We start from the raw sequence: 56,072 nt of genomic DNA on the forward strand, positions 1-56,072 counted from the left end.
GTAGGTCGCTGCCAGTTCTCGTGATTCTTTCTTCTTATCCTCCCCTGTTTATTCCCTTAATCATCTTGTTTTATTCCCTTTCCAATTTTATCTTATCACTTTATTTACTTTATATTTATTATAATTAGACTTTTTAAACCGTTGGGAGTTTTTATGAAGAAGTGGATTCTGATATTTTTATACATTTGTGTGGTCAATATTTCATTGAAAGCAGATTTTTTAGATATGGAATGTCAAAAAGCACTTAAAGAAAATAAACTTATCATTTTGAGTGTTGAAAAAGAAGGGTGCTCTTATTGTTTGAAAATGCAAAAAGAAGTTTTTGATGTACCGCACTATGCCCAACAAATTGCCAGAAAATATTTACATGTTACGATTCATCGAGATGATCCTAGATTACCAAAATCGCTACATGTAAAATATTTTCCAACCAATCTTATTTTATCACCCAAAGATCTTAAAATTATAGATGAATTTGCAGGCTACCTTGAGCCCATAGGCTTTATAGAACTGTTAGATGAAGTTTACACTCAAGAGTTTAAGTAAGTCTATAATATTTGACGACAAGATAAGCAATAATTGTTGCAAAGGTAAAGCGTAAGCCTATGATGACCCAAAGATTTGCACCAAAAATTAGAAAAAGCAGGGTATCCTCAATAATAGCATGACAGATCATCAAATAAGTGCCAATAAATAAAATCTCTCGTTTTTGTAAAATTCCTTTTTCATACTCTGCAATTAAAATACCAGCCCCATATGTAATCCCTAAAATAACACCGACTACTATTGAAAAACCACTGTTGACTTTTTTCGAATGTTTTTCAATTATAGGTAAAGATTTGATAAAGTCAAGAAAAAATATAAGTGTTGAAACCAATAAAATTATTTTTATTGAGAGTGAAAGAGACTCATAAAGAGAGTTTTGGAGGAGTTCAATACAGAGGGTGTTCAGATGTGTTTACGGTTTGTTCAAGATTTTGAGTAAACCAACTTTTTGGAAGTTTTGAGGTTAGGATTCCCAGAAATAAGCCAACACTTAATCGTAAGAGAATGGAATAGATTCTAGAAATCCCGAGTCGTTTCATAATCTCTGTTTCAACAAGCAACGCATGTGCTACACCTAAAAAGACAGCTAAGACAGTCCACTCTTTAGCTCCAAGTCCAAGCGGTGCTGCAAAGGCAATAGCTGCATAGAGGTTGAGTAAGAGTCCACTAACGATAGAAAGTGCTACTTCTTGAGGGAGCTCTAACAGTGACACTAAGGGTTTAAATATAAATGTGATGTATGCGAGCAGATTGTAATAAAGCAAAAAATCAGCCAAAATATAGATAGGAACAATGAGCTTTAAGATCGTCCATGAACTTCTCAACGATGTTTTAAGTGAATATTGAACGCTAAATGACATTTTGGCTCTTTTTTTAATACTTATTTTATATTAGGTAAGATATAATACCGACCTCAAACAAATATGTGCGCTCGTAGCTCAGCTGGATAGAGCATCGGTTTGCGGTACCGGAGGTCAGGGATTCGAATTCCTTCGGGCGCACCACTTCGTTTAAAGTCAACTCCCTTAGAATGGTCGTTCAGAGCACTTGTAGCTTTTTAGCATACGGTTGATTTAATCCCGAAACTATAGCTATATCACTCCTAAAAGTCAAGTTTGTGTATCCCTTTGTGTATGGATTTTGGCAAATAGACCGGAGATATTTAGAGTGTTTTTCTGAATAATCTTATAAAATAATCTCATTTAATACCTCTTTTTTATGTAATAGTAGATACAAAACAAATAGATAGATCATTATTTAGTGTCTGAGAGTCTGTGATGACTACTTCTAATCAAACATAGAGTTCTTATGAAGGGTGGTTTATACTGTGAGCTGTAGAGGCTTTTCAAGTTAGACTTAAAGATGGACTATAGGTGTGACTTTACCTGAGAGCTTAACATCATTAACTTATAGGTCTTTTTTTATATCTTTAACAAAGTCTTTTCTATCAATTCCTAATAGACTAATCCTGCACAAATACATATAAAGTTTTGTAGAATTTACTAAAGTATCTCCAAGCCACCAACGACCACCATGATGAATACTGATTGCAAAACATAAGAAGTCTATAGCAGATATGACTTTATAATAGTTGATGGGAGAGCCATAGTCATTATCAGTTAATATTCCGTGTAGTATTCCATGTCGATTAGTGTTATCTTCTAATGTATAGTTTTGAGACTTGATATAAATATTCTTGCTAAGGTATTCAATGAATGAATCAATCATAGATATAACTTCGTTAACAGCTCCAAGTTTTTTATCTATAACATACTCTTTAAGATCAGTTGATAACTCTTCAAAGAGCTCCTGAACGTTTTTTTTTCTTTTATTATTAAATAACGATATACCCCTATCATTTGTATATTTTTTAATAGTACCTTCAATAACGGGGATTAGTCCTGTAACTGCAATATGGTCTAATCCTAGGGCATGGGCTTCAATAGATTCATAAATGATTTCTAGGTATTCTTTAACAAAAGGAGTTTTGGGATAGATTTCACATGACATTCGGGATAAATGCTTCAAGGTATATATTTCACTTAAAAATGTTTCAAGCTCTTTTTGATCTAACCCTTTTTGCAACTGTTTATTAGAAATATTAGAAAGTAATCCTATCGAAATATAAGGCGGTGTGAACCAACCAACTTTATTCAGTTGAGTTTTCAAGTGTTCTTCAAAGGGTATACTTTGAGCCATGCTATGCCAACCTTCTATCATGTTATTAAGAGTAGATACAGTATATCAAAACATGCAATAGGTCTAACTTTGAAATACAAATAGATGGGAGGTAATCAAAACAAAATAGATGATAGAACAGATCTAAACGATTGAAGACAATCTAATAAATAAGCAGTTATAGCCCTGTGATAGCCTGTGAAGGGAGAATAATAAGAGGTAGCGATGACACTACCTTTTATCTCTTAAATGCTTCCGAGGATGCTCACCAATAGATATACCATATGTGGCTAACCAAGCCTCAGCAGGATAACTTTTGACAGCATCATATTTGTCGTCTTCCACATCAATGATCTTGAGGTTATATTCTTTACAGTAATCCCTCAATAGCTTGTATCTAAACTTTTCTTTTGGCTTGTGAATAACTGTTTGTCTTCTGATAGTTGAATACTTAAAGCTCTCGTCTAGCTGTCTCTTAAGCCTCTCATTTTCTCTTGAAGCCACACTGGCAGTTGCCATAGCAGTAGCAGTCTTCTTGTCACTAATGTACGCCTTTGTCTTCTCCGCTTCAATGCGTTTCTCACGCTCTTCTTGAAGGTTCTGAAGGAGCCCTACAGCGAACTTAGGGTCTGCTATAGCCTGTGCAAGGACATCTGAAGTCATATATGCGCCATGCTTACGGATTGTTGGAAGGACTTCAGAAGTAACCCATTTTTTGAAAGCTTTGGCAGAAGGTAGTTTGGAGCCAAATATTAATGAATATAGACCACTCTCATTGATAAATGTCAAAGACTGAGCACCACCATTTGTAAGGGAGTCGCGTTTTACGACATCCTCTTCATCACAATGCTTATTTACTGCATCCCTAGGATTTCTGTAGCCCAACACTTCAGCGACATCTTTAGCCATGAACCATTCAATTCCATCCTCAACTACTACACGCACTTGAGAGTTGTTAAAGTTAAACTTTTGGATGTTACTCATCTGTAGGCTCCTCAAAGCCTGTGGTACAAAGAGCTTCCAATAACCCACACCATACAGGCTCTTTCTTTTTATCTTCACTGAGTAGAGTATATAAGACATCCTCTATATTAACTTCATCACCCATAAGCATTAAAATGAGTAGTTCTTCAGGATAGCACCCTTCACCGTACGATCTCATATTTAAGTCGATTTCTCCAAATGTGATATGATCTAATAAATCAGTCCATGCCTTTTGATTGGTTTGTAGAATAGAACTTTTGAACTCTACAAATCGTAAAAGAGCTCTGTTATATCTAAAGCTACTCCTAGCTTCTTTAGCAGTAAAGCCATTAACAACATTTTCAAACCATAAGTCATTTACAGTCTTCCAAAAGTCAGCACCCTCTTTAGTCTCAAACCAAACGAAAGCGTTAAGAATAGCACTCCATAAAGGTACTTCATATTCATCTTCCATAAGGCTTTTGTATCCTTCAAGGTCTTTATCAAATAAGTTGTTTGTAAAGGCTTCCTTTAGGTCATATTGCCTTAAAAAGCTCTCTAGCATTTGTGTTTTGTAATTCATTGTTTTTCCTCTTCATTGTTGAAAGAATGAGCCCATACTTCGGTACAGACTCAAGTCGACTGATTGCTCAGAACCTAAAGACTTACTTACGTTCTTTCCGTCATTGATAAGTTTTCTATTGCACATAGAAATGAGAGTTATGAGAGTGTATTTCTCTTAAGGTGAGTGGGGTCAAGGAACTTTTACCCTACGACCTTGCAGAAGACCTATAAATTCGGCTTTCTCCTATGGGGTGGTGGGTGAAGGAATATTCGCCCTACGACTCTCTCAAAGGAGGTGTATTTCTCTTTAGGTAGGGGGTGTGAAGGAACTTTTACCCTACACCTGAGAACCTCTTATGGATTGTGAAAGGAAGACTACAAGTCAATCTACAGCCATGTATAGATTCACCTCTAGTATTTGTGTTATTGAGCGATTGATTGAGCGATGGTAAGTCTTAGTCCATTTAAAGCCTGTGAGAGCCTATGGAGAGACAAATGATACTTAAGAGCTGTCGTTGTATACGTTGTGGTAAAGAGGAGCTTCATAGACTTGTAGACACAATAGAGCTTTAGTGATACTTCAAAGGGTGCATCTACAAAGTGATTTAAAGAGGGGAGCATCAAATAAAAATAATATGAGTTAAGTGTTGAGAGGTTACTTCTAGTCTGACTCAAAGTATCTCTTTAAGTCATATACTCTAAGTTAATAATATTTAAGTTATCAGGTAAAAGGGATACTTAGAGTTAAATCTATAGTAAGACTTATAGTACCCCCTATAGTCCCCCAAAAGAGACACTTATAGTCAGACTAATAGTCCATTTATAGCTTCCTCCTTCCCTTAAGGTGCGGGGGGTCCTTTTGAGCCCTAAAATAGGCACTTTGAGAGGAGCCCATTTCTGAGCTTTTAGACCTCTCTATATTTCACTCTTTTTCTACCGTTTGACATACCTACTTCTTTGAGATATTCCTCAAGTAATTCCTCATCAACTCGCCTTCTTGTTGTTGTAGACCCCTGTGAGGCTATCGAAGTATAAAAGGAGAGTACGAGTCGTCTTAAGACCCCTTTAGCTCTCTGTAGGCTTTGAGAATGGGTCTATTTCACTAATCCTCTTCGTTTGAGATAGACTGATAAACTAGCCACACTACAATTCCCTTTACCCATAACAGGTTCTAAGTGGTTTGAGACAATCTTGTTAAGTGACAATCCAAGCGTATGAAGCTCTACAATACGATCAACATGTACATCATACTTTGACTTTTGAGTCGTCCCTTTTGGTTTACCCAATACAACCCCTTGAGCCTTCCTAGCCTTGAGAGCTTCTGTGGTTCTTTGACTAATCAAGTCACGCTCTAACTCAGAGAAGAGACTCATAAGGGTTATCATAGCTTTAGAGACAAAATCATTCTTATTGTTGGGGTTAATAACCATCTTCTGTTTGATGATATGTAGCTCCACGCCAATACTCATTAACTTCTCAATAGTCTGTAGAACCTCTTGAGTGCTTCTACCAAGGCGTGAGAGTTCACTAATGATGAGCATATCGCCCAAGCTTAAAGAGGTAAAGAGTTCATCTATCAGTCTGTCTCTCATGTTCTTACGTGAACTCATCGTCACATCTATGAACTTATCCACCTTTACATGTAACTCATGGGCGTAGTTTAATATCTCATTCTTTTGGTTAGAAGTGATCTGTGTGTCTGTTGAAACTCTTATGTAGCCGACTGTCATGTGATACCCTTTAAGACTTAACGTATTTATTGCTTGAAACTTTATCAGATTATAAACCCTATGTCAAGTATAAGACAATACAAATACAATCATATATAATGATGGTTAAGAGTTAACAGACTATGCAAGACTAAGAGATCAATGAGAAGCCAAAGTATGACATGAGCCTATGAGCTGTAGGGAGAGTTAAAGAGGTACTATGAGTCGCCTTGAAGTGCTAAAGTCTCTCCACAGGCTTACACAGGGTGACATCTACAGAGAAATGAGGGGGCTATGGGGGGGGATTCCTTACGTGGCGGTGTTTAGATGTGACCTTTCAGATATTTTTAGTTATTTTTGTAAAGCTTATTATTTCATACGGCAATATTGTCTATAGAATTAATATTTTTGGAATATAATCAAAAGAAAACTTTTAGGAAGGTGTCAGTTATGTATATTAGTGAAGGCTTAAGAAAACCTGATTTTGAGAACCCTGTAGCACATTTAAATGAAATTCTGAGAAGTATATTTAAAGAATTAGATAGTGAGTATGTTAAAAACAATGGAGGGATTGATTATTTTTCTTTATTAGAAAGTATCAGTTTTATTAATCAATTCTGTACACGTGCAAAGCTACCTCTTGTTCCAATATCTGATAAAGATGCAGAGTATACAGGCTCATTATACAGTGCATTACATGATTACTATAAAGGTTTATTAATCAATGGTTATGATGTTCATAGTAAGTACCTTGAAGATGATAACTATGAATTTTCTAATGATGAATTTGCCACTATTGAGGCTAGTATTAATACACTAAAACAGGACATTAGGAATGCAAAAATCTTGAGTGAAGACCATAAAGATCGCTTGATTGAAAAAGTTAACAAAGTGCAAAGTGAATTAGGTAAAAAGATGAGTAATCTTGATAAGACATTAGGTAGTCTTATATCAATCGCAAAGGCTTTAGGCGTGGCAGGAAAAGAATCCAAACCTGCATTTGATAGAATTAATGAGACAATAAATCTGATTTCAAAAGTTCAAGATAGAGGCGATAGTTTATCTTCTGTAGAAAATCAAATATCATTTAATAGAATGCCTCAAGTTGAAATGATTGAGGAATAAAATGATATTAGCAAAAATAAAAGACCTATTAACTATTGCTATTATGCTTTGTAGTTTAATTCTCATGGTAGGTTTTAGTATATCCAAATACAATGATCGAAGAGAGGAAAACACCTTGATTGAATGGCTTAGTTTAGAATGTGCTAATGAATTGAAGAAAACAACTCTCACGGCAGGTCAAGAAATAATAACTATGACAAAAGTCGTTAATTCTATCTCAACTCCGCATGAGATAAAAGTTAAAGTTATTACAGAATGTTCAGACAAATATATGAAGCTACCATGATACCAAATAAAGGTGTCATATTGAATGGAGGTTTATGTTGCAGTGGTTATCAACAAATCAAAAAAGTATAGCGATCAGTATATTTGTAACTTTAGTTTTTTTACTTGTTTGGAACTTATGGACGATGATAAATCATCTTGATATATCATACATGTATACACATAGCCTAGAGAGTAATTCAACTGATACATTAGATATGGCTCAACAATGGGCTATGAGAGGGCAGATGGGAGATATACTTTCGGGGCATTTCTCAGCTTTAGCATTTTTAGCAGTTGCTTTGAGTGTCTTCCTTCAGAATGAAGCTAATCGACAGATGAAACTATCACTTGTTCAACAAAGCAAAGCACTAGAAGTTCAATCAGAGAGTCTTAAAGCTCAAATCGAAGAACTCCAACAATCAAGAAAAGAGAGTGAGAGACAGACTGAAGAGTTTTTTATTGCTAACATGAATGTAAAACTTGATAGATATTACAAACTGCTTGATGTTTATATTTCAGATGTAGAACAAAATGGTTCACTACACAAGTATCAGCAAGCAAAAGAATACATTGAACAGGGACGTGATATTAATGGTACGTGGAAAATTCAAATGATGAATGCAAAAGCAAAAATAAGAGCACCCATTCTTATACATAATCACATTTATATAGAAATATTAAAACTAAAGAATATTTATCCAAATCCTTATGAGAATTTTTTAGATGAATTGAGTCTGAAAACAGTGAATAGTATGGTACTTCTCTCTATAAAAGATGGCTATATAGATGACACTATTAAGTTTCAATGGGAGCAGACCTAAAGTCCACCCTCATACTCTTTAGCTAACCCTAAAAGCTCTGTAAGAGCCTCTGAGACGACTTTATTCAATTCTTGAACCTTCTCCATGATCTGCACCGCTTCAGGGTTTGAGATGTCTTCTATATATGCTTCACCGATAGCCTCATTGTAAGTATTACCTATATATAAAGATGTACCGCCTTGAAGGTTTAAAGTGATGCCTACGCCATTGTGTGTGATTTCCATAAGTTGTCCTTTTAGTGTTATTTTGGTCGAAGACCTTAAAGAAAATAGAGACTATCTATCCTCTGTAAGAACTTAGAGTCTCATTTCTCAAAGTTGAGCTTTTCGATAGCCTTCTTAAGGATTTTCAAGGGATACCTACTAGCATATCTTCCCATAGTCATACCACTGTGGGCATGTCCGAGTATCTCAGAGATGACTAAAGAGTCCACTCGCTTGAACTTTAGCTCAGTCGCCACAGTGTGCCTGAGTGAGTACAAGACCTTCTTACTATCTGAGCTTATGTGTTCTCTAATAAGAGTATTCACTCGTTTACTAAAGTTCTCAAGGTCAGGAAGTTGGCTCAAGAGGTCTATGTCGATACTGCTATGAATGGGAATAATGCGGTAGGAGGCTTTTGTCTTGAGTCTTAATGTCTTACTACTTAAATCAAAACAATCAAGCCCCTCTACATTGTTGATCTTTGCTTTTGCAAGTTCTGATAATCTCATGCCACTGTAGGCGAGGGCTTTGATACCATTGTGAAAGACCATCTCATCTTTGCTAAGTTCCAATAACTTTCTAATCTCTTGAGGGGTTAAAGGGAGCCTTTCAGTGATCGCATCATTGTTGCTTACTGTGCCGAGTGTGGCGGTAGGGTTCTTTCTAATAAAATCATTCTCAGTACAAAAGGCGTAGAACTTACGAGTCCACTTGATGTACTTGTTAAGTGTTGTTGCACTGATAGCTTCTTCTGCAAGTGGCGTGATCTTCATAAGTTCCTTAACACTCATGTCCCTGTACCTTTGGATATTTCTTTTAGGGAGTTTAGTGATGATCTCACGAAGATTGAGGATACCTTCTAAGGTCATATTCTCTACAGGGCTACGCTTAGGGACAATCTCTGCAAATATGTTGAGCATAAAAGAGGCTACTTCGTTGTACTGAACCGTGTTTGTTGTGGGCTTATAGTTTTTCAAAAAGAGATTTATAGCTTTGTCATTCGTCATCTTTGCGGATGGATTGTGAGCCATAAGGTCTTTAGCTGTTGAGGTTATCTTGAGGACGTCTCGCATATATGTTTCAACGAGCTCTTGAATTTGGTAGTCGGTCAATAGCGTTGTGCGAGTGATGAGGTCAATACTTTGGTAAGGCGAAATAAAAGAGTAGGCTATTCGTTTAGCCTGTTGGAATTTTTTAGTACCTAGTGACTTGATGATTTCAGTTTTATTGAAGTAGGGTACCAGTTTATTTGATACTCTGATTCTGACTTGATAAATGTCATGTTTGTTCTTAGAGACGTGTAGCACCTTAGACCTACTTTTTGTGTATGCCTTAATGGTGGTCTAAGTGCTTCAAACGCCTATATTTAGGGCTTTTTTAAACCTTAAACGAACCTTGCGGTACCGGAGGTCAGGGATTCGAATTCCTTCGGGCGCACCACTTCGTTTTAAGAGACCCCTAACATAAGCACTCACAGCTTGTTTAACACTTTATATCGTATTTTAAAATATCTCTTCAAACACTCGGTATTTCGTTTTTTGCAATCCTAATTCTTCATATGATTTTTGTGTTGCTTTATCATCTTTATGAACATACAGTCTGATTCCGCATACATCGTAATGTTCTTTTGCTAAGATTTTTGCTTTTTCTAAAAGTGAATCGTGAATCTCTTTTTCATGTTCATGATCGGTCACAAAAATACTTTGGATGCAGTAGTACGCACCATTGCTCCAATCACTCCACTCTCTGGTTATCATTGCCAAGCCAACGATGACATCTTCAACCGTTGCAATAATATAAAACCCATTATGAAATTTTGTGAAAACTTGATGCACACCTTCACTGGTAAGGGCGAGAGGAACATTTTTATTGACTGTCTCTTTGGCAAAGAGTACGTTAAAGGTAGCAATTTCTTTTGCATCATCCCTTGTTGCAATACGAACGATAAGATTTTCTAGCATGGTTTCTCCTTTTTTGGGTTTTGTAGTATAACATCGACAATTTCACTTGCTCCACCTTCTTGCATTATATGTGCTAAGTGTTGCGAAACGTTTACAAGGTCAACGTGTTTTATTTGATCAAAAAGCATTTGCGGGTCAATGGTACTATTTTGTTGAAGAATAAGCGCTAAGTTTTGATCTGCAAGTACTTTTGCATTAAAGTATTGATGATTGGCTGCTGCATGAGGAAACGGGATAAACAAGGCTGGTACAGAGGCAGCACATAGCTCCCATAGAGTACTTGCACCTGAACGACTAATGGCAAAATCTGCGAGGAATAGTTTTGCAGGGATATCTTTAGAAAAGTCAAATACATCTGCTTCTATACCTGCTTGTTCATAAAACATTTTTACAGCTTCAAACTCTTTTTTACCCGTTTGATGGATAATAGCAATGCTTTCTTGGTGTAACAATGGTGCCAGCTTTTGAGCAAGGGCATTGATAAAAGAAGCACCTTGGCTTCCTCCTAAAAAGATAATTGTTTTTAAGCGTGTACGCTCTCTTTGGACGCTGAAAAAAGCTTTGCTAACAGGATAGCTGGTTAGGATGGCTTTTGGGTCGTAAGAGCTAAAAAATGCTTTACTAAAAGGTCTAAGCAGTGAATTGAGTTTACCTTGAATCGCATTTTGTTCATGAATGTAAAGTGGTATGCCACACATAAGTGCTCCAAATGAAGCAGGAGCAGCAGAATAGCCTCCTACAGAAAAAACATGTTTAATGTGATGCTTTTTAAAAATAGTTTTACAGGTAAAAGCTGAGCGAAGGATAGAACAGAGTGCGAGAAGTTTATGAACTCCTTTTTTGTTGACGACACCTTGGCTTTCTAAAAAATACGTTTCTTCAAAGCCATCGTCACCATCAAACCATGTTTTATCTTGCCCCGCGGTTGATCCAATGTAAATAGGCTTAAGTCCTCGTTTGTTTAACTCTTCTTTGATTGCACGAGCAATAACAAGATGTCCGCCTGTGCCTCCGCCTGTGATGGCTATCATAGCTTTGCCTTCTTACTAATCATTAGCACCATTCCTATGCCCACAGAGAGCGCTAAAATGGAGCTACCTCCGTAGCTGATAAAAGGGACAGAAATACCTTTAATAGGCGTAATAGATGTGATACCGTAGGCATTCATTAAAAAAGAAAAAACAATGAGCAATCCAATGCCTAAAGAAAAAAGATAATAAACTTTATTAGAACTACGACTGGCGATTTTAAAAATACGATAAATGATAGTAATGATGACAAGCGTTAAGAAGGTAACGCCAAGTGCGCCAAGTTCTTCTGCAATGCCTGCTAGAGCAAAGTCGGTGTGAACTTCACTGAGGTATCCAAGTTTGAACATACCATTTCCAATGCCTTCTCCAAAAATACCACCGTGTTTAATGGCATTGAGCGAGTGTGAGATTTGGTAAGGTTCAGGAGCATCATCGACTCGTAAAACGGCAGCGATTTTATCAGGAAATAGCGATAGAACCATGTTTTGAATCGTTGCCCACCATGTTTTAATTCTCAAAATTCGGTGACTTGAACTAAAAATAGCCACTAAAAAAACGAAGATTGAGCCTAAGATCGCTAGCATAAAGAGTTGTAGGCTTGTTCCTGCAAAAAATGCCATTACTGCAAGCGTTAGCGCTAATACAATGACCTGACCTAAGTCATTTTGCATAACGGCAATTAAGTAAATAACCAATACAAAAACAGCCAAATAGGGCAAAATAAGTTTCATCTCTTCTTTAAGGGTTTTTTTGTTGTTATTGAGTTTTCGTGCAAAACTCCATGCCAGAAAATAAACAAAACCAATCTTGAAAAACTCAACAGGTGCGAGTGAAAATCCTGGAAGCCTGATCCACCTTTTTGCACCACCCGCAGAAGTTACCAATGATTCTGGAAGGTAATGCATGACGCCCATCAATAAAAGACAACTGAGGAAAATGGTAAAACCAATATGCATGAGAAATTTATCGGGATCGACAAGAGAAAGAGCCCACATAATGGTTATGCTAATCATGCCAACAGCGAACTGTCGAATAAAAAAATGGTACTCGGAATAGTCAAAGAAGAGTGTTGTAAACACAGGCAATGACAATGAAAAGACTATGCCAGTGAAGATGGCAAATGTGCTAAGTGAAAAAAGTATTTTATCTGTTTCCATGGTTTCTTATTGTATAGTTAGGATTTCTCTCATTTTACACTAAAATAGTTTAAACCTTATAATAGGCTTTTTCAAGGGCGATGTAAAAAGCCGAATGAAGCAATATGGAATATAATTTGCTTGTATAAAATATCTCGTGAAAGAAGGCAAAAAATGGGTTTTGTAACCTCTAAATCAAACGATCTTTTAGAAGCTGGACTTAATGCTAGAGCGATGAGACAAGACCTTGTCTCCAGTAACATTGCGAACATTGACACCCCACTTTATAAAGCACGTGATATTGATTTTGAAACAGCCTTAATTGCAAAGAAAAAAGAGATTTATGGTGATGCTAGTGCTTCAACTAAACTTGAAATGGCACAAACAAACTCTGCTCATCTTAATGGTGCGACAGATTTTGATGCTTCTAAATCAACAGTTTATCTAAGAGACGGTCAAATGGCTCGAAATGATGGCAATACGGTCGATTTAGATGTAGAGTCATCTGAACTTGGTAAAAATGCGATGATGTTTAACGCGCTTACATCAGGTTTACAAAAGAATGGTCTTATTTTTAAAAGCGTCATCGAATATTCGGCAAAATTGTAAGGAAAAATAATGGCATATTTAAGTAGTTTTGACATCAGCAGTTACGGACTTTCAGCACAACGTTTTCGTATGGAAGTTATTAGCTCCAACATCGCTAATGCAAACACAACACGTACTAGCGAAGGTGGTCCTTATCAACGTAAAGATGTTGTTTTTAAAGCGATTGATTTTAATAAAACTTTAAATGCAAAAATTGCTGGCGATAATAATATGCTAGAGAATGAGAATCCCTTGGATGAACCATTCTTGCAACAAAATGCCAATCCTGCTATAATGAGTGTAGCTGTGGACAAAGTTGTACGCGATGAGAGCGAGTTTAGATACAAGTATGAGCCTTCACATCCTGATGCAAATGCAGAGGGTTATGTGGCGTATCCAAACGTCAATCCTGTGATTGAAATGTCTAACCTCGTCGAGGCGACACGGGCATACCAAGCAAACGTTTCCGCATTTCAAAGTGCAAAATCCATAGCACAAAGTGCGATTGATATTTTAAAAGGATAAGGTAAATGCAAAATACAATTGATACCATTTCATCATTAACCAATAAATCCAATACGACTGTTGCTAAGACAGATGCCACTAATGGTAATTTTTCAAAAATACTCCAAGATTCTATTGAAGAAATTAACGATTCTCAAGTGAAAGGCGATAAATCAATGGCTGATCTGGCAACAGGCGAAGTCAAAGATTTGCACCAAGCCGCAATTGCAATCAATAAAGCAGAAACAAGCATGAAAATGATGCTAGAGATTCGTAATAAAGCGCTTAGTGCATATAAAGAGATCGCTAGGACACAAATTTAATTTTTCGCCTACATGGAACAATCTGACGCCAAAAAAATCAAAATCCTATTCCTCTTTGTTGTTGTGCTCATTGGATTTATTATTTTCCTTGGGACGCTTTTTTATTGGGCTACCATTGATAGAAGATTACCAAAATTAGAGCACAGCGAAGTCAATTATGCCCTTCGCGGTAATATTATCAGCTCCGATGGTTTTAAAATTGCAACCAGCCAAAAACTGTACAAAGCTATTATCGATACCCGTAATATTGATCCTAAAAAATTTGATCTTTTTGTTAAACTGTATTCATTGTACAGTGGGGATGATCCAAAGGCTGTTGCTGCAACACTCAATAATAATTCAGGTACGACAGTTCTCTCCTATAAAATTGATTCAAAAAGTGCCAAATACCTTCAAGAGCTTTCACGAAAACTCTATAAACTCGGTGTATTTAAAAGTTACGAAGACCCCAAAACGGGTGTGGCTTTTCTTCATGGTATGAGTGTCCTTGAAAGTGGGGAATACAGGCTTTATCCTTCGGGTGATTCTGTAACACCGATTGTTGGGTATGTTAAAAAAATGGAACAACGCAATATCACAAAATCAACAGGAGTTAAAGGGATTGAGCGGTTTTATGAAGACAAACTCTCTTCCGTTCAAGACTCTTTAATTGTAGGTGCACGTGATATATCCAACGCGATCATTCTTGATGGCAATAGCATCTCTTCACGTCGATTTGATGGCTATGATGTGCATTTGACGCTCTCCCTTAAGATGCAAAAAATACTTGAAAATGTTTTAGATAAATATCAAAAAAGTCTTGATGCTAAAGAAATTATTGCAGCGGTTATGAACAGTGAGACGGGTGAATTTATAACATTGGCTTCCAGCAATCGTTTCAATCCTGATACCATTGATAAAAAAGATTATGGCGCGCTTAATATCTCAGCTATTGAGTACATTTATGAGCCAGGGTCTGTTATGAAGAGTATTACGTTTGCGTTATTACTTAAAGCCAATAAAGTGAACCCTTATGACATTGTCAACGTGTATGGCGGAAGCTATAAGTTGGGTACAAAAGTTATCAAAGATACGCATAAAGCAGACAAAATTAGTGCAGAGGATATTATTGTTTATTCCAGTAACGTTGGAACGGCTCAAATTGCACAAAAACTTGATCCTATAGAGTTTTACCAAGGGCTAAAAGATTTTGGTTTTTCAGTCAGAAGTGGTGTTGATCTTCCGTTTGAAAATCCTGGTGTAATTCCTGCACTTAATCGCTTCAATTCACCGATTTATAAGGCAACAGTAGGTTATGGCTACGGTATGAATGCCACGTTTATGCAGGTGATTAAAGCGTATAATGTGTTTAACAATAACGGGAGGCTTTTAGTTCCATCTTTAGTGAAAAAACTTGTCTCTCCCACAGGGCAAGAGCTATTTCCTGACAAAACCCCTGAAGTGCAAGTTGTGCCTGTTGCAGTGGCTAAACGTATGCAAAAGATTTTAATTAAAGTTGTGCAACAAGGTACGGGTACGGGTACAAAGATGGAAGGTTTAGAGGTTGGTGGAAAAACAGGAACAGCACACATCGCTGAAGATGGTGAGTATGTTCGAATTTATAATGGTTCATTTTTTGGGTTTGTTAATGACAAGAAAAATAAGTATACCGTTGGCGTTCTTGTACGTGAAGCGAAGAAAAAACAAGCTTACTTTGCAGCACAAAGTGCGGTGCCTGTCTTTAAAGAGATTATCGAAAAACTGGTTGACAATGGCTACTTAACACCTTCATCGGAAATTCAAGGCAACGCTCAATAAGCAATCAATCGTGTAATGCACTCTACAAACGCCTCATCATCATTAGGGCATTTGGCAACTATGTAACGCTCAAATCCTAAACGATGTGCTACTTCTGCATACTCCATGCTGAGTTCAAATTCTGTTTCAGAATTATCAATTGTAAAAGAGATGGGTACAATCAAAACATTTTTATTTTCAAGTGATGTAAGTTTTTCTTCCAAGGAAGGTTCTAACCATTTAACCGGTCCAAGCTTAGACTGGTAAGCGAGGTGAATGGCTTTGAAGTGAAGATTTGATGCATTTAAAAGTTGTTCCATGAGCTTTACATGTAACGTGATCTCTCTCTCGTAAGGATCCCCGTTAGCAACAATCTTCTGAGGTAAAGAGTGTGCGGAGAAGATAAGTTCCATTTTTGAGGGATCATTTTCACCAAGGGCTTCTTGAATTCTTTTGACCAACAGACGGTTGTAGGTTTCATCTTTATAAAAATGATCAATGACGCGTATAGTACCATCATAACCCAACGCTTTTGCCACATCGGTAAAATTTTCAACGGAAGACTTTGTTGTTGTCGTCGAGTAGTGTGGATACAGTGGCAATAAAATAACTTCTCTAATCCCTTTTGCTTGAAGCTCTGAAATGACACTCTCGCAAAATGGTGGTGTATAACGCATGGCAAAGGTTACATTCAAAGAAGGAAGAGCGTGTTGGAGTTTTTCAACCAGCTTCCCAGTATAGCCAACCAAAGGCGATTTACCGCCGAGTTTGGCGTAATTCGCTTGTGCTGTTTTCGTTCGGGATGTGGTAATCATAAAAGCGATAAAACGTCTTAAAAGCGAACTTTTAACCGTAATGATATTGCTATCATTAAACATATTGGACAAAAAGAGCTTGACTTCGTCTAGGTTGTTAGGACCTCCCATATTGAGAAGTACAAGCGCTTTTTGTGCCATTTATGCCTTTCTTGAAGAGATGTCTAGGGTAATCATACTGTCTTCAATGGTACTTAAACCATGACGATCACCTGTTTCAATATACTGTGCAAAGGCTTTGTGTTCACGAATCAAAGGCTCTTCTTTTTTAAGCATAACTTTGCGGATGACATACGAGTTGTTTTTTTGATATTCAGAATACTCTGTCAAATCTTGCGCCATCAAGTCAGCCTCATAGTAACCCTCTTTCGTTGCTACCTCGATGGTGCGTTTACGAAATGGTGTTAACCAGTTAGTAGTAATGCTAGCAACAATTTCGCCGCTGAGTTGAAACGATAAAATAGCGTTGTCTTCATGGTGGTTATGAATTTTTTGAGATTTGTAGATAGACACTTTTTCGATCTCGTGCTCTGTAATGTAGCGAATAAGATCAATGTCATGCACAGAAAGATCGGTCAAGATGCCCACATCTGCGATGCGTGGAGGAAATGGTCCCACACGCGTAATGCCGATACTGTAAATTTCTTTGCCCTCAAGTTCTTTTTTAAGTGCTTCTACAACAGGGTTAAAACGCTCGATGTAGCCAACACATACTTTGGCATTGGTTTTATGTGCAGCAGCTAAAATTTCTTTTGCTTCTTCGCAGTTTGAAGCAACGGGTTTTTCGATGAAAAGATGTTTGCCTTTAGCTAAACATTTTAGAGCAACACTTTTGTGTAAGAATGTTGGAACAACGATAACCGCCGCTTCAAAGTCCGCTTTTTCTAACATCTCATCAAGATCTGTATAAAAAGGTTCATCGTACTCTTTGGTTTGCTGAATGTCACAAAGAGCTGTAAGCTCAAACTCTGGCAAACTTTTTAGAACTCTGTAGTGGTTTTGACCCATAGAGCCAAGACCGATAAGGGCAACTTTTACCATAACTTATGCCTTAATTGCGTTGACAACAAAATCTTGTTGTTCTGTGGTTAAAAACGGGCTCATTGGAAGACTCATGATTTCAGTTCCAACTTTTTCACTTAAAGGGAAGTCACCTTTTTGATAGCCAAGGTAACCAAGCGCTTCTTGTAAGTGAAGTGGAATAGGGTAGTGAACGGCTGTTGGTACACCCGCATCGTTTAGTTTTTGCATGAAGCTCTCACGATTTTTCACACGAATCGAATACTGTGCATACATTGAGTTACGATCATCCATCACTTTTGGAGTAATGACATTGGCACCTTCTAAGAGTTTGCTGTAACGCTCACCAATTTCAATGCGTTTTTTACATTCTGCTTCAAAGTGGTTCATTTTAACATTGAGAATAGCTGCTTGAAGCGCATCAAGTCTGCCATTGATACCGATGTATTTGTGTTCGTAGCGTTTGCCTTGTCCGTGGTTTAGTATGGACTTCATTTTTGCCGCAATCTCATCATCGTTGCAGAAAACTGCTCCGCCATCACCATAACATCCAAGTGGTTTAGATGGGAAAAAGCTGGTACAACCAATGGTGCTTAGGTTACATGATTTTTTGCCTTTGTACTCTGCACCAAAGCTTTGGCACGCATCTTCGATAACGACTAAATTGTGTTTTTTAGCAATGGCGTTAATCGCGTCCATGTCCGCTGTTTGTCCGTAAAGGGAGACAGGCATAATCGCTTTGGTTCTTGGCGTGATTTTCGCTTCAATGAGTTTTGGGTCAATGTTATAGGTTGTCTCATCAATGTCCACAAAAACAGGCTTTGCTTTTAAAAGTGCAATGGTCTCAGCTGTTGCGATGAATGTAAAAGGAGTTGTGATGATCTCATCGTCAGGTTGGACATCGATTGCCATAAGCGCGATTAAAAGAGCGTCCGTTCCACTTGAGCATGCATAAGCGTATTTTGCGCCTGTGTATTTGGCTAAATTTTCTTCAAGTTTGGCTACTTGTGGACCCATAATGAACTGAGTAGAGCTTAAAACATCTAAAACTTCTTTGTTGATCTCTTCTTTGTAGGTTTCATATTGCGTTTTGAGGTCGATAAAAGGAATTTGCATGATTTTGCCTTTGGAGTAAAAATAGTGTGTATTTTACTCCAAAGTTTCTTTTGCAAGGATAAATGGCTCTTAACGGGTAAAAGAGCTTGATGTATTAGGCATTATTATAAGAAGATTTAAAATTTTCCCAAAATTTTGAAATGGTCTCTTGAAGTTCAGGAGATGCATAAGCCCCTCGTGTTGGATGAAGGAGCGAATTGATACGAGATTCTAAAATATCATAGGTAAGGGGTTTTGATAGTTCTGAGTTTATAATACCATCCTTAGCTTCCAATGCAACCGTTGCATAATTCAGTGTAACGGCAGTCATTGCATCAAAGCGTTCGCTTTCATTCCCTAAAGAGTTGAGTGCATTGACGTAGGATGCTTTCATGCTATCACTCATATTGGTTGGAATAATAGACCCTTTATTGGCAATCCCATCTTGTACCATACCGTCACTGTTAAAGTCGTATTTTTCAGCATCATGCATGAGAAGATTGTAAGCGCCTTCGTTACTTAGTGAATCAACGTTAATCTCATCGGCTAAGCCTGTGTAGTGTTGTAAGGTTGAAAGCTCATCTTGGCTGAGATTTTTAAGAAAGTCTTTTGCATTTGAGAGAGAAATATTACTGTCAGTCGCCTCTTTATAGATGGCTTCAAAATTTTGACTGTAAGGCGCTTGCATCGCAGTTCTATCCGAGTTAGTAGTAAGTTGTTTCATAAAATTGACATTGTTTTGGTAACGGGTTGAAGTTTCCATATCCTTAATCCTTTACGGTTTTTTCGTGTTTTTAACAAGCAAAAAATATTCCGATCGAGCACTCTTTTAAAGGGAGTATATGTTATTGTTTTAGAATGATTTTAAAGGAGATACAATGAAAAAAGTTCTCGTTACAGGTGTTTCGCATGGCATTGGCAAAGCGATTGTTGAAAAGCTGTGTCAACAGTATCATGTAATAGCTCTCGACAAAGAGATGCCAACACATCATTTTTTCGAGCGATTTTACACGTGCGATCTTAGCAATACCCACGAACTCCAACAGACAATCCGTCAAATTAAAAATGAGACAGATGCCTTGTACGGTCTGGTCAATAATGCGGGTGTTTTTATTCGCAAGCCCTTATGGGAGCAGAGTTTAGAGGGCTGGGAAAAGATCATTGCGGTCAATCTTACAGCACCGTATATTTTATCGCAAGCCTTTGCACCTCTTTTAAACCACGGACACATCATTAACATTGCATCTACAAGAGCGTTTATGTCTGAAGCAGGTACAGAACCTTATTCTGCCTCCAAAGGAGGCATGATTGCCTTGACCCATGCGCTCTCCATTTCACTTTCAGGAAAAGTCAGTGTCAATTCCATCAGCCCTGGTTGGATCAATACCGATGAGAGCTATGTCGCAACCGTAGAAGAGCACGCATGGCATGCGAGCGGAAGGGTTGGCAAACCTCATGATGTTGCTGAGGTTGTGAGCTTTTTATTGGAGAGGGAAGATGGTTTTATCACAGGGAGCGATTTTGTAGTCGATGGTGGTGTGAGTAAAAAAATGGTCTATCCATGAAACGATTGCTCTTTTTCTTCTTAGCAACGTTAAGTTTAATGGCAGAGTGTTCGTTTAAAACCAGCACATTGGTTACAAAAGAGAGTGAAGTGGTGGATAAAAAAAGCGGTTTGATCTGGCGCCGATGTTCACTAGGGCAAGAGTGGCAAAAAGGCAAAGGGTGTGTTGGCGATGTAGCGTTTTTAAGGCATAGTGAAGTTGAAGAACAGATACGTTTGCTTGGAAAGAATTGGCGTTTGCCGAGCATTGATGAGCTTTTAACTTTGGTTGATAAGCGTTGTAAATCGCCCATGATTAATACAGTATTGTTTGGAAAACTTCACGACACCGGTGAGGGTGCAAATTATATTAGCTCTTCCATTTACCTTGAGGGCGATGAGGTGCTACCAACGCTCTTTTACACGATCAATTATATAGATGGAAGTGTCGATGCTCATACGAAAGGGTATATGGGTGCGGTGCGATTGGTGCGTTAGAGTTTTTTAAGAGATGTTGGATGGCACAAGTGCTTTTCATCTTTAGAGACACGAGCGCATTTTTCACAGATAAACTTGGGCTTTGAAACAATTTTTATGATCTTTTTTGGATGCTTTTCAATGTCATCTTTTTTGAGTCCGCATAATTTTTTGATTTTCATGCTCACTCCTTCATTTTAGATGTAACAGTGTAGCATGAAATCAAAAAAAGTGTCTATTACACCGCACCCATGATTTTTTTAGAACTCTCACCTTTGTGGCTGAGTACCTCTTCGTAACTCATCGCTTTTGCCGCGCAGTCTGCTTTTAAAAGTCCATCATACAGCACGTCGATTTTCTTTTTGTTGTCGAGTTTTTTGAGTTCACTTTTATCAAGTCCTGAAAGATCAAGCAGTTCATTCCAGACCGAACTTTCGGCTAATGAGTAGGCGTGAATGGTGACACCTTCATAGGTAAATGTTCCGTTTTTATCTAGATCGGTGACATAAAGCACGACCAAAGTTGCAGGGGTGAAAAAGGCTTTATAACGCTCAAAAAAAGCCTCAAAATGCAAGATGCTCTCTAATTCCGCAGAGAAGAAAGTGACTGCATCATCGTTTGAAACCAATAAAACTTGTTTGGCTTGCACTTTAGGTGGCAAGATGCGATCAGGGGAGAGTTGTTTTCCCTCTTCAACGATCAAAGCCCCTCGGTAGCCCACGAATCCATTTCCGATCTCTCCGTTGAAAGAAGGCTGCCACGCTAAATTATTCTCTTTGATAAACTGCAAAATCGACATGTGTATCCTTTATGTGTGATATAGAGGGTTATACAAGAACTATTCCGTGAGGTTTTTAGAAAAAGAATAACCAAACAGTAAGACTTAATCTATTAAAAAGATTTAAAAATGTTTTTACATGTAAACCCTTAAACCCATTTCTAGTATAATCGCGCAACTATTAAAGATGTATGGAGCGCGACTGTATGAATCACACGTTTAAAATGATCCTTTTTTATATTGCGATGTTTGTGAGTCTTGGACTCTTTTGGTTTTGGATGGCTTTGCCTTCTTCTAGCCTTATTACGTTAGACCCAAATGTTAAACTGCAATGCCTCTCGTATGCCCCTTTTGGCAAAGATGAGTCACCGATGAACATTGCCAAAGGGTTTCGACCTTCAACGGAGCAGATGGACAAAGACTTGGCGCATTTGGCGACGATTACGAGTTGTATTCGCTCTTATTCGAGTGTTGGGTTGGAAGAGTTACCTGAAATCGCTCGTAAATATGGGCTTAAAGTCTGGCTTGGTGCGTGGGTCAGTAGTGATGCAAAATTAACGCAAAAAGAGATTGATACGACGATTCGTTTAGCGAAAGAGAACAAAGACATTATTGAGACGATTGTGGTAGGTAATGAGGCATTGTTGCGAAGCGATGTCAGTGCTGGACAGCTTGTAGGTTACATCCAAGAGGTCAAAAAAGCACTGCCTGACATGGTTATAACGTATGCAGATGTCTGGGAATTTTGGAATAAAAACCCTGAGATCGCTCCTGCGGTTGATCGTGTGACGATTCACATCTTGCCGTACTGGGAAGACAAGCCCATCAGTGTGGACAAAGCGCTTTTACATGTTAAAAATATTCGTGAGCTTATGCAAGCTAAAATCCCCGATAAAGAGATCGTCATTGGTGAGACGGGATGGCCTAGTGAAGGGCGTATGCGTGAGGGTGCTTACCCAAGTGCTGTGAACCAAGCACTCTTCACCCGTGGTTTTGTCAAAATGGCAGAAGAGGGCGGCTGGAAGTATAACTTCATCGAAGCGTTTGATCAGCCGTGGAAGCGCATGAGCGAAGGTGCGGTGGGCGGTTTTTGGGGGCTGTTTGATGCAGACCGTGCCGATAAACACATTTTACATGGGTTTGTCTCCAATTTTCCGAATGCCCTTTGGCTTTTCATCAGTAGTTTTACACTGAGTCTTGTAGGGCTGATTTGGCTTTGGGGTGTGCCGACATGTTCGTGTAAAAAAGCGCCGTACTGGTTTGGAGTACTGTTTGGAGGCGCTGTTGCACTGACGTGGCAAGCCAATGCGTATTGGATCGTTTCGCGCAATAATCTTGAATACTCTTGGGCTATTTTATGCCTTACTATCGCCTTTGTGCTGTGGCTTAAACTGGTACGCTATCTTATCAGTGAAGAGATTACTATGAGGGGGTCTATGGCGCGTTTTATGGGCGTGATTACGCTGAGTGAACCAAAAACAGATGCATTCTGGGAAGATGTTTTGCATCTTTTAAGTGTCAGTGTTGTGCTCATTATGGCGCTTTCGTTAGCCTTTGATGGACGGTATCTGAACTTTGAGCTTGGAACATTGGGTATCATTGCTACGGCTTATGCGGTTATTTATTTTACGACCGAGCGTACGGAATTGAATGGTTTGCTGGAAAAAGCAAGCGGACTTATCTTGTTTGTCAGTGCATTGGCTGTTTTAATGCATGAAAGTGCACGTAACGATTTTGCGCTTAATTGGGTTGTTTTAGTGATGGTTTTTGGATCAACACTGTGGATGTCATCTTCAAAATTATGCGGTATGTTTAAAACCTTACTTACACTCATTATCGTAGCGCTAATCTTTGTTGCGATTAAAGAGGGTGTGTACGTGAAAGAGTCTTTGGTAGCGGTATGTGCGGCAGATCCAATGCTTGCTATTTGCCAGTTTAGAACGATTTTAGGCAAAGCAATTTACCTTAATTATGTAGGACTTTCGGGCATTGTGGTCGCCATTTTCAGTGTACTGTCTGGAAGTTATTTGCTGGGGATGCTAGCGATGATGATGGGGCTTTTCTGCCTTCTCACGTTCAATGGCTTTTTGGGTGCTATCATTTTAGTGCTTGGCTGGTGGATTGTTGGGTATCGTTTAAATGATAACTGCACATTGTAATTGCCTCTTCAGTAGTGTTTTCAGGGTATTTAATAATACCCTTTAGGTTTTTTAGCTAAAATAGATGAATTTTTCATAACAAAATAGGACAATAGTATGGACGTAAGAGCTGAGTTTTTAAAGTTTTTTGAACAAAAAGGTCACAAGATTATCGAGAGTTCTCCCCTTGTGCCAGATGACGCGACGCTTCTGTTTACCAATGCAGGCATGGTTCCTTTTAAGAGTGTTTTTACAGGCGAAGTACCTCGTCCAAACCCTCCACGTGCGACAACGTGTCAAACGTGCATCCGTGCGGGTGGTAAACACAATGACTTAGACAATGTCGGCTATACAGCGCGCCATCATACTTTTTTTGAAATGCTTGGAAACTTCTCTTTTGGTGATTACTTTAAAGAAGATGCCATCTCTCACGCGTGGGAATTTGTTACAGAGGTTTTAAAACTTCCTAAAGAAAAACTGTGGGTAACAGTTCATGAGAGCGATGATGAGGCTGAATCGATCTGGAAAAAACACATTGACGCTAGTCGCATTATGCGTTTTGGCGATAAAGACAACTTCTGGCAAATGGGCGATACAGGCCCTTGCGGACCATGTAGCGAAATCTTCATCGATCAAGGTGCTGAGAATTTTAACACTCCTGAGGACTACATGGGAGGAGACGGCGATCGTTTCTTAGAGATTTGGAATCTTGTTTTCATGCAGTACGAAAGAGATAAAGCAGGTGTGCTTCATCCACTTCCAAAACCTTCCATCGACACAGGTATGGGTTTAGAGCGTGTGACTGCGGTGAAAGAGGGCGTGTTTAGTAACTATGACTGTTCACTGTTTATCCCTTTAACCGACAAAGTAGCAGAGCTTTGTGGTAAACCGTATGCGTATAAAACGGGTGCGAGTTACCGTGTTATCGCCGATCACATTCGTGCAGTTTCATTTCTTGTTGCACAAGGAACAACCTTTGGTCGAGTTGGACGTGGTTATGTTCTTAGACGTATTTTAAGACGTGCAGTGAGACATGGCTATTTACTAGGGCTTCGTGCTCCATTTATGTACAAACTTTTAGATACCTTGTGTGAGCTTATGGGTAAACAGTACCCATATCTTGTCGCTAAAAAAGAGGTTATTGCTGAACAGATTAGAAACGAAGAGGAGAGCTTCTTTACAACCATTGCTTCAGGACTTGAACTCTTTGAAAAAGAGCTACCCAATACCAAAACCATGTTCAGTGGCGAAGTAGCGTTTAAACTCTACGATACCTATGGCTTCCCTCTTGATCTTACGGCTGATATGCTCAGAGAAAAAGGTTTGAGTGTTAATGAAGCAGAGTTTGAAGCTTTGATGGCGGAGCAAAAAGCGCGTTCAAAAGCCTCATGGAAAGGTAGTGGCGATAAAGCAACCCAAGGTGAATTTAAACCACTGCTTGAAAAATTTGGTCTCAATACATTTGTAGGCTACACTCAAAATGAAGCCAAAACAAAAGTTTTAGCACTTTTAGATGAGAACTTCAAAGAGGTTCAAAGCTTAGAAGAGAACGGTTGGGTCATGTTTGCGCAGACACCATTTTACGCGATGAGCGGTGGACAAAGCGGCGATGAGGGTATCATCGAAGGTTATGGAAAAGTTATTGATACCAAGAAATTCTTTGACCTTAACCTTTCACTTGTTGAACTTGAAAAGCCTTTACATGTAAATGATGAGGTAAATCTTAGCGTTGATCTTTCTCGCCTTGATATCGAAAGACATCATAGTGCAACACACTTGCTACACAGTGCACTTCGCAAAATCTTAGGTGAGCATGTCTCTCAAGCAGGTAGTTTGGTTGAAAAAGATCGTCTTCGTTTTGACTTCTCTCACCCAAAAGCATTAAGCTTCGAAGAGATTACAAAAATTGAAGCGTTTGTAAACAGTGTCATCGCGAGTGGCGTTGTAGGTCAAACAAAATTGATGAATGTAGAAGAAGCAAAAAACAGTGGTGCGATGGCACTCTTTGGTGAGAAATACGGCTCAGAAGTTCGTGTGGTAAGCTTTGGTGATGCAAGTATTGAGCTATGTGGTGGAACACACGTCAACAACACTGCTAACATCGGAAGCTTCTTTATTCAAAAAGAGAGTGGCGTTAGTGCGGGAGTTCGTCGTATCGAAGCGATTTGCGGTAGTGCGGCATTAGCGTATGCTCAAAGCTTGAGAAGCGAGCTCGAAGCGATCAAAGAGAGTGTCAAACACAAAGAACCATTGATTGGCATTAACCGTCTTAAAGAAGAGATCAAAACCCTAAAAACTGAAGTAGAATCTTTAAATGCGCATGCTGGAAAATCCGTAGAGTCTTTAAATGTTAACGGTGTTGAACTGATTGTTGATGTACTGGGTGCTGGTGATATTAAAGCGCGTATTGATGATCTTAAAAATGAGAAAGAGTCTGTTGCGGTTCTTTTACTGCAAGTTAAAGATGACAAAGTGATGATTGCTGCGGGTGTTAAAAATGCGGCTATTAAAGCAGGAGCATGGATCAAAGAGATCGCACCAATCGTCGGTGGAGGAGGAGGAGGTCGAGATGACTTCGCTCAAGCTGGTGGTAAAGATGCTTCTAAAATAGAAGAGGCCAAAACTGCTGCGCTTGCGTATGCAAAATCGGTTCTTCAAGGCTAGAGGGATGATGCGAGATTTTTTTATAGAGGTATTTGGAGACTTTAGCAGAATCATTGTTTTTTTACATGTCATTAGTTCTGCACTGCTCATTGGCAGTATGTTTGTGATGCGTTTTGTGATTCAGCCAGCAGAAGAAGATATTCCTGATGAAAAGATCAAATTTAACAGTTGTATGAATATGATGCGTCGTTACATCTTTTTTCTTGTACCCGTGTTGCTTATTATTGTGGTAACATCGGTCTTTATGCATATTGGCTTAGGCTTTAAAGCAGGTAATCCTACCACGTATGTAATGGTACATACGAAAGAAGCACTCTGGACATTTATAACGTTTAATTTTATTTACATGTATTTTAAATATCTCAGAGCCAAAAAAGGTTTAGCAGAAGAAAACTACATTGAGGTTGAAGAGAATGTGATCTTGATGGTGAGGTATCTCATTCCTCTTAACTTGCTTTTAGCTCTTATATCAGTCTATTTTGGCGTAATTCTACGAGGCTTTTAAGATGCAAACGATTGTTTTAGGCTCATCTTCCATTACCCGTGCGGACTTGCTCACTAAATTTGGTGTTCCTTTTATTCAAAGAGATGCTGGATTTGATGAAGAGAGTCTTTGCATTGGAGATCCTGCTCATTTTGTCTATCATGCGACCAAAGGAAAGATGGAAAGTTATCTTGAAAAGTACGACTTGGAAATGCCTGTTTTATGTGCGGACACAGTCGTAACTGCCAATGGAATGATCCTTCGTAAAGCAAAAGATAAAGCAGATGCCAAACGTATTTTAGAGGCACAAAGCGGCAATACTGTCAGTATTCTCACCTGCATGATTTATAAATCCAAAACATGTGAGCTTATTGATCTTTCAACGACCGATTATCTTTTTTTACCCTTTGATGCTAAAGACCTTCATAATTATTTAGAAGGTGATGAGTGGCGAGGCAAAGCAGGGGCGTGTATGGTGGAAGGATTTTGTAAATCTTACATCAAAGAAGTTGTTGGGCTGGAAAGCACGGCTATGGGGCTAAGCGTTGAAAAGCTTTTGCCTTTTTTACCCAAGTAACATGTATCAAAACGAACTTAACGCCATCACCAAATCTAATCGCTACCGAAGCCGTAAGCTTTACACAGATGATTTAGCGGATTTTAGTTCCAACGATTACCTTGGATTTGCTGAAAATAAAACACTTTTTGAGCGTGCGGTTACGCAAGTCTCACAGTATAAAACCCATGCACCTAAAGCTTCTATTTTGGTCAATGGTTATCATCCAATTCATCAAGAATTTGAGGCATTTTTAACACAACACAATGGATTTGAAGCAGCCTTGGTATGCGGTAGTGGCTTTTTAGCCAATTTTTCGCTCATTGAAGCCTTACCTCGCAAACGTGACCTTTTGATTTTGGATGAAGAGTACCATGCCAGCGGTATGGTGGCTTCTAAAACTGTCGATGCGGAAGTTCTAACCTTTGCTCACAACGATGCCAATCATCTTGAAAACCTGATTAACACGCATAATCACAATCGCATTATTATCGCTGTTGAAGGCATTTACTCCATGAGTGGAGATCTTTTAAACAGAGATATTTTTGAAGTAGCCGATCGTTATAACGCGCTTTTGATTGTCGATGAAGCGCACAGTGTTGGTGTTGTAGGTGAAAACCTTCGAGGCGTTTTTGATCTTTTTGGCATTACGCCTAAAGATAACCATATTAAAATGGGAACATTGGGAAAAGCGCTTGGAAGTTATGGTGCGTACATCTTATGCTCAGAACACATCGCTGAATTTTTACAAAATCGCGCAAAAGCGATTATTTATACGACAGCTCCATCTTTGTTTGATATTGCCTTGGGGTATCAGGGATTGCTGTATATTTTGAAAAACAGAGCAAAACTGCGTGTTGAAATTGCAACACGACAGGCTGTTATTAAAAACATTTTGAATGTGAAGATTGATGGGTTGATTTGCTCGTACCCTTTGAGGGAAGACGCTCATGCATTAGCTGTTCAACAAGGTTTGATTGAAGAGGGCTTTTTAGTGGGGGCTATTCGTCCACCAACAGTGCCAAAGCCCATTTTACGGCTTATCCCAAGGCTTGGCGAGAGTGTATCGCAGTTAGAAAAATTATGTGTCCATATCCAAAAGGGTGCATTTTGAGCTTTACCTGCAATCAACTTCTCATCAAAAGTAAAGAAAAAACACTGCTTGATGTCAGTTTCTCTTTTGAGCGGTCGTTTGCATTGATTGGTGAGAGTGGTAGCGGAAAAAGTTTGACACTCAAAGCACTTTTAGGGATGTTACCTCAAGAGTTACAGTCATCTCTAGAGTATGATGCTTCGTATGAACTCAAACGTGGGCAGAGTATCGCTTTTGTACCGCAAAATCCTTTTACGGCACTCTCTCCGCTGACTAAAATTGAAAAACAGTTCATGGCACCACTTGAACAAGCACAGAAGTATTTACGTATGGTAGGGCTAGATGTTGATTTTTTAGATCGTTTCCCTTCTGAACTCAGCGGTGGACAGTTACAACGTTTGATTATAGCCATGGCACTTTCTATTGAGCCAAAATTGTTATTATTGGATGAACCTACCACGGCATTGGATGAAGAGAGTAAAACAACCGTTTTGGATTTGATTGAAAAGCTTCAAAAAGAGTGTGGATTTGATTTGTTGTTTGTCACACACGATATTGGAACGATTGAGCATTTATGCGATGAAGTGGGAATTATTAAAAATGGAAAAATCGTTGAACGCGGTTTAACCAAAACCATTTTACATGACCCTAAAGTTGCTTATACTAAGCAGCTTTTAGAGTCTGGATTTAGACAAAGGAGTTTTAGAGAGTGAAATATATTATGACTATTTTAACCATGCTTGGGTTTGCAGCATTGATGGCAATTATTTTTTTGTACGCGCAAATTCGTTTTGATGCGTATAAAATTATTGAATATACCCCAAAATTAACCACACAAATTTACGATAGAAATGGTGAGTTGGTTGCCAATCTTTTTGACGATGAGAATAGACTTTATGTTGAGTTTAAAGACATTCCTGCACGTGTCATAGAAGCACTTGTTGCAACGGAAGATACCTCATTTTTCGAGCATAATGGTATTAATATTGAAGCTATTTTTAGAGCGCTTGTTAAAGATATTCATGCCATGAAAATGGTGGAAGGTGCGAGTACCATTACGCAACAGCTCATTAAAAATACGGTCCTAACCCGTCAGAAAACCTTGACACGTAAACTTAATGAAGCAATTTTGGCGTACACCGTCGAATCATCTCTCACTAAAGAGCAGATTTTAGAGCGTTATTTCAACCATGTCTATTTTGGTCATGGTTATTATGGTATTAAAACAGCAGCCCTTGGCTACTTTAATAAATCCTTAAATGCTTTAACCATCAAAGAAATTGCCATTTTAGTGGGTCTTCCAAAAGCCCCTAGTTCCTATGATCCGACTAAACATATGGATCTTTCATTAAGTCGTGCCAATCAAGTCGTTAATCGTCTCTATACGCTTGGCTGGATTAGTGAAACAGAGTACACCAAGGCAACACTGGAACATCCGATGGTTTATGATGAGACATTAACCCGAAATAAAGCGCCTTACGTGGTGGATGAAGCCATTAAAAGTTTGGGTGGGGAGTATGATGACATTAAAAAAGGCGGCTATAAAATTTATTTAAGCATTGATCTTAAACTTCAACAGCTTGCCCATGAATCGTTAAATGTTGCCTATAAAGGTATGGTGTCCCGCCTTGGAAAAGATGTCAATGCAACAGATCTTAATGGTGCCATGGTGGTTATGGAAAATGGTACAGGCAATATATTAGCGCTGATTGGAGGCATTGATTATTCAAAAAGTAGTTTTAATCGTGCAACACAAAGTAAACGCCAACCAGGATCAAGCTTTAAGCCTTTCTTATATCAAAAAGCCTTAGATTGGGGTTATTCACCACTTTCTGAAATTCCTGATATTTCACGAACGTATGTTAACAGCGAAACAGATGAGACATGGACACCAAGGAATTATGAAAATGATTTTGAAGGTTTGATTACGCTTAAAGAGGCATTAGTGCATTCGCGTAACCTTGCAACCATCAATCTTTTATCGCTTTTAGGACTTGATACTGTTTATAAAGAGCTCAAGAAAGATGGGTTTAAAAGCCTTACCATGGACCTTTCCATAGCACTTGGAAGTTTCGGTGTTTCACCGCTTGAATACAGTAGCTTTTACTCAATGTTCCCAAATTATGGGGTACGAACGGATCCATTATTAGTACGAAAAGTGATTAACCGTCAAGGTGTTGAGAAAGTGTATGAAACCAAAACTCAAACGATTACTTCAGCAAAGCAGAGCTATTTGATGATTGATATGATGAAAGAAGTTGTTAAACGAGGAACGGGCAGAAATGCGCAAGTGCCGGGTATTGAAATTGCAGGAAAAACAGGAACAACTAACAGCAGTGTCGATACGTGGTTCTGTGGTTTTTCTCCTGATATTGAAGTCATAACGTGGTTCGGTAATGATAATAATTCACCGCTCAAAAAGGGTGAAACAGGTGGTAAGTCTGCAGCACCTGCCTTTAAACATTTTATGACCAAGTATATTGAACTGCATCCTGAAACAACGCGTGAATTCAAAATACCAGAAGGTGTTAACGCAAGGAAAGTGGATGGTACGACAGAGTTTTTTACCGATGTTTCGCCATTCCCAAAAACCAATACAAAACAACTTAAAGAAGAGGGTGGCTTGATATTCTAATGAAGTAAAAGGAAAGCTTCGCAATACGTAGTAGTGCGGAGTTTTCGGGCTTTGAGAGGGAAGAGAATCTAGGATTTAATTCTGCCTCGAAGAGGCAAAGCTTTAGTGCCCAGTGCAACGTAGCTTTTCAAGCTCTGCTTGGAAAGCGTGTAGACATAAAAAAAGGGGAGTGAGAAGTTCTAAAACTCCCCCACTCCCCTGATAAATCTTTAAATGACTAGCAAGAGAACATTGTTTTAAATTCAAATGCTGTAGGTCTAGCCTCATCTGGCCAAACTTGAGTTTCAAATTTGTAGTGTTGGTATGTATCAATGAATTCTTTTGTCATAACTGGGCTTAGGTATTCATTGTCACGAATAAGTGCTTCAAGTGATCCTCTTAAAGTATGAGGCATTTGGTTAATACCTTTCTCTCTAATCTCATCAAGTGAAAGTTCAAACAAGTCTTCATCCATTGGACCAACAGGCTCAGTTTTTGTGTTGATACCATCAATTCCTGCAAGAAGCATAGAAGCAAATGCAAGGTATGGGCATGAAGTTGAATCTGGGAAACGCATCTCAACACGAACTGATTTCTCGCCAGCACCGTAAGGGATACGACAGCTAGCTGATCTGTTTTGCATAGAGTAAGTAAGGATTGATGGTGCTTCAAATCCTGGGATCAAACGTTTGTAAGAGTTGGTTGATGGGTTAGTAAATGCTGCAACACTTCTTGCGTGTTTCAAGATACCACCGATGTACCATCTTGCCATGTCGCTAAGGTTTGCATATTCGCCAGCTTTAAAGAATAAGTTTTTACCATCTTTCCAAATTGATTGGTGAACGTGCATACCGCTACCATTGTCACCGTAAAGTGGTTTTGGCATAAATGTAGCTGTTTTACCGTTAAGGTGTGCTACCATTTTAACAACGTATTTGTATTTTTGAACGTTATCCGCAGCTTCAATAAGTGTTCCAAATTTAACACCGATTTCGCCTTGTGCTTGAGCAACTTCGTGGTGAACAACAAATACTTCAAGACCAACTTGTTTCAAAGTTTGAACCATCTCAGCACGTAAATCTACCATAGAGTCGATTGGTTGAACTGGGAAGTAACCACCTTTTGTGCCTGGGCGGTGACCTGTGTTGTAACCATCGGTATAACTTTTAGCGCTATTCCAAGCACCTTCTTCTGAGTCTACCTCATAGTAAGAACAGTTGATGTCATCTCTAATCTTTACATCGTCAAATACGAAAAATTCATTTTCTGGTCCAAAGTATGCAACATCACCAAGACCTGTTTTTGCAAGGTATGCTAATGTTTTTTTAGCGATACTTCTTGGACATTTCTCATAAAGGTCACCTTTATAAATATCAAAAACATCACAGAATACAACAACGGTTGAGTCAGCTGTAAAAGGATCTAAAAATGCTGTTTCTGCTTCAGGTTTAAGCAACATGTCTGATTTATTAATTGGTTGCCACGCATCGATAGATGAGCCATCAAATGGGATACCATTTGCAAAAGATTCTGCACTAATTGCCTCTATAGTATATGTAAGGTGATGCCATGTTCCTTTCATGTCAGTGAAACGAAAATCAACAAATTCAACCTCATTGTCTGCGCAGTATTTGAAAAATTCTTCAACACTGTTTACGAACTTACCCATGTAGTAACTCCTCTAGTTTAAATTTTAGTAATTTTATCAGATTGAACTGAAAATAAGGTTGCTATCATTGATTAAAAATTAACCAATATTCGATCCCTGTTTTCAAAAGTTGCACATTTTTTATACCCATAGTTTTTTGCGATAATGCGAAGTTCTTCTTGGTTAAAGCCAATATGCTCTGGTGCATGGGCATCTGAACCAAAGGTAATCGGAATGTCATGTTCCGCAATAATCTCCAAAAGTGGATGACTCGGATACTGCTCTCCTACAGGTTTACGAAAGCCTGCGGCATTAAGTTCTATAACCATATTGGCTTTTTTGATTGCTTTGATTGCTTTTTGAGCAAGTATCCTGACATCTTTTTTGGGCAGGAAATTAAAAACTTTGATCAAATCTAAATGCCCCACAATATCAAAGTGACCACTTTTTGCAAGAGACAAGATCGCTTCAAAGTATCGTTCCCATACTTCATCAATATTTTTTGTGCGGTACTCCCCTATAAATTCGGGGTTATCAAAGCCCCATGAACCTAGATAATGCACAGAACCTATAAAATAATCAACTGGGCGTTTGAGTACTCGCTCATCAATATAACCTTCTAAAAAATCGACTTCATATGCCAATAAAATTTTGATGCGATCTTTGTACTTTTCTTTTATATATAAGACATCACGCTCATAATCTGCCATTTCAGAAAAGCCCATGCGATAGGCTTCATCAAAGTTCATTGGTGCGTGATCGGAAAAGCCAAATACATCTATTTTTTTAGCAATAGCCGCTTGTACATACTCTTCAATCGTTCCTTCAGCATGGTTGCATAAAATGGTATGGTTATGTAAATCAATTATCATGATAGGGCTCCTTAGATCAGGGTCTTAAAGTTAAATTATATAAAAAGTTCACTATAATAGACCATAATTTGCATTTTGAGGAGAAAGCTTATGACGCAAGAAGAACTTGATGCTTTGATGGCGGGCGATTTAGAGGATATGGACGATGCTGCGCCAGCTGAAAGTGCATTAGAAGAGGTTGCCGAAGTTGCTGAAGAAGAGCAAGAACAAGAACAAATAGACAGTGAAGCGTTAGAAACAGCACAAGATAAAGCCGCTACACAAATGATGAATGAGTACCGACCTTCATCGACTATGTCTTGGCCACCACCACCGCCAACAGATGATCACAAAATGGTACATCAATTAGATGATGTGACTAAAGACTCTGAGATCAAAGCAACACAAGTCTTTGATAAGCTCGAAATTGTCAGTAGTTTTATGATGAGCGCAGAAGAAAATTCAAAAGAAGTTATTAAACTCATTGAATCAAATATTACTCTTTTTGAAACATTGGTTACAAAATTCCCTAAAATTGATCAGTTCCAAAAAGCACTGGATGACAATAAAGGCATGAAAGATCGTGTGGAAGATCTTTTGATGAATGCACAGATGGCGGGTGATGAAATTATGATGACCATGGACATTATGCAGTATCAAGATATTCATAGACAAAAAATTGAGCGTGTTATCAATGTTATGCGTGCCCTTTCAAAATACATGAGTGCTCTGTTTGAAGGCTCCAAAGATGATTCAAAACGTGTTAGCTCAGCGGTTCACATTCATGGTGACTCAACAACAGAAGATGTTGTTAGCAGTGAAGATATTGAAGCATTAATTGCAAGTTTAGGAAAAAAATAGGTGTCAAACGTCGAACTGCTTTCTCCTGCTGGAAATTTTGAAAAATTAAAAATAGCGCTTGCTTATGGCGCAGATGCTGTGTATGCAGGGGTAAGTCACTTTTCCCTTCGCATACGTTCAGGCAAAGAGTTTACGTATGAAAGTTTTGAAGAAGCGATCAAGTACACCCATTTGATGGGTAAAAAGCTTTACGTCACTATCAATGGTTTTCCTTTTAATGCCCAAATCTCACTTTTAGAAAAGCATATTGAGAAAGTTGCCGCAATGAATCCTGATGCGTTCATTGTAGCAGCACCAGGGGTTATTAAACTCGCACAAAAGATTGCACCGCACATTCCTGTACATCTCTCCACTCAAGCCAATGTTCTTAATTATCTTGATGCTGAAGTTTATTATGATATGGGTGTAAGACGTATCATTGCGGCGCGTGAAGTGAGTCTTAAAGACCTTGAACAGATTAAAGCACGCTTACCAAAGCTTGAGCTTGAAGTCTTTGTTCATGGCTCAATGTGTTTTGCCTACAGCGGACGTTGTTTAATTAGCTCTGTTCAAAGTGGACGTGTTTCAAACCGCGGAAGTTGCGCCAATGATTGCCGTTTTCCCTATACACTTTACGCTCACAATGAAGAGAGTGGTACGCTTTTTCGTGTCGAAGAGAGCGAAGAGGGCACGCACATCATGAATGCGAAAGATCTGAACTTGAGTTCGCATGTTAAAGAGATACTTGATTCTGGCGTGATTGATTCACTAAAGATCGAAGGACGTACGAAAAGTTCGTATTATGTGGGCATTACTACTAAGACCTATCGTCAAGCGATTGATGACTATTATGCTAATACGTTTGATGCTGAAAAATATACTAAAGAGCTAGACACTACAAAAAATAGAGGCTTTAGCGAAGGTTATCTTGTCAATCGTCCGTTCGAAAAAAATGATACGCAAAACTTAGCACACTCCATAAGTGAGGGCACCCATCAAGTGATTGCACAAGTGAGTGAAGATGGAACAAACTGTCTTTGCAAAGATGTTTTATCGTTGCATGTAAATTATGAGCTGATTATGCCATCACATGTCAACGTTGAGGCAGTAGATAATGAAATCGGTAGAATTTTTAAAGAAGAAGATGTTTGGAAAGTATGTTTTACGAAGCTTCAAACACCAAGTGGTAAAGAATTTGATGAGATTCATAGTGGCAATGTCAATGCTATTGTATTACCGACAACGTTACCTGGATTTACATTTTTAAGAGCAAAAACAAAAGGATAAGGCGTGAAATTCGTTTCTATTATAATGGGAAGTAAAAGTGATTATACCGTCATGGAAGAGTGTGCAAAGACACTTGAAAAATTTGGTGTTATGCATGAGATCATCGTCTCTTCGGCACACAGAAGTCCAGAGCGAACCCACCAGTATGTTAAAAATGCTGAAGCAAAAGGTGCTAAGGTCTTTATTGCAGCAGCAGGTATGGCAGCACACTTAGCAGGTGTTGTTGCTTCACTCACTACAAAACCCGTCATTGGTGTTCCGATGAAAGGGGGTGTTATGGAAGGTATGGACGCTCTTTTAAGTACCGTTCAAATGCCAGGGGGTATGCCAGTAGGTACCGTAGCTATTGGTTCAGCAGGTGCAGTAAACAGTGCGTACTTAGCAATGCAAATTCTAGCCCTTGCGGATGAAGAGTTAGCTGCAAAACTTAAAGAAGATCGTATTTTAAAAGCAAAAAAAGTCGAAACAGATTCAATGGGAATTGAAGTAATCATCTAAAAGGTGGCACAATGAACAGTTGGTTGGAGATTGAAGAGTTTAGTCAATTAGTCAATTTGGATATTTCTGCCATCCAGTCATTAATTGATGAGGGCAAACTAATATCCAAAGAAGAAGAGGGACAATGTTTTGTTGAGGTAAGTCGTAGTGCGCAAGCACTCATTCCTGCAACACGTGGAATTGTACTTGAGGATGCTTATGAAAGCTCTTCAGTCACCATGAGCTCTGAATTTGTTGAAAAAACCGTTGGGGCAATTTTAAGCTTGCATGAAAAAGTCTTAGATGCAAAAGAAGAGACATTGGATGCACTCAAAGGCGAAAATCACTTTTTAAAAGAAGCTCTTTTCTCCGTACAAGAGCTTTGTGATGAAGATCGCAAAGTCATTGAAACGCTTACCAAACAATTGGAATTGTTACAAGATGAGCTTGAATTTACCAAGCGAAAATACAAAATGATGTGGAATAAAGCGGTGGAAAGTTACACACCACCAACGAAATAATTTTTACATGTAAAAGGAAAAGATAGTGTTAACTTTTAGTCAAATGCTTTTAAACCTCCAAACTTTTTGGCAAGATCAAGGCTGTACCATAGTTCAGCCCTATGACATGCCAGCAGGCGCTGGTACATTTCACAATGCAACGTTCTTAAGAAGCTTAAGCAGCAAACCTTGGGCAACAGCGTATGTTGCACCAAGTCGTAGACCAACAGACGGAAGGTATGGTGAAAATCCAAACCGTTTGGGAAGTTACTATCAGTTTCAAGTATTAATCAAACCAAGCCCCGATAACATTCAAGAGCTTTACCTTAAAAGCCTTGAAATGCTAGGTCTTGATATTAAAAAGCATGACATTCGTTTTGTTGAGGACAATTGGGAATCGCCAACACTGGGTGCATGGGGTCTTGGTTGGGAAGTCTGGTTGGATGGTATGGAAGTTACGCAGTTTACCTATTTTCAACAAGTCGGTGGCATTGCGTGTAATCCTGTATCGGTCGAAATTACCTATGGTGTTGAGCGGTTGGCTATGTATTTGCAAGAGAAAGAGTCTGTTTTTGATCTTGTCTGGAACGAAAACCAATTTGGTGTGACAACGTATGGTGATGTGCACAAACAAAGTGAGTATGAATTTAGTAAATACAACTTTGAAATCGCCAACGTTTCTATGCTGTTTGATCAGTTTGAAAATGCGCAAGTTGAATGTAAACGCTGTCTTGAAGAGAATTTGCCGTTGCCTGCGTATGATTATTGTTTGATGGCTTCTCATACGTTTAACGTTCTTGATGCCCGTAAAGCGATCTCTGTAACGCAGCGTCAAAATTACATCTTGAAAATTCGTGAACTTGCCAAAGGGTGCGCTGTTAAATACAAAGAAGTAGTAGGTTGATGCGCTTAGGTGACATTTACGACTTTTTAGATGCCTTAAGCCCTTTTGCTTCTCAAGCAGCTTGGGATAACAGCGGGTTATTGATCGGAAGCAAGGATGATGTTATAGCGCAAATCTACCTAAGCTTGGATGTGGACAGCTCGCTACTCGAAGAAGTTCTTCCCAATTCACTTATTATAACGCATCATCCACTGATATTTAGTGGTTTAAAACAGCTTAACTTTGCAAAATATCCTTCCAATTTGATCCAAAAAATGGTTCAAAAAAAGATAAGCTTGATAGCCATGCATACCAATTTTGATCTTTCTCATCTCAATGCGTATGTGGCTTCAAAACTTGGTTTTGAGATCAAAGAGAGTAAAGAATTTGTGGCATATTGTGATGTCAACCAAAGTTTGGATGATCTTGCGTTACATGTCAAACAGGTGTTTGGTATTGAAAATCTGCGAATCGTACGAGCGAAAGAGTGGATTGGACGATGTGCACTTACGACAGGATCTGGAGGTGATTTAATCTCCAAAATCGAAGCAGATTGTTTTTTAAGTGGTGATCTAAAATACCATCAAGCTTTAGAGGCAAAAGAAAATAACCTCTCATTAATTGACATAGGTCACTTTGAGTCCGAGCGCTATTTCCCAGAGTGTTTAGCCAATTATTTGAAAAATTTGCCATTAAAGGCTATAATGTCAAATTCTAAAAATCCGTTTGAGTATAAATAGAGGACACATAACATATGAATAAGTATTTAGAACAGTTAATTGAGCTTTCCAAGTTAGACAAAGAGATCGACGATTTTGGCCCAAGAATTGCCAAAGTTGAGAAAATGTTGAAGCTTTCTTTAGACAAAGAGAGAGATTTAAAACTCCAAGCTGAGTCTTTCCAAGCAGATATCGCAGACGCAAAACTCAAAAAATCAAAAAATGAATCACACCTTGCAGAACTTTCAGCAAAGCTTAAAGAGATTGCTAAAAAAAGCTCTATCGTTAAAACAGCTAAAGAGATTAAAGCACTTCAGCTTGAAGAGGAAATTTCAAAAGAGCAGTGTGACTTTGCCAATGATGAGATCAATCGTTTAGACAAAATCATTGAATTAAAACAAACAAATATTGCAGGATTACAAGAAAAAATTGCAGATGCAGTTAAAGAAGCAGAAGAAATTAAAGCATCTATTGATTCACAGATTCAACAAATCGAAGAAGAACGCAGAAATATTTATCAATCAAAAGATGAATTAGTGACACAAATGAGCCAAAAAATCTTGACATTTTATCAAAAAATCCGTAAATGGGCTGAAAATACAACCGTTGTGCCTGTTAAAAAGCAAGCATGTTATGGCTGTTTTATGCGTATGAATGATAAGACATATGCAGCTGTTTTAAAACAAGATGACATTGTTACATGCCCACACTGTGGACGTATTTTATACAAAGAGATAGAAGAGGAAGCTAAGGCATAAGCTTTGAGCTTTTTTTATTACATCTTGGCAGCGCTCCTTTATTTTGCAGCGTTGCCTTATTTACTGTATCTTCGCTTCAAGCCTAAATATCAGCATTCTATCCCCGCTCGTTTTTTTTTGAATAACAATCCTCGCTTTGCGGAGGGTGGCATTTGGTTTCATGCCTGTTCCTTTGGTGAAGTGCGTTCTTTAAGTCCTTTTATTGACAAAATAGAACCCTTAGATGTACGCATTAGTGTTATAACGCAAACAGGATTTAAAGAAGCATGTAAACATTCTAAAGTGCAAGTTCGTTATTTGCCTTTTGAAATTTTTTTACCCTTTTGGATGGTGCATCAAAAAGTATTGATTGTGATGGAAGCTGAGCTGTGGCCACTTCTTTTTATTGTAGCCAAAGCAAAAGGGATGAAAACGGTTTTACTCAATGCCCGTATTTCGGATAATTCAAATGTCTCTTATCAACGATTTGCTTGGTTTTATCGTTGGATTTTTAGCCATATTGATCTTGTTTTTGCACAAAGCGACCAAGATGAGCAAAGACTTAAGCTTTTGGGCGCTAAAGAAGTTCGTGTGAGCGGTAATATAAAAGTCTTTAGTCACTACGAAGTAACTCACACGTATGTTAAAGCGCAAGGTAAAAGAGTGATCGTGATGGCGAGTACGCACGAAGGTGAAGAAGATTTGCTTTTAGCGCATTTGACATTATGCCCAGAAGATCAATTAATTGTTGTACCAAGGCATCCAGAACGATTTAGCAAAGTGGATAAACTCTTAACCGAGTATGCCCTTACTGCGGGCAAATCGTATGCACGTTTGTCAGAACAGACAACGATTGATTCTGATATTATTTTATGTGATAAGATGGGCGAACTGAATAATCTTTATGCCATTGCAGATGTGGTTCTTTTAGGTGGCTCTTTTATTGATGGTATTGGTGGGCATAATCCGTTGGAACCTGCTTATTTTAAGACAAAAATTATTAGTGGTGCGTTTATTTTCAACCAAAAAGTGCTTTTTGAATTAGTTGAAAATGCCATTACCTGTCAAGTTGAAGAGTTAAAAAACGTTTTTGATCGTATTGAGGAATATCCTCACAGTACTATCTCTCATCGTAGTGACATTGAGCCACTACTCGAGCAAATATTAGGAAAATAAAATGGAAAAAGCATATAAATTATTAGCCCAACAAGAGGGCATCTCTAACCGTGCTGCAAAAGATCTTATTGATCGAGGTGTTGTATACACTGCGGGTAAAAAAGTGAGCGTAGCGCGTGGAGAATTAAGCGAAAGTAGTACCTTTAAAATTGAAAAAATTGCACCTATCAAAGTTTTATTTGAAGATGAATTTATTATGGCGGTTGATAAACCTGCATTTATGACATCTGAAGAAGTTGCCGAGATAAAAAAATTACCTCTTTTGCACAGGCTTGATCGTGAAACCAGTGGCGTTTTACTTTTAACCAAAGATGATGAATTTCGCATAAAAGCAGTCAATGCTTTTAAGAAAAAAGAGGTTCAAAAAGAGTATCTTGCTATTGTTGAAGCAAAAGTCGTTGAAGCAATGACTATTAACGCGCCAATCATGACCATTAAAAAAGGGAATACAGCCTACAGTAAAATTAGTCCAGAAGGTAAAGAAGCCATTAGCCATATTGAGCCTTTGATGATTGAAGGTAAGCGTTCTAAAATTAAAGTTTCCATTGAAACAGGCAGAACACACCAAATCAGAGTTCACCTTAAAAGTATCGGAGCGTCTATTTTAGGAGATACGGAATACGGTGGGCGTCCTCATAAGCGTTTGATGTTGCATGCTTCAAAAATTATGTTGTTAGGATATATTTTTCAAACAAAAGAACCTGAAGATTTTATTAAATTTAGCATTTGACAAAATAAAAGAGATGGCTTCAAAAGCCCTAAAATAGGAATATATTGCCAGCTTTAACTTCTAGAATAGCCCATATATTTTAAGGTTTAATTTAGTTTAAAGTATTTGTTGTGTATTATTTCACTCCTTTGCAAAAAGAGAGTACATGTGAATAGATGAAAAGGATAGTTTGTGTTTGAGGTTTTAACCGATTCGTTTCAATTAGCGATTAATAAAATACGTTTCAGTGATGATGAAAAATCTTTAAAAAGTGCTTTAGAAAACCTTAAAAAAGCGCTTCTAAAAGCTGACGTGCATCATAAAATTGTACGTGATTTAGTGCGCCAAGTTGAACTTGATACGAAAGCCAAAGGAATTGGAAAAGATAATTTTTTACGTTCTTTAAAAACAAACTTAACAACAATATTAACAGTACAAGGACGCCAAGGATTTATCTTCGCTCCGAAACCACCAACAACCGTTTTGATGGTAGGTTTGCAAGGAAGTGGTAAAACAACCACTACTGTAAAATTAGCAAATTATTTAAAATTGAAACAAAAAAAAGTTTTAGTCGTAGCGTGTGATCTTCAGCGTTTGGCTGCGGTTGAGCAATTACGCCAACTTTGTTCGGCTAACGAAATTGATCTTTACTTTGAAGACGCAACGGTAAATCCAGTCGTAATTGCGAAAAATGCGATGAAAAAAGCTAAAGAGGGTTTGTATGATGTCGTTTTAATCGATACAGCAGGTCGTTTAGCGATTGATGCAGAACTTATGGATCAGCTTGAAGCTATCAAAAAAGATGTGACACCTGATGAAATCTTTTATGTCGCTGACTCTATGACGGGTCAAGATGCGGTTAAAAGTGCGGTGACTTTCCATGAGAAGATTACCCTTAGTGGTGTTATCTTAAGTAAATTTGATGGTGATGGTAAAGGTGGTGTCGCACTGGGTATTGCTGAGCAGACCAATGTACCGCTTCGTTTTATCGGTGTAGGTGAGAAAGTTGCAGATTTAGAGCACTTCATTCCTGATCGAATTGTCAGTCGTTTGATGGGCGAGGGTGATCTTGAAACCTTGGCTGAAAAAACGAGTTCAATTATCGATGAAAAACAAGCTAAGGCTTTAACGAAGAAGATTAAAAAAGGTGAATTTAACTTCAACGACTTTTTAGAGCAAATGGAGCAGATGAAAAAGCTGGGTAGCATGAAATCACTGATTGGAATGATTCCAGGTCTTTCGCAGATGGCTGGAAAACTCCAAGATGTCGATATGGAAAATTCGGTTGAGATGAAGCGCATCAAAGCAATGATAGGCTCTATGACTAAAAAAGAACGTGAAGATCCAGAATTGCTCAATAACAGTCGAAAAAGAAGAATTGCAGAAGGTTCAGGTCTTTCTCAAGTGGAAGTCAATCGCTTTTTAAAACAATTCCATAATGCAGCAAAGATGGCAAAGAAATTCTCAGGTAAAAAGGGAATGCAAGATCTTCAAAATATGCTTTCACAAAGTAAACACGCACACCTTCGTTAGGGTGTGACGGTTTATATTTGCATGTAAAATTTACATGCAAATCTAAGTCGTAAAAAAATTTAAGGAGACCATAAAAATGGCAACAGTTGTAAGATTAACAAGAATGGGTAGAAATAAAGCTCCATTTTACAGAATCGTCGTAACAGACAGCAGAAAAAAACGTGATGGTGGATCAATCGAGACTATCGGTTATTATAACCCACTTAGCAATCCTCAAACAGTTAAGTTTGATGCTGAGAGACTTGCTTACTGGAAAAGCGTTGGCGCAAAGATGAGTGACAGGGTTGCTAAAATCACAGGTAAATAATCATGATTGACAAATTTCTCGAAGAGTTTGCCAAACTTTTGGTAGACAATCCAGCAGGTGTACGTGTCGAGCGAAGTGATGTTGATGGAACATTTTGCGAAGTTGTCATCTATGCAGATAAAGTTGATACTGGTAAGTTGATTGGCAAAGATGGCAAGATGATCAATTCGCTCAAGACACTTATTTCTGGTTGTAAAGCAAAAGACGGTATATCTTACAGAGTGACTGTCAAAGCTAACGATGAATAATCAATCTTCTCTCATTGAAGTCGCTCAAGTTGGGCGACTCGTGGGCTTAAAAGGTGAGCTTAAACTTCACCTTCAATGTGACTTCCCCGAGCAGTTTAAAAAAGGCAAAAAGTTTAAAACCCAAAAGGGTGAGATACTTGAAGTTTTTTCTTTTAACCAGCCTCGTGGGCTTATCTCATTTGTTGGCTATCAAACCAGAGAAGATGCCGCTAAACTTGTCAATACATTTTTACTGACAACGGTAGAAAATTCAGTCCAAGAGTGTGCTCTTAAAGAGGGTGAGTTTTTTTGGTTTGATTTAATTGATGCCAATGTCGTTGATGAAGATAGAACACTTCTGGGTGTTGTTGATGAGATAGAACGCATTGCTACGACAGATTATTTAGTCATAAAAACGAATGATGCTTTGGTGAAAAAAGGGTTTGCAAAAACATTTTATTTACCTTACATTGAACGGTATATTATTATGTTTGATAAGGCAAAAAAAGAGGTACTAAGCAAAGATGGTTTAGGAATTCTGGAGAACTCCTAATGCGTTTTACGTATGTAACGCTCTTTGAAGGATTGATTTCTTCTTATTTTGAAGACTCCATTCTTAAACGTGCCATTGCAAAAGAGCTTTTAAGTGTTGATTTTTCTAATCCAAGAGATTATACAAATAACAAACATGGCAAAGTTGATGACTACCAAGCCAGTGGCGGAGCAGGGCTTGTGCTTTTCCCTCAACCCTTGTTTGACCTTTTACGTGAGATAAAACACGAATCAAGTGAAGCGTATATCATTTTTCCAACTCCATCTGGAAAACTTTTTACGCAAAATGATGCAAAACGATTGGCTTCAAAAAAGCATTTGGTTTTTGTAAGTGGACGTTATGAGGGAATAGATGAGCGTGTTATTGAAACATTTGCCGATGAGCTTTTTTGCATAGGTGATTATGTTTTAACGGGAGGAGAGCTTCCGAGTCTTGTGATGAGTGATGCGATTAGTCGCAATATAAAAGGTGTTCTTGGAAACGAGGATTCTTTGAGTATGGAGAGTTTTGAGAGCCCACTTTTAGAGGCACCGTGTTTCTCAAAGCCACCAATTTATGAAAATAAATCAGTGCCCTCAGAGTTTTTAAAGGGAAACCACGCTAAAATCACAAGCTTAAAAAATAAAATGTCTGAATCTAAAACAAAATACTTCAGACCCGATCTGTTTTCTCGCTTTAGCGTGAAGCATTAGAATGAACAAAAAGGATAATAGATGAGAAATAAATATATTGAAGCTTTTGAAGCAGCACAGATTTCTGAGAAGAATGTTCCTGCATTTAGAGCAGGTGACACTTTAAGAGTTGCTGTTAAAATTATTGAAGGCGATAAACAACGTATTCAAAATTTTGAAGGTGTTTGTATTGCAAGACGTGGTACGGGTACAGGCGAAACTTTTATGGTAAGAAAAATTGGCGCAAACAGCGTTGGTGTAGAGAGAATCTTCCCAATTTATTCTGACAGCATTGATGAGATCGTTGTTCTTAGACGTGGTATTGTAAGACGTGCGAAACTCTTCTATCTTAGAGATAGACGTGGTAAAGCTGCAAAAATTAAAGAACTTAGAAAATAATTATTTTTGGGCAGTAGCAAACTTTTTGTTACTGCCGTTTTCCTCTTTTCTCTCCCACTTAACTTTAAAAGAAATTCATGAAACTACACGAACATTGTTTAACTTGTATTTATGATCAAACAAAGCGTGTCTGTGATATTTTACATGTAACGGATATACAGCGTCAAGCGATTGATGTTTTAGCACATCAGCAGATCAAAATATTTGATATGAATCAAACACCTCCTCACAATGCGGCTCCTTTGTATGAAGCAATGGCATCATTATTGAACGTGGAAGATTTGTACGCTGAATTTAAACAAGACTCTTCTTTCAAAGCTAAAGCTTTTATTCCTTTATGCAAGCAGAAAATTGAGGCAAGTTCTAATAAACTCTTTGAAGCAACGAAAACAGCCGTTGCGGGTAATGTGATTGATTTAGCTGCTGTGATGCTCTATGATCTTGAAGAGGAGCTTGAAAAAATCTATCATACTCCGTTTGCTATTGATGATTTTAAAGCTCTTGAGGCACAATTACGTAACACAAAAACATTGGTTTATTTAGCGGATAATGCCGGTGAAGAGATTTTTGATAAGCTTTATATTCAAACTATCAAAGAGCTTTTTCCTAGCCTTGATGTTTACTATTTTGTACGAGGGCGACCTATTATTAATGACCTTATCTCTAAAGATGCACAGGCTTCTGGAATGGATGAAGTTGCAAACATCGTTGATAGTGGCGTGCCGACTCCCGGGCTTGTGTTGGAGCTGATGAATGAAAATGCACGTGGAATTTTTGAAAGAGCCGAGTGTATTATTTCCAAAGGCATGGGGAATTATGAGTGTTTAGGTGAAGTTAAAGGGCTACCTATTTTCTTTCTTTTTAAAGTGAAATGTAATGTGGTAGCCCGTGCTGTTGGGGCAAGCCTTGGCAGCATTGTCTGTAAAATGGGAATTTAGCTTAGGTTTTGATACGCTTCAAAGAGTTTTTGTACACCCTCTGCAATCTGTTCTAAGCTTGAATTAGTATAGTTGAGCCTTCCGTAAGAGCTGATACGTTTATCCGCAAAAAACACACTTCCTGGAACGAACGCTACACCTTGTTTAATAGCCACATCAAAAAGCTTCATACTGTCATCGCATTTTTTAAAGTTTACCCAAATAAACATACCACCTTCTGGTACGATAAATTCAATGCTATCTCCGAAAAGTTCATGCAGTGCTTTTACCATCGCATCGCGTTTTGGACGGTAGTATTCGATCAACGTTTTGGTGTGCTCTTGCAGTTCACCACTTTGCATCATTAACGCACAAATATGTTGAAAAAACTTTGAGTTTTGTAAATCTGTACTTTCTTTACTAAGCGTTAATGCGCTGATAATTTCTTTAGGTGCCCTCATCCAACCGATGCGAAAATCAGGGGCGAGTGTTTTTGAAAATGTACCCAAGGCAATAGTGAGTTCAGGCAATAAATCAGCAAATGCCGTAGTTTGTACACCATCATATCGAAGTGCTTCATATGGGCTATCTTCAAGTAAAATGACATTGTATTTTTGGGCAATTCGTACAACTTCTTTACGATTTTCCAATGTGTAAGAATAGCCTGTTGGATTTTGAAAAATAGGAATTGTATAGAAAAATTTTGGTGAATAATCTCTAAATAAAATTTCCAACGCTTCTGTATCGACACCCTTAGAAGTGAGTGGAACGGCTTTAATCGTAGCGTTGTACATATGAAAAAGTCCAAGTGCAGCAAGGTAACTTGGGTCTTCAACGATAATACAATCTTTTTCATCTAAAAATGTTTTACATACCAAATCAAGCCCTTGTTGTGAGCCATTGGTCAACATAATTTCTGCCGATGTTGTATGGGTATATTTTTTAGCAATTTCTACTTTAAGCGCTTCAACTCCTGATGCATTGCTGTATTGAAACAAGCGATTGTCTGCTGTTTCAAAGAGCTCTTTTGCATGTTTCTCGATGTTCTTTCGTGGAAAAAGTGCTGCATCTGGAAGTCCTCCTGCAAACGAAATAATGGAGCTTTGCGCCGTTAAATCTAAGATAGTACGTGTAAATGAACGTGATGCTGTGGTAACACGTTTTGCAAATTTAGTTTGCATTGACTTAGCCTTTATAAAAAATGTATCGTATTATAGCGTTCAGTCATCTGCATTGCCACATAAAATGAGGGATTTGTTTTGTCCATTTGTGCTATAATTGTTTTATGAAACAGATGACTAAAAATGACCATATTGAACGTGTGAATGAAGTACTGTTTTACATTCACGGAGATATTGAAAAGAATTTTTCTGTGGATGAGCTTTCGACGTTAGTTGCAACATCACCGTTTCATTTTAATCGCATTTTTAAAGATCTTACCAAAGAGAGTTTACATGCTTACATTAAGCGTGTTAAACTTGAACATGCTGCTAACCTTTTGCTTTTTAATCCTGATGCTACGATTACGCATATTATGCATGAAGTTGGGTTTACATCCAATGCCTCTTTTTCACAAGCCTTTAAAGAAAATTTTGGTGTTACGCCTACCAAATGGCGTGAGGTAGATATTGCTAACGAAAACAGAGACTTGAGTTTTTCGCATAAACCGTTACAAGTAAAAATTTGTTCGATGCCTAGTTTTGATGTTGCGTACGTAAGACATAAAGGGTATGATCGAAGCATTAAAATGGCGTGGTTAAAGCTTCAAGAGTGGTCATTGCGTCAGGGAATCGATTTTAATCAACAGCGCATGATAGGCTTACATCACAGTAATCCACGCTTTGTCGAGTCTGCTCAGTGCCATTACGTGGCATGTTTAGAGCTTCCTGTTGGAAAAAAATTTTACCGAAGTGGCGAAATTGGTGTCATGTGTATTCCTCAAACGTTTTGTGCGGTTTTTTCATTGCAAGGTGTTTATGGGGATCTTAAAAAGTTTATGGATGTGATCTACCACGAATGGTTACCTAAAAGTATTTATGAAAAAGCGGCACTGCCTTCTTTTGCTCTCTACCTCGAAAACCATTTTATCAATGCTGATGAGTCGTTTGATTTGGACTTTTGTGTTCCAGTACGATTTAAATAGACTAAATTATCATTAATTAATCCTTTTAAGCAACCAACAAACAAACCATCGTTACAATCATCTTGTATCACGAAATTGTCACAAGGAGTTTGGTATGGATGCGTTATTTTTGATTGTTCCACTTGGTGTTGTTTTCAGCTTGATTGCGTTTCTTTTTTTTGAAAAAAGAGCTATCGCATCTAAAAAACTCAAAGAAGCTGCTGGCTTGCCCAATCCAAGCATTGAAGACTTTTACGAGAAGTTTCAACGCTATGAAACGCTTCCCAATATCATAGGCTTTTTTATTGCAACCTATGTTATTACACTGTTTCTGGTAAGCTTAAAGCACGATCCTAGTTATGGGTTAACCCATGCGCTCTCTTATATTTTTGCAACGACGTTTATCGGGACATTGTTTATTTTTGGAATGAAGCTTAAAAAAAGTATTTTAGTACAAGTTTTTGCAACTTTTCTGTATGGAGCACCGCACATTGTAGCGGCTTCTCTTGCTTTTTTAACACGTTATTTACTGGGTTAATGTATGAAGAAAGGCGCTTTCTTAGCGCCTTCTCTAAGGCTTTTTTGTTATAATAACGCAAAAAAGAGTTCTCATGAAATACCCTCCAATTTTTATTACTGCGACCAATACCGATGTTGGCAAAACCTATACCACACTCAAACTTCTTGAAGCCTTGTCTGCCAAAGGATTAAAAGTAGGTGTAATGAAGCCTATTGAAACGGGTGTTGTGACACATCCTCAAGATGCTACACTGTTATTTGAAACTGCTAAGCGCCTTAATCCTGCACTTGAAGTCCTTAAACTCCGTGATATTACACCGTATCAATTTGAACTTCCCGCTGCACCTTATGTTGCAAAAGGGCGTAAGAAGGTGAGTCTTGAGCTGTTGGAGAGCGCTTATGCGAAGATTGAAGCGTTGTGTGATATTGTCCTTATTGAAGGGGCTGGTGGACTTTTAGTCCCCATAGAAGAAGACCTTTACATGTACGATTTTATTCGTCTCTTTAATGCTAAAACATTGCTTGTTGGGCACGATAAATTAGGGTGCATCAACGATGTCTTACTCAATCTTCATCTTTTGGATAGTTTGGGGGTTGATGATTATGAGTGGTGTATTAATTTTAAAGAAGATCGTGGCTCTTTTGATGAAATCACTCTGCCATTTTTCAAAAAACTATTTGGCAGAGTGCTTTCACTCCAAGAAAATATGAATGAAATTATTGAGAGTTTAGTAGTTTACCGTGACAGTAATGTGGATAAACTCTAGTGGTTGGTCAGAATATTTCACAATAGATTGATTTTTATAGGTTGCCGTATTGCGGTATCCCATAAATTTTTCTGCACTTTTCTCCTCATAACGGGTTGTACAACGTCTTTCTGTGCGATACGTTGGAGGAGGAGGTGGCGAATAACTGTTTTGCTCAGCCAAATTTTTACCTACCAATGTTCCCACAATCGCACCACCCACAGTTGCGGCTGTATTGCCTCTACCACTGCCAATTTGATGCCCTAAAACACCACCTGCAACACCGCCAAGAACGCCACCCACAACACCGCTACCATCGTTACTTTGAGGTGCAGGAGCATAGTGTGTTTCAATTTGTTCATCCCAGCACTCTTGATAAGGAACACGAGATGTGACCATGCGATATTCTGGCTTACTTGTAATAACGCGAACCTCTTCTTGAAAGCTCATACTCTCTGCATAAAGGAGAGGACCTAAAAGTAGAAGTGGCGCATAAAAGATTTTTTTCATGTATTCTCCTTTTTTTCGAATTGTAGCACAGTGATTTGAATGAAGTGTTAACGAAACTTACAGTCAAAATTTGTTATTATTTTTGCAAAATCATCAAGGAGCGGTGCGTGAACCATTTGATTAATACACGAGATTTTTCGTTGGAAGAGATAGAGCAGTTGCTTGAACGTGCAACAGAATTTTTGGATGAAAAACCACGAGAAATTTTGAAAAACAAAACGGTCATCACCATCTTTTTTGAAAATTCAACCAGAACACGCAGTAGTTTTGAAATAGCGGCAAAACGCCTTGGTGCGATGGTCGTGAGTCTTGATGTCTCACGTAGCTCTTCTAGCAAAGGCGAGACCCTTTTTGATACCGCGGCAAACCTCGATGCGATGGGGCCTGATGCCATTGTGGTGCGTCATAAAAGCTCAGGTGTGCCACACATCTTAGCCAACTATGTCAATTGCCCGATTGTCAATGGCGGAGACGGCGCTCACGCGCACCCAACACAAGCATTATTGGATCTTTTTACCATGAAACGCCATTTTGGTGATGTTAGAGGCAAGAAAGTAGCGATTGTTGGCGATATTAAAAATTCACGTGTTGCGAATAGCAATATCGAGCTTTTGGCTCGTGTGGGTGTTGAAGTGATTTTGGTAGGACCACCGCATTTCCTTCCTCAAACAGATCTTCGTGTGTATCACCGTATTGAAGAGGTCATTGATGAAGTTGATGTTATTATGAGTTTACGTGCTCAAACGGAGCGTCATGCCAATCAGATTTACGCATCACTCAAGGACTATGGAACTGATTTTTGTATTACGTCAAAATTGATGGGAGATCGTGACATTATCATCCTTCATCCAGGTCCCGTACACCGCAATGTTGATGTGGATGATTTTATGATGAAAGATCCACGTTCAAAAATTTTAGAGCAAGTTAAAAACGGTGTAGCCGTACGAATGGCGGTTTTGGAGAAATTGATTGAACATTGAGTTTGCTTCCAAACTCAATGCTTTTGGAAAAATTCGAGAGCCTTTTTTCTTTGTCATCGACTATGCTGCCAAGCACTTTTATGTCGCTACTTTAACAACATTAGAAAGCGACATTTTATACCAGTTACAAACTCAAACCAATGCTATGAATGATGTTATATGTCAAAAATTTGTTTGGCAAAAAAATTATCCAAACAAAAAACATCATTCTCAACATGTTGAAGAAGTCATCGAAGAGATTAAAGCGGGAAATACGTATATGCTTAATCTTACAGCGCCTACAGACGTAAAGCTCTCTTGTGATCTTAAAACCCTTTTTTACAGTGCGAATGCTCCATTTAAACTCTGTTATAAAGAAAAATTCGTCTGTTTTTCTCCTGAGCGTTTTGTTAAGATTGCAGCCAATCAGATTAGTACGTATCCGATGAAAGGTACGATTGATGCATCTGTTCACAAGGCAGAAGAGATCATTTTAACCGATGAAAAAGAAAAAGCGGAGCATGTGATGGTCGTTGATCTTTTACGCAATGATCTTTCTATGGTCTCAAAAGAGGTGCGTGTCGAGCAGTTTCGTTATATTGAAAAAATTCAAGCTGGCACTAAAGAGCTTCTTCAAGTTAGCTCCAAAATTACAGGAAAATTGGACGAAAATTGGCATGATCGTGTCGGAGATATTATCGCAACATTGCTTCCAGCAGGTTCGATCAGTGGGACGCCTAAACGCAGCAGTGTGGAGATTATTGAGCGTATTGAAGGGTATGATCGAGGCTTTTTTACAGGTGTTTTTGGCGTCTATGATGGAGAGAGTTTGGATAGTGCCGTGATGATCCGCTTTTTAGAAAAAGCGAAAGAGGGGTATGTCTTTAAAAGTGGTGGAGGCATAACGCTTTTAAGTGATGCTTCAAAGGAGTACGATGAACTGTGTGACAAAGTCTATATTCCCGTGTTTTGAAACATTAAAATCGGTTGATGGAGCTGTGCAACATCTCACCTTTCACCAAGCACGGTTTGATAAAACACGAAAAGAATTGTATGGGAAAACGCATCAAATAACACTCAGTGAATACGTAACCCCACCTCAAAATTTTACAGGTAGAGTGCGGGTTGAATACGACGCCCAGATTCAAAAGATTGAGTATATTTCCTACATTCCACGCCGTATTCAAACATTTGCCTGTGTGGAAGCGAATATAGATTATGCGTTTAAATACTGCAATAGAGAAGCATTCAATACACATTTAAACTCCAGTGTTGATGATGTTCTGTTTACATGGAATGGCGAACTCAAAGATACGAGTATTGCAAATATTGCGCTCTTCTTGGATGGCGAATGGAAAACACCACTTCGTCCTCTTTTAGAAGGCACTACCCGAGCAAGATTATTAGCCAGTGGACTGCTTAAAGCTGAAGTTTTGAGCCTTAAAAGCCTTCAAAAAGCCGAGAAATTTGCTATAATGAATGCACTTATAGGGTTTTGTATTATCGAAAATGTATGTATTAAGGACTAAAATTTGAATTGGGATCTCTCAGCACTGTACGAAAATGAAGCATTATTGGAAGCAGATTTAAAGGATGCCGCGTCGCGTGCAAAAAGTCTTGAATGTATTTGCCGTGGGAAACTTAAAGAGTTACACGTAAACGAATTTTTAGAGTCAATCCGCGAGTATGAAGCAATCAATGAGAAGTTAGGGCGCATTATGACCTACGCGTTTTTAAAATTTGCCACGAACAGTGACAATGGTGGGTTTTACGCTAAATATCAACAAGCCCATACCAACATTGCTGAAAATCTTCTCTTTTTTGAACTTGAGTTTAACAAACTTTCCAAACCAAAACAAGAAGAACTGATTGCAGCTAGTCCGATGTATACCTATTATTTAGAGTCGTTGATGGAAGAAAAGCCGTATCAGCTGAGTCAAAAAGAAGAGCGTATTCTTCTGAAAAAAGAGATGACCTCTGCGTCTGCATTTAGTAGACTTTTTGATGAACACTTTAGCCGTTTGAAGTTTGCATATGAGGGCGAAAAACTCTCAGAAGAGGAGATCCTTAGTAAGCTCCAAGATGCAGACCGCAACGTCAGAAAGAAGGCGGCTAATGCTTTTACAAAGGGTTTAAAACCACATCAACCCCTTCTTGCCTATATTTTCAATATGATTAAAACCGATCTTGCCAGTGAGTGTGAACTTCGTGGTTATAAAAATGCTGAACAACCACGCCATATGGACAATAAAATTACACAAAAAAGTGTCGATGCTCTTGTTAAAAGTGCGGAGAGTAGCTTTCATTTAGTGCAAGACTACTACGCTACTAAAGCAAAACTTTTGGGACTACCTGAACTTTATGAGTATGACCGTTACGCGCCATTGGAAGATTCCAATGCAACGTATGATTTTGCAACATCTAAACAGATAGTCCTCGATGCCTTTCAAAAGTTTAATCCTAAATTTTATGATATTGCTTCGATGGCATTTGAAAAAGGGTGGATTGATGTTTTCCCTAAAGATAAAAAACGAGGGGGTGCTTTTTCACATCCTGCAACCCCTGCAACCCATCCGTATGTCCTTTTAAATCATACCGATACGAGACGGGATCTTTTCACGCTTGCCCATGAATTGGGACATGCTATCCATCAGTATCTTTCTCGTGATGTAGGTTATCTTGGCAGTGATACGCCTTTGACAACTTCGGAAACAGCTTCCGTTTTTGCTGAGATGCTTGTTTTTGATGCGATTAAAGATCATTTGAGCGCAAGTGAAAAACGTTCTTTGTATGCCAGTAAAATTGAAGATATTTTTTCCACGTTGTATCGTCAAATTAACTTCACAACTTTTGAGCGTAAAGTGCATGCCCATGAGGGAGAATTAGACCTTAATACGTTTAATAAATTTTGGATAGAAGAGAGCCAAAAAATGTTTGGTAAAAGTATTACACTCTCTAAAGATTATACCCTTTGGTGGAGTTATATACCTCATTTTATTCACTCTCCATTTTACTGTTATGCCTACAGTTATGGGCAGTTACTTGTTTTAGCGCTTTATGGACTTTATAAAAAAAGTGACAAAGTACTCTTTGTACAAAACTACACCAGCTTTCTGAGTGCTGGAGGAAGCCAAAGTCCTAAAGAATTGATCAAAAAATTTGGTTTTGATATTGAAGATGAGCATTTTTGGCAATTAGGTATTTCTGAAATAGAATCCCTCTTAAAAGAGTTTAAAGGAATGTGCGATGCTTGAAGACTTACTGGGAAGTGAAGAGTTTCATGGATTGATGAAAAGACACGCCAAAGAGGTGTTGGAGCAGTTGCTTAAACGGGGGGTCAATTTTTCGATTTTGACCAATATCTCGGATGTTACATTTGATCCTGCTTTACCTTCTGAAATTCGTCAAAATTTCAAACCTATTACCATGTTTTTTCTAGCGGGGTATACGTTTGAAAGTACACAAATTTACAATGGCAGAATCAGCTTTGAAGCAGGTTTTGGAAATGATAATTTTGGTTCTTTAGTCAGTTTACCTCTTGATGCAATTTTGCAAGTTGTCATTGAGGAAATCCCTATTTTTATCAATTTAAGTACACCACCTAAAGTGACTGTTCAAGTACCGAAAGGAACGGGACTTAAACGCTCTATGGAAGCTTTTATGTCCAATCCCAACAATCATAAGTTGATTAAAAAGTAGTCTAGGCTTTAATGTCTTGTTTGCTCATGATGTAGTTGATAACATTGTCAATCAACGCATCGTGTTTACGATCTTTGATGTAGCAGAGGTAAAGCATACGGGTGAGTTTTAAACCTTTCATTTTTGTTGTGTATAAAAGCCCTTTTTCCACTTCATCCGCAATAATATGTTTAGAGAGAATTGAAACCGTAGGTGTGTCTTCAATGCTTGCTTTCATAAGCGTATGTTTTACTGCTGTTGAGCTTGTAACAATACTTTTTACTTTGAAACTTTTACAGTCCACATCCATTTTTTCAAATGTTTCATGAATGATTTTACGTGTGTTAGACTCTTCTTCACGACATATCCAATTGTACGAGAGCAAGTCCTCTTTTTTAACTATTTTAGGCAGAGGCGAGCGAGATGTGATGACAAGTTCATCTTCTAACCACTCACGATAAATAATGCCTTCTTGAAAAATAGGCGCTTCAATAAGGGCTAAATCAACTTTCCTATCGAGAAGCTTTTCCGTAATTTCGACAGCATCTTCTACTTTGAGCATAACATTGTTTTTAATAGCTTCTTGAATGTCATTGAGAAAATCTGGCAAGATGTAGTTACCAATGACGGGTGATGCCCCAAGGACAAAAATAACCTCTTTATTGACCAAACGAAGCATCTCACGCTCTGCTGCTAAAAGGTGTCTTTCAAGCTTTATGGCCACCTTATAGAGTTCTTCTCCCGCAGTGGTAAGTTTAATGCCATTTTTTTTACGATCGACAATTTGGATGTCTAAGTACTCTTCTAAAAGTTTGATTTGTTGTGTGACCGCAGGTTGGCTAATTCCAAGCTTTTTAGAGGCTTTAGAGAAGCTTTTTTCGCGAACAACCGTTAAAAAGGTTTCTACTTTAGAGAAATCTTTCAGCATTGAATTATCCTTATAAGTTTCTTTTATAACTGTAAACGATTATAACGAAAAATAATAGTAAAAACAATGTACAAAGATAAGACATTTTTTTCAAAAGACAGCCTTATATATGTGCGAATTGCCTGTAAAAAGTCAATGGAGTTTTGCTTAAACTTTTTTTGCTATAATAAATACAATTTATATCATAAAAAAGTAGATGAACCTATGCAAGATTTAGCGATGTTAAACGAATCACAACAAGATGCGGTAAAGTGTGTAGATGGTCCTGTACTTATCTTGGCAGGGGCAGGTAGTGGAAAGACAAAAACGATCACTTCGCGTTTAGCTTATTTGCTCTCTTTGGGCATTCCTCCTGCAAATACGTTAACACTGACATTTACCAACAAAGCAGCCAGTGAGATGCGAGAGCGTGCTATGGCGATGATTGAAGAGCATAGTTATCCACCACTTTTATGTACTTTTCATAAATTTGGGCTACTTTTTTTAAAGTTTCATATTGAAAAAATTGGGCGTAAAAACAGCTTTGTGGTTATTGATACGGATGATAAGAAGCGTATCTTGAAGAGCTTTAGCACCAACACAGAACTTTCAACAGGAATGATTTCCAGTGAGATTTCACGTTATAAAACTTCGCTGATTGACCCTAAAGTAGCATGGGAAAAAGCGGAACAAAAAAGTTACCAAGTCATTGCAAAATTGTATGAACAATACGAAGACTACTTACAATCCAATAACTTAGTTGACTTTGATGATCTTTTAGTGCTTCCGTATAAGATTTTAGAAGGCGATGATGCTTTGTGTGAGGAAGTCAGTAAGCGTTATCAATACATTATGGTTGATGAGTACCAAGACACCAACGAACTTCAGTACAAATTGCTTCGCAAGCTTTGCCATACACACAGTAACCTTTGTGTTGTGGGTGATGATGACCAGAGCATTTACGGATGGCGTGGGGCTAATATTAAAAATATTTTGGAATTCCACGAGTCGTTTGATAATGTCAAAATTGTCAAGTTAGAGAAAAACTATCGTTCAACAACCCAAATCCTTAAAGCGGCAAATGACTTAATCGAGCACAATCGTGGACGTATTGGTAAGGTACTTGAAAGTACCAAGGGGGAAGGCAAAGCTATCGATGTGATGGACTCACACGATGAGAATCAAGAAGCACTCTCCATCGCGAAGCGCATTAAAAAGTTGATTG

At 38.3% G+C, this 56,072-nt stretch carries 64 protein-coding genes and 1 tRNA gene (1 of these 65 running past the window's edge); 43 read left to right on the forward strand and 22 right to left on the reverse strand.

The annotated features are described in order from the left end of the window. Window positions 1–153: 153 nt before the first annotated feature. Window positions 154–546, forward strand: coding sequence for a thioredoxin fold domain-containing protein (locus tag V7Q04_RS10625; RefSeq protein ID WP_333805067.1), 393 nt, complete (start codon window positions 154–156; stop codon window positions 544–546). On the opposite strand, the gene V7Q04_RS10630 is transcribed toward V7Q04_RS10625, so the two are convergent. Then, window positions 539–877: a hypothetical protein gene (locus V7Q04_RS10630; protein ID WP_333805068.1), complete on the reverse strand. Its 339-nt coding sequence runs from the start codon at window positions 875–877 to the stop codon at window positions 539–541. The two genes, V7Q04_RS10625 and V7Q04_RS10630, sit on opposite strands and share 8 nt — an antisense overlap. 55 nt (window positions 878–932) lie before the next feature. Beyond that, complete coding sequence (locus V7Q04_RS10635) at window positions 933–1,406, reverse strand: hypothetical protein (RefSeq protein ID WP_333805069.1); 474 nt, start codon at window positions 1,404–1,406, stop codon at window positions 933–935. A gap of 67 nt (window positions 1,407–1,473) precedes the next feature. Here V7Q04_RS10635 and V7Q04_RS10640 point away from each other — a divergent pair. Continuing rightward, a tRNA-Arg gene (locus V7Q04_RS10640) sits at window positions 1,474–1,550 on the forward strand. Window positions 1,551–1,953: 403 nt separating this feature from the next. Here the strand turns inward: V7Q04_RS10640 and V7Q04_RS10645 are convergent. From V7Q04_RS10645 to V7Q04_RS10660, 4 genes are all read right to left on the reverse strand, one after another. After that, window positions 1,954–2,745, reverse strand: coding sequence for a hypothetical protein (locus V7Q04_RS10645; protein WP_333805070.1), 792 nt, complete (start codon window positions 2,743–2,745; stop codon window positions 1,954–1,956). A gap of 210 nt (window positions 2,746–2,955) precedes the next feature. Further along, window positions 2,956–3,708, reverse strand: coding sequence for a BRO-N domain-containing protein (locus V7Q04_RS10650; RefSeq protein ID WP_333805072.1), 753 nt, complete (start codon window positions 3,706–3,708; stop codon window positions 2,956–2,958). After that, entirely contained in the window at window positions 3,701–4,270 is a 570-nt protein-coding gene (locus V7Q04_RS10655) for a hypothetical protein (RefSeq protein ID WP_333805073.1), read from the reverse strand. The genes V7Q04_RS10650 and V7Q04_RS10655 overlap by 8 nt, the downstream gene beginning before the upstream one ends. A gap of 1,075 nt (window positions 4,271–5,345) precedes the next feature. Then, window positions 5,346–5,981 carry a recombinase family protein gene (locus tag V7Q04_RS10660; RefSeq protein ID WP_333805074.1) on the reverse strand — a complete coding sequence of 212 codons (636 nt, stop codon included), beginning with the start codon at window positions 5,979–5,981 and terminating at the stop codon, window positions 5,346–5,348. A gap of 429 nt (window positions 5,982–6,410) precedes the next feature. On the opposite strand from V7Q04_RS10660, the gene V7Q04_RS10665 reads away from it, so the two are divergent. From V7Q04_RS10665 to V7Q04_RS10675, 3 genes are read left to right on the forward strand one after another with little or no spacing between them, the layout of a single operon-like run. Further along, entirely contained in the window at window positions 6,411–7,085 is a 675-nt protein-coding gene (locus tag V7Q04_RS10665; protein WP_333805075.1) for a hypothetical protein, read from the forward strand. 1 nt (window position 7,086) lies between these two features. Then, window positions 7,087–7,371, forward strand: a complete 285-nt coding sequence (locus V7Q04_RS10670; protein ID WP_333805076.1) for a hypothetical protein — start codon at window positions 7,087–7,089, stop codon at window positions 7,369–7,371. A 34-nt stretch (window positions 7,372–7,405) separates the two neighbouring features. Then, window positions 7,406–8,173: a hypothetical protein gene (locus V7Q04_RS10675; protein WP_333805078.1), complete on the forward strand. Its 768-nt coding sequence runs from the start codon at window positions 7,406–7,408 to the stop codon at window positions 8,171–8,173. Here the strand turns inward: V7Q04_RS10675 and V7Q04_RS10680 are convergent. The 5 genes from V7Q04_RS10680 to V7Q04_RS10700 all read right to left on the reverse strand — a co-directional run bounded on the left by V7Q04_RS10680 (window position 8,170) and on the right by V7Q04_RS10700 (window position 12,525). Next, window positions 8,170–8,397, reverse strand: coding sequence for a hypothetical protein (locus V7Q04_RS10680; protein WP_333805079.1), 228 nt, complete (start codon window positions 8,395–8,397; stop codon window positions 8,170–8,172). The two genes, V7Q04_RS10675 and V7Q04_RS10680, sit on opposite strands and share 4 nt — an antisense overlap. An 80-nt stretch (window positions 8,398–8,477) precedes the next feature. Beyond that, complete coding sequence (locus V7Q04_RS10685) at window positions 8,478–9,683, reverse strand: DUF6538 domain-containing protein (protein ID WP_333805080.1); 1,206 nt, start codon at window positions 9,681–9,683, stop codon at window positions 8,478–8,480. Window positions 9,684–9,878: 195 nt separating this feature from the next. Further along, window positions 9,879–10,337: a GNAT family N-acetyltransferase gene (locus V7Q04_RS10690; RefSeq protein WP_333805081.1), complete on the reverse strand. Its 459-nt coding sequence runs from the start codon at window positions 10,335–10,337 to the stop codon at window positions 9,879–9,881. Next, window positions 10,331–11,368 (reverse strand): UDP-N-acetylglucosamine--N-acetylmuramyl-(pentapeptide) pyrophosphoryl-undecaprenol N-acetylglucosamine transferase, encoded by a 1,038-nt coding sequence (locus V7Q04_RS10695; protein ID WP_333805082.1) that lies wholly within the window; start codon window positions 11,366–11,368, stop codon window positions 10,331–10,333. Before V7Q04_RS10695 ends, V7Q04_RS10690 begins: the two co-directional genes overlap by 7 nt. Further along, entirely contained in the window at window positions 11,365–12,525 is a 1,161-nt protein-coding gene (locus tag V7Q04_RS10700) for an FtsW/RodA/SpoVE family cell cycle protein (protein WP_333805083.1), read from the reverse strand. Before V7Q04_RS10700 ends, V7Q04_RS10695 begins: the two co-directional genes overlap by 4 nt. 153 nt (window positions 12,526–12,678) lie before the next feature. Between V7Q04_RS10700 and flgB the strand changes: the two genes are divergently transcribed. The 4 genes from flgB to V7Q04_RS10720 are packed head-to-tail and all read left to right on the forward strand — an operon-like array spanning window position 12,679 to window position 15,716. Continuing rightward, window positions 12,679–13,113 carry a flagellar basal body rod protein FlgB gene (gene flgB, locus V7Q04_RS10705; RefSeq protein ID WP_333805085.1) on the forward strand — a complete coding sequence of 145 codons (435 nt, stop codon included), beginning with the start codon at window positions 12,679–12,681 and terminating at the stop codon, window positions 13,111–13,113. Between the two features lie 9 nt (window positions 13,114–13,122). Further along, window positions 13,123–13,617: a flagellar basal body rod protein FlgC gene (gene flgC, locus V7Q04_RS10710; protein ID WP_333805086.1), complete on the forward strand. Its 495-nt coding sequence runs from the start codon at window positions 13,123–13,125 to the stop codon at window positions 13,615–13,617. A gap of 5 nt (window positions 13,618–13,622) precedes the next feature. Next, window positions 13,623–13,919, forward strand: a complete 297-nt coding sequence (gene fliE / locus V7Q04_RS10715; protein ID WP_333805087.1) for a flagellar hook-basal body complex protein FliE — start codon at window positions 13,623–13,625, stop codon at window positions 13,917–13,919. Window positions 13,920–13,931: 12 nt separating this feature from the next. Further along, entirely contained in the window at window positions 13,932–15,716 is a 1,785-nt protein-coding gene (locus V7Q04_RS10720; RefSeq protein ID WP_333805089.1) for a peptidoglycan D,D-transpeptidase FtsI family protein, read from the forward strand. Here the strand turns inward: V7Q04_RS10720 and hemH are convergent. The 4 genes from hemH to V7Q04_RS10740 form a co-directional block, all read right to left on the reverse strand. Then, on the reverse strand, window positions 15,710–16,651 hold the full coding sequence (gene hemH, locus V7Q04_RS10725; protein ID WP_333805090.1) for a ferrochelatase: 942 nt from the start codon (window positions 16,649–16,651) through the stop codon (window positions 15,710–15,712). The genes V7Q04_RS10720 and hemH overlap by 7 nt on opposite strands. After that, on the reverse strand, window positions 16,652–17,551 hold the full coding sequence (locus V7Q04_RS10730; protein ID WP_333805091.1) for a Gfo/Idh/MocA family protein: 900 nt from the start codon (window positions 17,549–17,551) through the stop codon (window positions 16,652–16,654). It abuts the gene before it with no gap. Between the two features lie 3 nt (window positions 17,552–17,554). Next, window positions 17,555–18,646, reverse strand: coding sequence for a DegT/DnrJ/EryC1/StrS family aminotransferase (locus V7Q04_RS10735; RefSeq protein WP_333805093.1), 1,092 nt, complete (start codon window positions 18,644–18,646; stop codon window positions 17,555–17,557). A 94-nt stretch (window positions 18,647–18,740) separates the two neighbouring features. Continuing rightward, a complete protein-coding gene (locus V7Q04_RS10740; protein ID WP_333805095.1) occupies window positions 18,741–19,388 on the reverse strand; it encodes a hypothetical protein in 648 nt (215 codons plus the stop codon). A 115-nt stretch (window positions 19,389–19,503) separates the two neighbouring features. Here V7Q04_RS10740 and V7Q04_RS10745 point away from each other — a divergent pair, with 115 nt between their 5' ends. Both V7Q04_RS10745 and V7Q04_RS10750 read left to right on the forward strand, forming a co-directional pair. Then, window positions 19,504–20,190, forward strand: coding sequence for an SDR family NAD(P)-dependent oxidoreductase (locus tag V7Q04_RS10745; RefSeq protein WP_333805096.1), 687 nt, complete (start codon window positions 19,504–19,506; stop codon window positions 20,188–20,190). Further along, complete coding sequence (locus tag V7Q04_RS10750) at window positions 20,187–20,666, forward strand: Lcl C-terminal domain-containing protein (protein ID WP_333805097.1); 480 nt, start codon at window positions 20,187–20,189, stop codon at window positions 20,664–20,666. Before V7Q04_RS10745 ends, V7Q04_RS10750 begins: the two co-directional genes overlap by 4 nt. Here V7Q04_RS10750 and V7Q04_RS10755 read toward each other — a convergent pair. Together V7Q04_RS10755 and V7Q04_RS10760 are read right to left on the reverse strand one after the other, a co-directional pair. After that, window positions 20,663–20,827 (reverse strand): hypothetical protein, encoded by a 165-nt coding sequence (locus V7Q04_RS10755; protein WP_333805098.1) that lies wholly within the window; start codon window positions 20,825–20,827, stop codon window positions 20,663–20,665. The genes V7Q04_RS10750 and V7Q04_RS10755 overlap by 4 nt on opposite strands. A 56-nt stretch (window positions 20,828–20,883) precedes the next feature. After that, window positions 20,884–21,444: a hypothetical protein gene (locus V7Q04_RS10760; RefSeq protein WP_333805099.1), complete on the reverse strand. Its 561-nt coding sequence runs from the start codon at window positions 21,442–21,444 to the stop codon at window positions 20,884–20,886. A gap of 185 nt (window positions 21,445–21,629) precedes the next feature. Here V7Q04_RS10760 and V7Q04_RS10765 point away from each other — a divergent pair, with 185 nt between their 5' ends. From V7Q04_RS10765 to V7Q04_RS10795, 7 genes are all read left to right on the forward strand, one after another. Further along, entirely contained in the window at window positions 21,630–23,582 is a 1,953-nt protein-coding gene (locus tag V7Q04_RS10765; protein ID WP_333805100.1) for a glycoside hydrolase family 17 protein, read from the forward strand. A gap of 96 nt (window positions 23,583–23,678) precedes the next feature. Further along, entirely contained in the window at window positions 23,679–26,225 is a 2,547-nt protein-coding gene (gene alaS, locus V7Q04_RS10770) for an alanine--tRNA ligase (protein WP_333805101.1), read from the forward strand. Between the two features lie 4 nt (window positions 26,226–26,229). Then, window positions 26,230–26,730, forward strand: coding sequence for a hypothetical protein (locus V7Q04_RS10775; RefSeq protein ID WP_333805102.1), 501 nt, complete (start codon window positions 26,230–26,232; stop codon window positions 26,728–26,730). A 1-nt stretch (window position 26,731) separates the two neighbouring features. Next, window positions 26,732–27,286, forward strand: coding sequence for a septum formation inhibitor Maf (gene maf, locus V7Q04_RS10780; protein WP_333805103.1), 555 nt, complete (start codon window positions 26,732–26,734; stop codon window positions 27,284–27,286). Next, complete coding sequence (locus tag V7Q04_RS10785) at window positions 27,255–28,379, forward strand: aminotransferase class I/II-fold pyridoxal phosphate-dependent enzyme (protein WP_333805104.1); 1,125 nt, start codon at window positions 27,255–27,257, stop codon at window positions 28,377–28,379. Before maf ends, V7Q04_RS10785 begins: the two co-directional genes overlap by 32 nt. Further along, window positions 28,376–29,071 (forward strand): ATP-binding cassette domain-containing protein, encoded by a 696-nt coding sequence (locus V7Q04_RS10790; RefSeq protein ID WP_333805105.1) that lies wholly within the window; start codon window positions 28,376–28,378, stop codon window positions 29,069–29,071. Before V7Q04_RS10785 ends, V7Q04_RS10790 begins: the two co-directional genes overlap by 4 nt. Next, entirely contained in the window at window positions 29,068–30,993 is a 1,926-nt protein-coding gene (locus V7Q04_RS10795) for a transglycosylase domain-containing protein (RefSeq protein ID WP_333805106.1), read from the forward strand. The genes V7Q04_RS10790 and V7Q04_RS10795 overlap by 4 nt, the downstream gene beginning before the upstream one ends. 217 nt (window positions 30,994–31,210) lie before the next feature. Here V7Q04_RS10795 and glnA read toward each other — a convergent pair whose 3' ends face one another. Continuing rightward, a complete protein-coding gene (glnA, locus tag V7Q04_RS10800; RefSeq protein WP_333805107.1) occupies window positions 31,211–32,641 on the reverse strand; it encodes a type I glutamate--ammonia ligase in 1,431 nt (476 codons plus the stop codon). A 71-nt stretch (window positions 32,642–32,712) separates the two neighbouring features. Beyond that, entirely contained in the window at window positions 32,713–33,492 is a 780-nt protein-coding gene (locus V7Q04_RS10805) for a histidinol-phosphatase (RefSeq protein WP_333805108.1), read from the reverse strand. Between the two features lie 90 nt (window positions 33,493–33,582). Here V7Q04_RS10805 and V7Q04_RS10810 point away from each other — a divergent pair, with 90 nt between their 5' ends. The 16 genes from V7Q04_RS10810 (at window position 33,583) to V7Q04_RS10885 (ending at window position 45,427) form a co-directional block, all read left to right on the forward strand. Beyond that, window positions 33,583–34,332: a chemotaxis protein gene (locus tag V7Q04_RS10810; RefSeq protein ID WP_333805109.1), complete on the forward strand. Its 750-nt coding sequence runs from the start codon at window positions 33,583–33,585 to the stop codon at window positions 34,330–34,332. Beyond that, entirely contained in the window at window positions 34,333–35,598 is a 1,266-nt protein-coding gene (locus V7Q04_RS10815; RefSeq protein ID WP_333805110.1) for a peptidase U32 family protein, read from the forward strand. 3 nt (window positions 35,599–35,601) lie between these two features. Beyond that, window positions 35,602–36,096 carry a 5-(carboxyamino)imidazole ribonucleotide mutase gene (purE, locus tag V7Q04_RS10820; RefSeq protein ID WP_333805111.1) on the forward strand — a complete coding sequence of 165 codons (495 nt, stop codon included), beginning with the start codon at window positions 35,602–35,604 and terminating at the stop codon, window positions 36,094–36,096. An 11-nt stretch (window positions 36,097–36,107) separates the two neighbouring features. Next, entirely contained in the window at window positions 36,108–36,596 is a 489-nt protein-coding gene (locus V7Q04_RS10825) for a DUF3972 domain-containing protein (protein WP_333805112.1), read from the forward strand. Window positions 36,597–36,621: 25 nt separating this feature from the next. Then, window positions 36,622–37,479 (forward strand): glycine--tRNA ligase subunit alpha, encoded by an 858-nt coding sequence (glyQ, locus tag V7Q04_RS10830; RefSeq protein ID WP_333805113.1) that lies wholly within the window; start codon window positions 36,622–36,624, stop codon window positions 37,477–37,479. Beyond that, on the forward strand, window positions 37,479–38,198 hold the full coding sequence (locus tag V7Q04_RS10835; protein ID WP_333805114.1) for a Nif3-like dinuclear metal center hexameric protein: 720 nt from the start codon (window positions 37,479–37,481) through the stop codon (window positions 38,196–38,198). The genes glyQ and V7Q04_RS10835 overlap by 1 nt, the downstream gene beginning before the upstream one ends. Before the next feature lie 14 nt (window positions 38,199–38,212). Then, window positions 38,213–38,935: a zinc ribbon domain-containing protein gene (locus tag V7Q04_RS10840; protein ID WP_333805115.1), complete on the forward strand. Its 723-nt coding sequence runs from the start codon at window positions 38,213–38,215 to the stop codon at window positions 38,933–38,935. Between the two features lie 3 nt (window positions 38,936–38,938). Continuing rightward, on the forward strand, window positions 38,939–40,090 hold the full coding sequence (waaA, locus tag V7Q04_RS10845; RefSeq protein ID WP_333805116.1) for a lipid IV(A) 3-deoxy-D-manno-octulosonic acid transferase: 1,152 nt from the start codon (window positions 38,939–38,941) through the stop codon (window positions 40,088–40,090). Window position 40,091: 1 nt separating this feature from the next. Further along, the gene (locus V7Q04_RS10850; RefSeq protein WP_333805117.1) at window positions 40,092–40,820 is read left to right on the forward strand and encodes an RluA family pseudouridine synthase; all 729 of its coding nucleotides are present in this window, start codon (window positions 40,092–40,094) and stop codon (window positions 40,818–40,820) included. A gap of 171 nt (window positions 40,821–40,991) precedes the next feature. Beyond that, complete coding sequence (gene ffh, locus V7Q04_RS10855) at window positions 40,992–42,332, forward strand: signal recognition particle protein (protein ID WP_333805118.1); 1,341 nt, start codon at window positions 40,992–40,994, stop codon at window positions 42,330–42,332. A gap of 76 nt (window positions 42,333–42,408) precedes the next feature. Beyond that, entirely contained in the window at window positions 42,409–42,639 is a 231-nt protein-coding gene (gene rpsP, locus V7Q04_RS10860) for a 30S ribosomal protein S16 (protein ID WP_333805119.1), read from the forward strand. A gap of 2 nt (window positions 42,640–42,641) precedes the next feature. After that, a complete protein-coding gene (locus V7Q04_RS10865; protein ID WP_333805120.1) occupies window positions 42,642–42,887 on the forward strand; it encodes a KH domain-containing protein in 246 nt (81 codons plus the stop codon). Then, window positions 42,880–43,419 (forward strand): ribosome maturation factor RimM, encoded by a 540-nt coding sequence (gene rimM / locus V7Q04_RS10870; protein WP_333805121.1) that lies wholly within the window; start codon window positions 42,880–42,882, stop codon window positions 43,417–43,419. Before V7Q04_RS10865 ends, rimM begins: the two co-directional genes overlap by 8 nt. Beyond that, window positions 43,419–44,111, forward strand: a complete 693-nt coding sequence (trmD, locus tag V7Q04_RS10875; RefSeq protein WP_333805122.1) for a tRNA (guanosine(37)-N1)-methyltransferase TrmD — start codon at window positions 43,419–43,421, stop codon at window positions 44,109–44,111. Before rimM ends, trmD begins: the two co-directional genes overlap by 1 nt. Before the next feature lie 21 nt (window positions 44,112–44,132). Beyond that, on the forward strand, window positions 44,133–44,489 hold the full coding sequence (gene rplS, locus V7Q04_RS10880) for a 50S ribosomal protein L19 (protein WP_333805123.1): 357 nt from the start codon (window positions 44,133–44,135) through the stop codon (window positions 44,487–44,489). 77 nt (window positions 44,490–44,566) lie between these two features. Further along, window positions 44,567–45,427, forward strand: a complete 861-nt coding sequence (locus V7Q04_RS10885) for a damage-control phosphatase ARMT1 family protein (protein WP_333805124.1) — start codon at window positions 44,567–44,569, stop codon at window positions 45,425–45,427. Here V7Q04_RS10885 and V7Q04_RS10890 read toward each other — a convergent pair. Then, the gene (locus tag V7Q04_RS10890; protein WP_333805125.1) at window positions 45,424–46,587 is read right to left on the reverse strand and encodes an aminotransferase-like domain-containing protein; all 1,164 of its coding nucleotides are present in this window, start codon (window positions 46,585–46,587) and stop codon (window positions 45,424–45,426) included. The two genes, V7Q04_RS10885 and V7Q04_RS10890, sit on opposite strands and share 4 nt — an antisense overlap. 113 nt (window positions 46,588–46,700) lie before the next feature. Between V7Q04_RS10890 and V7Q04_RS10895 the strand changes: the two genes are divergently transcribed. From V7Q04_RS10895 to bioD, 3 genes are all read left to right on the forward strand, one after another. Continuing rightward, window positions 46,701–47,549 carry an AraC family transcriptional regulator gene (locus tag V7Q04_RS10895; protein ID WP_333805126.1) on the forward strand — a complete coding sequence of 283 codons (849 nt, stop codon included), beginning with the start codon at window positions 46,701–46,703 and terminating at the stop codon, window positions 47,547–47,549. Window positions 47,550–47,643: 94 nt separating this feature from the next. Then, window positions 47,644–48,066 (forward strand): hypothetical protein, encoded by a 423-nt coding sequence (locus V7Q04_RS10900; RefSeq protein WP_333805127.1) that lies wholly within the window; start codon window positions 47,644–47,646, stop codon window positions 48,064–48,066. A gap of 73 nt (window positions 48,067–48,139) precedes the next feature. Further along, a complete protein-coding gene (bioD, locus tag V7Q04_RS10905; RefSeq protein ID WP_333805128.1) occupies window positions 48,140–48,814 on the forward strand; it encodes a dethiobiotin synthase in 675 nt (224 codons plus the stop codon). Here the strand turns inward: bioD and V7Q04_RS10910 are convergent. Beyond that, entirely contained in the window at window positions 48,776–49,303 is a 528-nt protein-coding gene (locus V7Q04_RS10910; protein ID WP_333805129.1) for a glycine zipper 2TM domain-containing protein, read from the reverse strand. The genes bioD and V7Q04_RS10910 overlap by 39 nt on opposite strands. Window positions 49,304–49,410: 107 nt before the next feature. Between V7Q04_RS10910 and V7Q04_RS10915 the strand changes: the two genes are divergently transcribed. Genes V7Q04_RS10915 through V7Q04_RS10935 form a run of 5 tightly spaced genes read left to right on the forward strand, consistent with a single transcriptional unit; the run spans window position 49,411 to window position 53,961 of the window. After that, window positions 49,411–50,283: an aspartate carbamoyltransferase catalytic subunit gene (locus V7Q04_RS10915; protein ID WP_041958247.1), complete on the forward strand. Its 873-nt coding sequence runs from the start codon at window positions 49,411–49,413 to the stop codon at window positions 50,281–50,283. Further along, a complete protein-coding gene (locus tag V7Q04_RS10920) occupies window positions 50,273–51,235 on the forward strand; it encodes an aminodeoxychorismate synthase component I (protein ID WP_333805130.1) in 963 nt (320 codons plus the stop codon). Before V7Q04_RS10915 ends, V7Q04_RS10920 begins: the two co-directional genes overlap by 11 nt. Next, a complete protein-coding gene (locus V7Q04_RS10925; RefSeq protein WP_333805131.1) occupies window positions 51,198–51,791 on the forward strand; it encodes an aminotransferase class IV in 594 nt (197 codons plus the stop codon). The genes V7Q04_RS10920 and V7Q04_RS10925 overlap by 38 nt, the downstream gene beginning before the upstream one ends. A gap of 3 nt (window positions 51,792–51,794) precedes the next feature. Further along, complete coding sequence (locus V7Q04_RS10930) at window positions 51,795–53,516, forward strand: M3 family oligoendopeptidase (protein WP_333805132.1); 1,722 nt, start codon at window positions 51,795–51,797, stop codon at window positions 53,514–53,516. Then, a complete protein-coding gene (locus V7Q04_RS10935; protein ID WP_333805133.1) occupies window positions 53,509–53,961 on the forward strand; it encodes a hypothetical protein in 453 nt (150 codons plus the stop codon). The genes V7Q04_RS10930 and V7Q04_RS10935 overlap by 8 nt, the downstream gene beginning before the upstream one ends. Window position 53,962: 1 nt before the next feature. On the opposite strand, the gene V7Q04_RS10940 is transcribed toward V7Q04_RS10935, so the two are convergent. Then, the gene (locus tag V7Q04_RS10940) at window positions 53,963–54,868 is read right to left on the reverse strand and encodes a LysR family transcriptional regulator (protein ID WP_333805134.1); all 906 of its coding nucleotides are present in this window, start codon (window positions 54,866–54,868) and stop codon (window positions 53,963–53,965) included. A 204-nt stretch (window positions 54,869–55,072) separates the two neighbouring features. Between V7Q04_RS10940 and V7Q04_RS10945 the strand changes: the two genes are divergently transcribed. Continuing rightward, window positions 55,073–56,072 carry the 5' end (the start) of an ATP-dependent helicase gene (locus tag V7Q04_RS10945; protein WP_333805135.1) on the forward strand. 1,046 nt of this gene lie beyond the right edge of the window, so 1,000 of the gene's 2,046 nt are visible here — the first part of the coding sequence; the start codon lies at window positions 55,073–55,075; its stop codon lies beyond the right edge, outside the window.

Source organism: Sulfurospirillum sp. (genome assembly GCF_036802865.1).
In the GTDB taxonomy this organism is placed as follows: Bacteria; Campylobacterota; Campylobacteria; order Campylobacterales; family Sulfurospirillaceae; genus Sulfurospirillum.

Excerpts from the sequence above, each read along its gene's own strand:
- V7Q04_RS10670 (WP_333805076.1), top strand. The coding sequence starts at position 7,087 with ATGATATTAGCAAAAATAAAAGACCTATTAACTATTGCTATTATGCTT.
- V7Q04_RS10675 (WP_333805078.1), top strand. The coding sequence starts at position 7,406 with ATGTTGCAGTGGTTATCAACAAATCAAAAAAGTATAGCGATCAGTATA.
- hemH (WP_333805090.1), bottom strand. The coding sequence starts at position 16,651 with ATGGCACAAAAAGCGCTTGTACTTCTCAATATGGGAGGTCCTAACAAC.
- V7Q04_RS10910 (WP_333805129.1), bottom strand. The coding sequence starts at position 49,303 with ATGAAAAAAATCTTTTATGCGCCACTTCTACTTTTAGGTCCTCTCCTT.
- V7Q04_RS10825 (WP_333805112.1), top strand. The coding sequence starts at position 36,108 with ATGAACAGTTGGTTGGAGATTGAAGAGTTTAGTCAATTAGTCAATTTG.
- alaS (WP_333805101.1), top strand. The coding sequence starts at position 23,679 with ATGGACGTAAGAGCTGAGTTTTTAAAGTTTTTTGAACAAAAAGGTCAC.
- V7Q04_RS10730 (WP_333805091.1), bottom strand. The coding sequence starts at position 17,551 with ATGGTAAAAGTTGCCCTTATCGGTCTTGGCTCTATGGGTCAAAACCAC.
- V7Q04_RS10740 (WP_333805095.1), bottom strand. The coding sequence starts at position 19,388 with ATGGAAACTTCAACCCGTTACCAAAACAATGTCAATTTTATGAAACAA.
- V7Q04_RS10885 (WP_333805124.1), top strand. The coding sequence starts at position 44,567 with ATGAAACTACACGAACATTGTTTAACTTGTATTTATGATCAAACAAAG.
- V7Q04_RS10935 (WP_333805133.1), top strand. The coding sequence starts at position 53,509 with ATGCTTGAAGACTTACTGGGAAGTGAAGAGTTTCATGGATTGATGAAA.
- flgB (WP_333805085.1), top strand. The coding sequence starts at position 12,679 with ATGGGTTTTGTAACCTCTAAATCAAACGATCTTTTAGAAGCTGGACTT.
- V7Q04_RS10775 (WP_333805102.1), top strand. The coding sequence starts at position 26,230 with ATGATGCGAGATTTTTTTATAGAGGTATTTGGAGACTTTAGCAGAATC.
- V7Q04_RS10655 (WP_333805073.1), bottom strand. The coding sequence starts at position 4,270 with ATGAATTACAAAACACAAATGCTAGAGAGCTTTTTAAGGCAATATGAC.
- V7Q04_RS10635 (WP_333805069.1), bottom strand. The coding sequence starts at position 1,406 with ATGTCATTTAGCGTTCAATATTCACTTAAAACATCGTTGAGAAGTTCA.
- V7Q04_RS10660 (WP_333805074.1), bottom strand. The coding sequence starts at position 5,981 with ATGACAGTCGGCTACATAAGAGTTTCAACAGACACACAGATCACTTCT.
- rplS (WP_333805123.1), top strand. The coding sequence starts at position 44,133 with ATGAGAAATAAATATATTGAAGCTTTTGAAGCAGCACAGATTTCTGAG.
- V7Q04_RS10890 (WP_333805125.1), bottom strand. The coding sequence starts at position 46,587 with ATGCAAACTAAATTTGCAAAACGTGTTACCACAGCATCACGTTCATTT.
- V7Q04_RS10750 (WP_333805097.1), top strand. The coding sequence starts at position 20,187 with ATGAAACGATTGCTCTTTTTCTTCTTAGCAACGTTAAGTTTAATGGCA.
- V7Q04_RS10900 (WP_333805127.1), top strand. The coding sequence starts at position 47,644 with ATGGATGCGTTATTTTTGATTGTTCCACTTGGTGTTGTTTTCAGCTTG.
- fliE (WP_333805087.1), top strand. The coding sequence starts at position 13,623 with ATGCAAAATACAATTGATACCATTTCATCATTAACCAATAAATCCAAT.
- V7Q04_RS10680 (WP_333805079.1), bottom strand. The coding sequence starts at position 8,397 with ATGGAAATCACACACAATGGCGTAGGCATCACTTTAAACCTTCAAGGC.
- V7Q04_RS10850 (WP_333805117.1), top strand. The coding sequence starts at position 40,092 with ATGGAAAAAGCATATAAATTATTAGCCCAACAAGAGGGCATCTCTAAC.
- V7Q04_RS10645 (WP_333805070.1), bottom strand. The coding sequence starts at position 2,745 with ATGGCTCAAAGTATACCCTTTGAAGAACACTTGAAAACTCAACTGAAT.
- V7Q04_RS10700 (WP_333805083.1), bottom strand. The coding sequence starts at position 12,525 with ATGGAAACAGATAAAATACTTTTTTCACTTAGCACATTTGCCATCTTC.
- V7Q04_RS10745 (WP_333805096.1), top strand. The coding sequence starts at position 19,504 with ATGAAAAAAGTTCTCGTTACAGGTGTTTCGCATGGCATTGGCAAAGCG.
- trmD (WP_333805122.1), top strand. The coding sequence starts at position 43,419 with ATGCGTTTTACGTATGTAACGCTCTTTGAAGGATTGATTTCTTCTTAT.
- V7Q04_RS10835 (WP_333805114.1), top strand. The coding sequence starts at position 37,479 with ATGCGCTTAGGTGACATTTACGACTTTTTAGATGCCTTAAGCCCTTTT.
- rimM (WP_333805121.1), top strand. The coding sequence starts at position 42,880 with ATGAATAATCAATCTTCTCTCATTGAAGTCGCTCAAGTTGGGCGACTC.
- V7Q04_RS10690 (WP_333805081.1), bottom strand. The coding sequence starts at position 10,337 with ATGCTAGAAAATCTTATCGTTCGTATTGCAACAAGGGATGATGCAAAA.
- V7Q04_RS10895 (WP_333805126.1), top strand. The coding sequence starts at position 46,701 with ATGACTAAAAATGACCATATTGAACGTGTGAATGAAGTACTGTTTTAC.
- V7Q04_RS10760 (WP_333805099.1), bottom strand. The coding sequence starts at position 21,444 with ATGTCGATTTTGCAGTTTATCAAAGAGAATAATTTAGCGTGGCAGCCT.
- V7Q04_RS10720 (WP_333805089.1), top strand. The coding sequence starts at position 13,932 with ATGGAACAATCTGACGCCAAAAAAATCAAAATCCTATTCCTCTTTGTT.
- V7Q04_RS10810 (WP_333805109.1), top strand. The coding sequence starts at position 33,583 with ATGACGCAAGAAGAACTTGATGCTTTGATGGCGGGCGATTTAGAGGAT.
- maf (WP_333805103.1), top strand. The coding sequence starts at position 26,732 with ATGCAAACGATTGTTTTAGGCTCATCTTCCATTACCCGTGCGGACTTG.
- flgC (WP_333805086.1), top strand. The coding sequence starts at position 13,123 with ATGGCATATTTAAGTAGTTTTGACATCAGCAGTTACGGACTTTCAGCA.
- V7Q04_RS10765 (WP_333805100.1), top strand. The coding sequence starts at position 21,630 with ATGAATCACACGTTTAAAATGATCCTTTTTTATATTGCGATGTTTGTG.
- bioD (WP_333805128.1), top strand. The coding sequence starts at position 48,140 with ATGAAATACCCTCCAATTTTTATTACTGCGACCAATACCGATGTTGGC.
- rpsP (WP_333805119.1), top strand. The coding sequence starts at position 42,409 with ATGGCAACAGTTGTAAGATTAACAAGAATGGGTAGAAATAAAGCTCCA.
- V7Q04_RS10805 (WP_333805108.1), bottom strand. The coding sequence starts at position 33,492 with ATGATAATTGATTTACATAACCATACCATTTTATGCAACCATGCTGAA.
- V7Q04_RS10840 (WP_333805115.1), top strand. The coding sequence starts at position 38,213 with ATGAATAAGTATTTAGAACAGTTAATTGAGCTTTCCAAGTTAGACAAA.
- V7Q04_RS10735 (WP_333805093.1), bottom strand. The coding sequence starts at position 18,646 with ATGCAAATTCCTTTTATCGACCTCAAAACGCAATATGAAACCTACAAA.
- V7Q04_RS10925 (WP_333805131.1), top strand. The coding sequence starts at position 51,198 with ATGAACTGTGTGACAAAGTCTATATTCCCGTGTTTTGAAACATTAAAA.
- V7Q04_RS10865 (WP_333805120.1), top strand. The coding sequence starts at position 42,642 with ATGATTGACAAATTTCTCGAAGAGTTTGCCAAACTTTTGGTAGACAAT.
- glnA (WP_333805107.1), bottom strand. The coding sequence starts at position 32,641 with ATGGGTAAGTTCGTAAACAGTGTTGAAGAATTTTTCAAATACTGCGCA.
- V7Q04_RS10665 (WP_333805075.1), top strand. The coding sequence starts at position 6,411 with ATGTATATTAGTGAAGGCTTAAGAAAACCTGATTTTGAGAACCCTGTA.
- V7Q04_RS10940 (WP_333805134.1), bottom strand. The coding sequence starts at position 54,868 with ATGCTGAAAGATTTCTCTAAAGTAGAAACCTTTTTAACGGTTGTTCGC.
- V7Q04_RS10650 (WP_333805072.1), bottom strand. The coding sequence starts at position 3,708 with ATGAGTAACATCCAAAAGTTTAACTTTAACAACTCTCAAGTGCGTGTA.
- V7Q04_RS10695 (WP_333805082.1), bottom strand. The coding sequence starts at position 11,368 with ATGATAGCCATCACAGGCGGAGGCACAGGCGGACATCTTGTTATTGCT.
- V7Q04_RS10625 (WP_333805067.1), top strand. The coding sequence starts at position 154 with ATGAAGAAGTGGATTCTGATATTTTTATACATTTGTGTGGTCAATATT.
- V7Q04_RS10755 (WP_333805098.1), bottom strand. The coding sequence starts at position 20,827 with ATGAAAATCAAAAAATTATGCGGACTCAAAAAAGATGACATTGAAAAG.